Genomic DNA, 57,671 nt, shown 5'->3' on the forward strand with positions numbered 1-57,671 from the left:
TACCGTCCAGGGGCGTGAGAAGTAAGAAGGCGGGAAAAATGCCTGGCGGCTCCACAACAGGCGCGGAAAGGCTTCGCTGATTCGATATTGCGCCTCGAAATTCTTGCCGACGCGCAGCACCGCATGCTCACCGAGATGCATCTCGATGGCCGAAAGGAAGCGGCCGATCTCGCCGATCAGGACTTCGCGTTCCGGGCGGGCGGCGCAGTCAGGCTGAAAATCCAGATCCACGGCGGGAGGAAGCTGATCTTCAGAACGGGGCACGATGCTGACGAAATTGCCGGCCTGATCGGCGGCGAGCTGGCAGAGCGAGAAGATATGGAGCGCGCCGCGCCGGATGCCGGTCTCGAATGTATCGCGCCAATTTTCGGAAAAGCGCAGGTCGCTCGCGATTGCGCCGCTCGTCGCGTGGATATAGGCGAAGCGCGCGCCGGACTTCTTGACCGTCCACCATTCGATCGGTCCCTGCGCTTCGCTTACGTCCACGCCCTGGACCGGGAAATCGGCGGGGCGGGGGCGCCAGTTGATCGTGAACAGCCAGACGCACATGCCCGTGATCGCGAGGGCCAGGGCGACGCCGGCGAAGACGCGGGCGCGCCGCGCGAAGATGCGGAAGTGCATCGCTCAGCCCTTGATGTGCAGCACGCAGATCAGCGTGAAGAGCCGGCGGGCCGTGTCGAAGTCCACGTCGATCTTGCCCTCCAGCCGTTCCCTGAGCAGTTCGGCGGCTTCGTTGTGAATCCCGCGTCGGGCCATGTCCACGGTTTCGATCTGCGCAGGGGTGGCGGCGCGGATCGCCTGATAATAGCTGTCGCAGATCGCGAAATAATCGCGGATTGGGCGGCGGAAGCGGGCGAGGCCCAGGATAAGCGTCTCGAGCGGCGAATCGTCGGCGCGGCGAATCTCCATCGCCAGCCGCCCTTCCTGGACCGTGAGGTGCAGCTTATAGGGGCCGGCATAGCCATCGGCATGCTGGCGCTGCGGCGCGAAGCGATTGTCCTCCAGCAGGTCGAAGATCGCGATCCGGCGCTCCTGCTCGATATCGGCCGAGCGCCACAAGATAGTGCGCTCGTCCAGAGTCACGTCTATGATGCGCGGATCGGCCATTTCCCGTCCCTATCGGGTAATGCCCGTAATCCACAAGCGCCCGCCGTTGATGGCACCCGCCTTTGCGAGCAACAGACGAATCATGGCCCAGCCGATCCCGTTCCCCACGCCCGATGCTCCCGAGGGGCTGCAACTGCCCCAGAATATCGAGGCCGAGGCCGCGTTGCTGGGCGCGATGATGATCGACAACCGGGTTGCGGAGGATGTGCTCCAGAAGCTTCGCCCCGAGCATTTCTTTGAGCCGCTGCACGGCCGCATCTATGAAATGATCTCGATGCTGGTCGGCGATAACCGGCTGGCGACACCGGTGACGCTGCGCCCGCTCTTCGCCAATGATCCCGCGATGAAGGAGCTGGGTGGCCCAGCTTATCTGGCGCAGCTCACCGGCAACCCGGCTAGCCTGATCGGCGCGCGGGCGTTTGCGGACCAGGTATATGATCTCGCCGTGCTCCGCGCACTGGTGACGGTGGGGCGCGATCTGGTCGACGAGGCGCTCGACACCAGCAAGGACATCAATCCGGCCAAGCAGATCGAGCAGGCCGAGCTCAAGCTCTACGAAGTCGCCGAGAAGGGCGGCGAGGACAATGGCGCGCGCAGCTTCACGCGGGCCGCCGCGCTGGCGGTGAAGCAAGCCGAGCGCGCGATGAATTCGGGCGGCAGCGTTTCGGGCATCACTTCAGGCCTGACCGACCTCAACGCGATGACCGGGGGCATGAACCGTTCCGACTTGATCATCCTCGCCGGCCGGCCCGGCATGGGCAAGACATCGCTGGCGACCAACATCGCCTTCAACGCGGCGAAGCGCTGGGTGGACGACAAGGAAGCCGGCATCGCCGAGGACCGCTCGATCGGTGCGCCGGTTGCCTTCTTCAGCCTCGAAATGTCTTCCGATCAGCTCGCGACGCGTATCCTGTCCGAACAGTCCGAGATCGTCTCGGAGAAATTGCGCACCGGCAACATCTCGTCGAGTGAGTTCATGAAGTTCGCGCGCGCGGCGGGCGATCTCGAATCGCTGCCGCTCTTCATCGACGACACGCCGGGCCTGACGATCGCCGCGCTGCGGACGCGGGCACGGCGGCTCAAGCGCCAGCACAAGATCGGCATGGTGGTGGTCGATTATCTCCAGCTGCTCACCGGATCGAGCCGCAGCCAGGGCGACGGGCGCGTGCAGGAAATCTCGGAAATCAGCCGCGGGCTCAAGACGCTGGCCAAGGAGCTCAACGTGCCGGTGCTCGCGCTCTCGCAGCTCAGCCGCCAGGTGGAGAGCCGGGAGGATAAGCGCCCCCAGCTATCCGATCTGCGGGAATCGGGATCGATCGAGCAGGACGCTGATATCGTGATGTTCGTCTATCGCGACGAATATTATCACGATTTCAAGGCGCCCAAGGCTCCGGACGGAAACAGCTCGGCGGACGATATCGCCAAATATCAGGCCTGGCAGGACGAGCAGCTGCGCGTGGCGAACAAGGCCACGGTAATCATCGCCAAGCAGCGCCACGGCGCGACTGGGTCCGTGGACCTGCGTTTCGATCGGCAGTTCACCAAGTTCAGCGATCTCGCGCCGGGTTATTGAGGCCAATCGTTGCCGGCTATTTTTCTAGGGGAGCGGAATGCGAAACCTCTTTCGACGCTCGCGGATCAGTGCCGAGCTGCCGTTCGATCCAGCGATACTGGTCGCCCAGATTTTGGAGTTCCATTTAACAATCGAGCGTGGGATTCGGTTACGCGACAAGACCGCCGTAACCCTCGACGACATTTGGCAAAGCAGGTTCTTACTCGCTTATGTAAGTGGCTACGCTACGACCTTGGATGAGCATGATTCAAATATGGGTGCAGTGGCACGACGTCTGCTAATGCAAGCGACCTGGCAAATCTCGGAAAGCGAATGCGTTAAGAGGTTTGCTGACTTCCAGCGCGCGTTCATCGAAGGACATGAGCTTTCCCGGCAGGCCGCTCAAATCGGGATCGCGGATGGCGAGAGCTTCTTTGCGGACTTGCTCGCTGGCATGCTCCCATCGGATAATAGCACGACAGGGTTGTTGCTAGCTGTGCGAATGATTGACAACTTCGAGAGCTAGTTAGAAAACCGGCAGATTGGGATCGCCGTCGTCCACTGGCGTGTGGATTCCGCATTCGGTCTTTTCCCAGCCGCGCCAGCGGCCCGAGCGGGGATCTTCGCCGGGCTTCACGATGCTCGTGCATGGGGCGCAGCCGATCGAGAGATAGCCCTGCGCGACCAGGGGGTGCTGGGGCAGATCGTGCTCGACGAACCAGGCGGCGATGTCCTCGCGGGTCCAGTCCGCCAGCGGATTGAACTTCATTCGCCCCTCCACGCCGGCCGTGTCTATCTCGAAGCGGGGCAGGGCGTTGCGCGTGCTGGCCTGGAATGCCTTGCGGCCGGTGATGCTCGCGTCGAAGCGCGCCATCGCCTTTTCGAGCGGCAGGACCTTGCGAATCTCGCAGCATCCATCGGGATCGTAGGACCATCGAAGCCCGGTGGCATCGCGCTCCTCGATCGCGGGCGCGTCAGGGTGGATGATTTGGAGGTTGAGGCCGAGTCGATCGACCAGGAGGTCACGATAGGCCAGCGTTTCGGCGAAATGCTTGCCGGTATCGAGGAAGAGCACGGGCACCGTGCGATCGACCGAGGCGACCAGGTGCAGCAACGCGGCGGATTCCGCACCGAAAGAGGAGACCAGAGCGGCATCGCCCAACATGTGCTCGCTCAGCACGGCGCGCAGCAGATCCTGCGTGCCGGTGCCGCGGAACATGTTGTTCAGGCGGATCGCGTCGTGCTGCGTGAAGCGCGGCGCCACGTCGATGCGATCTATCTCTCTGGCGATCTTCCGCGCGACATCAGCCATGGCGGAGTTTCCAGACCGGGACATGGCCATCCGCGGCGGGCTGATAGACATGATCGTAGCGCGCGAGGGAGGCGGCGAGCACGGCTTCGTCTATCGGAGCCTCGGGTGCGAAGCTGTCGAACCCGCAGCGGCGCATCAGCGGGATCTGATCGACCAACACATCGCCCTGCGCGCGGAGTTCGCCGGTGTAGCCGGCTTCGCGCAACACCCTGGCCGAGGAATAGCCGCGGCCATCGCGATATTTAGGGAAGCTGACTTCGACCAAGGCGATTCGATCGAGATAGGGGAGCAAGGCGCGCGCATCGTCGCCCGCTTCGATGCGCACGGCGGTGGCGTTCGACTGGTCGAGAAACGCGTCGAGAGTAACGGCGGCTTCCTCATGGGGAGCGTCGGCGCGGTAGCGGAGAAGATCAGTCATGCGCACAACCCCGCTCGCCCTGAGCTTGTCGAAGGGCATGCTCGCGATCGATAGGCGTGCTTCGACAAGCTCAGCATGAGCGGGTTCCTACCCATAAAGCGCCTCCTTGAACGGCTCCATGCCGATGCGGCGGTAGGTATCGAGGAAGCGTTCGCCTTCAGCGCGATGCGCGAGATAGACGTTGGTCGCTGTCTCCACTGCATCGACGATGCCGTCCTCGTCGAAGCCGGGGCCGGTGATCTTGGCGAGCGACACGTCCTCCGCGCCCGAGCCGCCGAGCGAGAGCTGGTAATTCTCGGTGCCTTTGCGATCGACGCCCAGGATGCCGATATGGCCGGCGTGATGGTGGCCGCAAGCATTGATGCAGCCGCTGATCTTGAGCTTGAGTTCGCCCAGATCGCGCTGGCGGCCAAGATCGGCGAAGCGCGTCGCGATCTTTTGCGCGACCGGGATCGAGCGGGCATTGGCGAGGCTGCAATAATCCAGGCCGGGGCATGCGATGATGTCGCTGATCAGGTCCAGATTGGGCTCGGCGAGACCGCTTTCCGTCAGCCGTTGCCAGATAGCATGGAGATCGGCCTTCTTCACATGCGGAAGGACGATGTTCTGTGCATGGGTGACGCGCAATTCGTCGAAGCTGTAGCGTTCGGCGAGATCGGCCATCAGGTCGATCTGGGCCGAGCTGGCGTCGCCCGGAATGCCGCCCTGCGGCTTCAGACTGATATTGACGATCGCATAGCCGGGCGCCTTGTGGGCGAGCACGTTCTGGTCGAGCCACACGGCGAAGTCCGGGTCGCTGCGGTCGATCTCGTCGGACAGGCCAGCTTCGAACGCGGGCGGCGCGAAGAAAGCTTCGATCCGGTCGAACTCGGCCTGGGGCGGATCGATGCCCAGCTTCTTCACTTCGAGGAATTCCGCTTCCACCTGCCGGCGATATTCGTCGGCGCCGATCTCGTGAACCAGGATCTTGATCCGGGCCTTGTAGATATTGTCCCGCCGTCCGTAGCGATTGTAAACGCGCAGGCATGCCTCGATATAGCTGAGCAGATCGCCCGCAGCCACGAAATCGCGAATTTCCGGGGCGATCATCGGGGTGCGGCCCATGCCGCCGCCCACGAAGATGCGGCCGCCGAGCTGGCCGTCTCGCTCGACCAGCTGGATGCCGATATCGTGGAGGCGCATCGCGGCGCGGTCTTCTTCCGAGGCGATCACCGCGATCTTGAACTTGCGAGGCAAATAGCTGAATTCCGGGTGGAAAGTGCTCCATTGGCGGAGCATCTCGGCCCAGGGGCGCGGGTCCGTCACTTCGTCCGCGGCGGCGCCGGCGAACTGGTCCGAGCTGATGTTGCGGATGCAATTGCCCGAAGTCTGGATCGCATGCATCTCGACGCTGGCGAGATCGGCGAGGATATCGGGCGCGTCCTCCAGCTTGATCCAGTTATACTGCAGGTTCTGGCGCGTAGTGAAATGGCCGTAATCGCGGTCATACTTACGGGCGATGTGCGCAAGCATGCGCATCTGGCGGCTGTCAAGCGTGCCATAAGGCACCGCGACGCGCAGCATATAAGCGTGGAGCTGAAGATAGAGGCCGTTCATGAGCCGCAGCGGCTTGAACTGGTCTTCGGTGATCTGGCCGGCAAGTCGGCGGTTCACCTGATCGCGGAATTCCTCGACCCGGGCATCGACGATCGCCTGATCGTAATTGTCGTATTTGTACATCAGCGGATCGCCTGAAGAATGTTCGCGGGACGACGCGACGACGCTACGAAGAAAGAAGGGCGGTTCACGCGGAGGCGCGGAGGCGCGGAGATTGTGGATTTCGCTGAGATGACGCGCGCCGCGTCAGCGGCAGCCAATCCGGTGAGGTCGGTCAACTGCATACCGCTTGCGCGGCAGATTTTCTTCTCCGCGTCTCCGCGCCTCCGCGTGAACAAATTCATATCACCCAGCTCCCCGCATTCGGGTCCGCGGGCTTGAGCGTGAGATCGGGGCGCACCGTTGGTCCCAGCGCGCGGACGCGATCCTTGATATGGGCGGGGCGGGGGCCTTCCGCGGTGAGCGTCGCGTCGATCACATAGGGCGCGTTGACGCGGCGGGCGCCTTCCTCGGCATGCGCGATCGCTTCGCCCCGCTCGGCGACATCGGCGGCGTCCTCGACATGGCGCGACCAGCCCGTGCCCGTCCACCAGGTGACGTCGCCGGTGGCGAGATCGTTTCCGGTGAGGATCTTCATGCCATCATCTCCGCGGTGCGCGCGAAGGAGAGGAGCTTGTCTTCGGCATCCGCGAGCAGCGTCACTTCGCCGACGACGATGATCGCCGGGCTCTTCACTTTCTCGCGCTCCACCATCGGGCCGAGATCGGCAAGCAGGGTACGCAGCGCGCGGCTGCCCTCCAGCGTGCCGCGCTCAAGCACCGCGACAGGCATTTCGGGCGCGACGCCATCGGCCATGAGCTTGTCTGCGATATCGGGGCAGGTCGCGACGCCCATATAGATGACCAATGTACGGCCCTTGCCCGCGAGGCCGGACCAATCCTGGTCCTTGAGGCCCTTGCACTGGCCCGCCACGAAGCTGACCGCGCTCGACCAGTCGCGGTGGGTGAGCGGCAGCATCGCTTCGGCAGCGGCGCCCAATGCGGCCGAGATGCCGGGGATGACTTCGACGGGGAGCCCGGCCGCGCGGACGGCCTCCACCTCTTCTCCGCCACGGCCGAAGATGAAGGGATCGCCGCCCTTCAGCCGCACGACGATCGCGCCGGTCTTCACATGCGCGACGATAAGAGCGTTGATCGCTTCCTGCGGCAGCGTATGCCGGTCGCGCTGCTTCGCGACCGAGATGCGGTGGGCTTGCGGCGCCATGTCGAGCACGCGGGGATCGACCAGGCCGTCATGGACAAGCACGTCGGCCAGCGCGAGCGCCTCGACCGCGCGGACGGTGAGCAGTCCTGGATCGCCGGGACCTGCACCGACAAGGATTACGCGCCCACGGGCGGATGGATCGAGAAGCGTTGCCATGCAGCGGAGATGCGCTTCGGGTGGCTGCGCTTCAATCGACGGATGCTTGGGGCAAGGGTAGGGAAACTATCGGGGACGCTGGCGCGCATGACTAATGCGCTCTCCGCGATCCGGTGGGGCCGCATCCATAACCCCTTGCAATGTAGGATTTCGCCTGCTTGGCTAAGCCGGCCGGAATTGCCGGCCGCACTTTGAAATCGTCGGTTCGAAACCCCCATGGCCAGTGCGAACATTGGGAACATTCGCATTGCGCACATTGCGCATAGGCCTAACTTTCGCCTAACCTTCCGAGCGCTGCCCGCCGACGAAACCCGCGCGATAGTGTGACCCTCGTGTCAACGTAGCCAAGAAAAGCCCCGGCCGAAGCCGGGGCGAATGCTCAGTCGAACAATTCCTCGAAGAAAGACTTGCGCTTCTTGTGCGGGTGGTGGCCGTAACCGCCCTGATGGCCCCGATTGTCATATTGCGGGCGTTGCTCGCGATGGGGTTCGGGCCGGCTGTCGCGATATGGCTCGGGGGCCGGCGCGGCGGCCTGGGCGTTGCTGCGCTCGATGATCTTGTCGAGTTCGCCGCGATCGAGCCACACTCCGCGGCACGTGGGGCAGTGATCGATCTCGATGCCGGAGCGCTCCACGGGAACCAGCGTCGCGCCGTCCACGGGACAAACAAAGCTGCTCATTCGCGGTTACTCCCTTTCGCCCATCAGCCCCAGCAGGAGCTGGAACATGTTGATGAGGTTCAGATAGAGCGACAGTGCGCCCATGATCGCGAGCTTGTCACCGGCTTCGCTGCGGCCATAGGCGATATACTCGCTCTTCAGCCGCTGGGTGTCCCAAGCCGTAAGCCCGGCGAACACGATCACGCCCACGACCGACAGCACCATCTGGAGCACGCTGGAGCCGATGAAGAGGTTGACGAGGCTCGCGCCGATCACTGCGATCAGGCCCATGAACAGGAAATTGCCCATGCCGGTCAGGTCGCGCCTGGTGGTGTAGCCGACCAGGCTGAGGCCCGCGAACATCGCCGATGCCGTGAAGAACGCCATCGCGATGCTGGTGTTGGTGAAGACCAGAAAGATGCTGGCCATCGACACGCCCATCACCGCCGCGAATATGAAGAACGCGGTCCGCGCGGTAGCGGTGGTCATCCGATCGATGCGGAAAGTGAAGAAGAAGACGAAGGCGAGCGGCGCCAGCATCGCGACCCATTTCAGCGGGGTGCCGAAGATCAGCGCGGTAAGCTGTGGGCTGCTGGCAACGAGCATCGCGACCACGCCGGTGATGGCGAGGCCGATCCCCATGTTGCGGTAGATGCCGAGCATGTAGCTGCGCAGGCCCTCGTCGCGGGCTACCGCCGCGCCTGTGCGGGGGATTTGGGAAACTGGGTTCACGGTCCACTCCAATTCGATTGAGCAATCGATCGAGCGGCCCGGTGGGTTCGGTGGGGAGGAGGGGGCCAACCGTCCAAACCTGCACCGAGCACGCTCGATGCGGTCCGACATCACGAAGGCTTTGATAAGCCGTCGCCAGAGGGGCCCGGTCCCGCAGGGTAATAACTAAGGAAGGGCCCGAACGGTTTCAAGAGGGCTGATGATCACCCCCTGTCCACGCCTCCGGGCTGCCATAGCTGGATGGGATTGCCCTCCGGATCGTGGAGGAGGGCGAAGCGGCCATTGGGATAGGTTTCTGGATCGATCTCGACCTTGATGCCCTTGGCCGTGAGTTGCGCCGCCATCTTGTCGAGATTGGCGACGCGGAAGTTGAGCATCCATTGCTTCGCCATGTCCCCGAAATATTTGGTGTCCTGCCTGAACGGTCCGAAGACCGTCGTCCCCGCCTCCTGCCGCCACGGCGTCTGGTCGTAGGAGGTGGGAGTGAGCGTGATGCCGAGATTGTCGGCATACCATTGGGCAACGACCTTCGGTTCCTCCGCCCGGAAGAAGAAGCCGCCGATGCCCTGAACCTTCTCCGTGGCTTCGTCCGGCGCTGCGTTCGCGCTCGAAGCCACGGTCATTGCTGCGGCGACGCCAAGTGCGCCGCGGCGGGTCAGTTTGCCGTAATCCATAGATGCCCTCCTGTTTTGCCGAGCTTAGGCGAAAACGGGACCGGGGCCATCGCTCCAAAGGGTGATTTTCGCGAAACCGCTCAGGCGTCGCGCAGCCCCAGGCCGATTGCGGCGCGGGCGCTGTCCGATTCGGAGGAGACGACCGGATAGGCGCAATAATCGGCGGCGTAATAGGCGCTGGGGCGGTGGTTTCCGGACCAGCCGATGCCCCCGAACGGAGCGGATGAGGACGCGCCATTCGTCGGGCGGTTCCAGTTGACGATCCCCGCGCGAATGTTCGCCCAGAACTGGTCGTAGAGCTTCGGGTCCTGGCTGACGAGGCTGGCGGACAGGCCGTAGCGCGTGTCATTCGCCTCGGCGATCGCTTCCTCGAAGGTGTCCACGCGGAATACCTGGAGGATCGGCCCGAACAGCTCGACATCGACCTTTTCATTCGCCGCGGTCATGTCGATGACTCCCGGAGTGATGAACGGCCGGCCTTCGATCGGGCGCTCCATGTGGCGCAGCGGGCGGCCGCCCATCGTGGAGAGCGCGACGAAGCTCTCGGTGAGCATATCGGCCGAATCATTATCGATCACGGGACCCATGAAGGGCGCGGGATCGGCATGGGGCTCGCCGATGATCAGGCGGCCGATAAGCTTGTTGATCTCGGCGACGAGCGGGTCGTAAAGCTTCTGATCGACGATCAGCCGCCGCGCGGCGGTGCAGCGCTGGCCGGCGGTGGTGAAGGCGGACTGCACGACTAGGACCGCGGCTGAATAGAGATCGGGCGTGTTCCACACCACGATCGGATTGTTGCCGCCCATTTCCAGCGCGAGGATCTTTTCGGGCCGCGAGGCGAACTGGCGATTGAGCGCGATGCCCGTATTCGCCGATCCGGTAAACAGCAGCCCGTCGATATCGGGGTGGGCGGCGAGCGCCTTGCCTTCGTCCGGGCCGCCGATGAGCAGGCGGATGCAGCCCTCGGGAACGCCCGCCGCGTGGAAGCAATCGACGAGGAACGCGCCCGACGCGGGGGTCTTCTCGGAAGGCTTGAACACCACGGCATTGCCCGCGAGCAGGGCCGGGACGATGTGCCCGTTGGGCAGATGGGCGGGGAAATTATAGGGGCCGAGCACCGCGAGAACGCCGTGCGGCTTGTGCCGCAGCGCCAGCCGCGTGTTCATCGGCGCATCGATGCGGCGCTGACCGGTGCGCTCAGAAAAGGCGGCGATCGAGACATCGACCTTCGCGATCACGGTCTCGACTTCGCTGCGCGCCTCCCAGAGCGGCTTGCCGGTTTCGCGGGCGATCAAATCGGTAAAGGAATCCGCCTTTTGCCGGACGACATTGGCGAAGCGGCGCAGCGCCTCGACGCGATAGGCGAAGGGGCGCGCCGCCCAGTCGGCCCAGGAGCGGCGGGCATGCGCGACTTCGGCGTCGGCATTCCCGGACTTCTGACGCCAGAGGACGGCGCCAGTCGCGGGCTCGGTCGAGATGATTTCGTGTCCGGCCATTCGGTCTTGCTTCAGGCGCCCCGCGAAAGAATTGCGCGCTCTAGCACGAAAATTTCAGGCTAGGCCACACCTTGATCCTCGCGGGATCGGTAGATCAGGACAGCGCCTCGCCCATCGTGCGGATTGCGGCGATCTTTGCGTTGAAAAGGCTCCAATCGTCACGCTCTGCAATGGGCGCCCAGATCGCCTCCACCTCGTCGATCAGCATCGAGCAGGGCTCTGTCGCCCAATAAGGATGATCGCGCGATTTCCGGGGTTCGTAGGCGGTCAGGAGCCGGCGAAGTTGGGCGAAGGGCTCGTCATAGTCCTCTGGGAGCTGGCCACCGAACGCATCGAAGAAAAACTGATCGAGCGGGGCGTGGCTTGCGGACAGGGCGCTCTCGGCGGACTGGATCAAAGCGCGGTCCTGCTCAGGCGAGCGGGGCTTGAGGCCCATGCGCCAGAGCATCGCGGCGGTGACCTCACGCTGATAGGCCGGCGCGAAATAGTCCATTGCTTCGATCAGGGGGGCTTCCTCGGCGATCAGCCGCAGCGAACTGGCGAGCTGCATCACATCCCAGAAGATCGCCTCGGGCTGCCGCCCGAATGCGTACAACCCTGCATGATCGAAATAGGCTGCGGTAAATCCAGGGTCCCAGCTTTGAGCGAAGCGCCAGGGGCCGTAATCGAAGCTCTCGCCGCTTACGTTGATATTATCGCTGTTGAGCACGCCATGGACGAAGCCTGCCGCCATGAACTGGCCCGCCAGGCGGGCGGTGCGCTCGGCCACGAGAGCAAGCAGGCGCTGGGGTGCATCATCGCCGGCTGCTTCGCCATAATAATGGCGCAGGACATAAGCGGTGAGGCGGTCCAAGCCCTCCTCATCCTTGAAATAAGCCAGCCGCTGGAAAGTGCCGATGCGGATATGGCCGTGGTTGAGGCGGACCATGACCGCCGAACGGGTGGGCGATGGCTCGTCGCCGCGCTGCAATTCTTCGCCGGTCTCGATCAGCGAGAAGGTCCGCGAGGTTTCGACTCCCAGCGCTCCGAGCATCTCGGTCGCGAGGACTTCCCGCACGCCGCCCTTCAATGTCAGGCGGCCATCGCCGAAGCGGCTGTACGGAGTCTGGCCCGAGCCCTTGGTGCCCAGGTCCATCAGGCGGCCGGCCTGGTCGCGCATCTGGGCGAACAGGAAGCCGCGCCCGTCGCCGATCTCGGGATTGTACACGCGGAACTGATGCCCGTGATAGCGCAGGGCCAGCGGCTGGGGCTGCGCGCCGGGCAGAGGCTCGAAGCGGCCGAAATGGCTCAGCCATGCCTCGTCGCTCAGTGTGTCGAGGCCCACCTGGGCGGCGGCACGCTGATTGCGGAAGCGCAGGACCGTCTGGGGGAATACGGCGGGCGGGACGGGATCATAGAACGCATCGCCAAGTTCGACGATCGCCTGTTGCGGAGTGAAGAGCATGCCGCGATATGGGGAGCGATGGGCGAAGCGCGCAACTACATGGATGGGTTTTGGTGGTCGCGAGACGGCCTGAGGCTGCATTATCGCGACTATGCGGGGCCCGCCGACAAGCCGCCGCTGCTGTGCTTTCCCGGGCTTACCCGCAATGCGCGCGATTACGAGCAACTGGCCGAGCGGCTGGCGGGCGAATGGCGCGTCATCGCGGTAGAGTTTCGCGGGCGCGGCGAAAGCGCTTATGCCAAGGACCCGATGAGCTATGTGCCGCTGGCGTATCTCCAGGATGTCGAGGCGCTGCTGGCCGAGCTCAAGATCGACCGGTTCGTGGCTATCGGCACTTCGCTGGGCGGCATTGTGACGATGCTGCTCGCGGGCACGGGAGCCGAGCGGCTGGCCGGCGTGGTGCTCAACGATGTCGGGCCGGAGATCGATCCGGCCGGGCTGGCGCGCATCGGCAGCTATGTGGGCAGGGCAGTATGGCATCCCACATGGGTGCATACTGCGCGGGCGGTGGCCGAAGGCAATGCCGATGTCTATCCCGACTTCGGGATCGAGGACTGGCTGCGCATGGCCAAGCGCCTCTACCGGGTGAACAGCTCGGGGCGCATCGTGCTCGATTACGACATGAAGATCGCCGAGCCCTTCCGCATTCCGGGCAACGAGACCGGCCCGGACATGTGGCCGACGATCGACGCGCTGCAAGGCAAGCCGCTGCTGATCGTGCGCGGCGAGCGATCGGACATTTTGAGCCCCGCGGTGGCGGAAAAGATGCGCAAGCGTGTCAAGGGCGCGGAGTTGGTCACGGTGCCGGGGATCGGCCATGCGCCGACGCTGGATGAGCCGGAGGCCGTTGCGGGCATCGGGCGGCTGTTGGCCAAAATCTGATTCGTTGGCTAAGCCGCCTCCAGCATGTCCATCCACATCCTCCATCTCCACTCCACCTTCAACCTGGGCGGCAAGGAAGCGCGGGCGGTTCATTTGATGAACGCATTCGGCGATCGCGCGCGGCACACCATCGTCTCCGCCATGCCCGACCAGCTGGCCGCACGCGACGGCATCGCCAGGGGGATCAAATATGAAGTCGCGCTCGATCCGCCGCCGCTGAGCGGCCGACCCTCGGTCAGGCGCTATGAGGCGATCGCCCGGTATATCCGGCGGTTCGATCTGGTTCTGACCTATAATTGGGGCGCGATCGACGGGGTGATGGCGGCGCGCGTGTTTGGCAAGGACGTGCCGCCGATCGTGCATCATGAGGACGGGTTCAACGCCGACGAGACCGTGCGGCTCAGCCATGTGCGCAACATGTATCGCCGTATCGCGCTGCCCGCGGCCAATGCGCTGGTCGTGCCTTCGGAAAAGCTCGAGAAGATCGCGCTGAGCCAGTGGCGCCAGCCCCCCGAGCGGCTGCGGCGGATATCGAACGGCGTGCGCACGAAGCTGTTCGCGGGGAAGCCCGATCCCAGGTTGGTCCCGGCATTGCAGGAGCGAAAGCCAGGCCAGGTATTCATCGGCGCGGTGGCGGGGCTGCGGCCGGTGAAGGACCTGCCGATGCTGGTGCGCGCCTGTGCCGGGCTCAACAGCCGCTTCAAGCTGGTCATCGTCGGCGAGGGCCCCGAGCGGCAGGCGATCCTGGATGCGGCGGAAGGCATGGCGATCGAGGACAATGTGTTCCTCACCGGCTTCCTGCCCGATCCGTACAAATATATGGGCCTGTTCGATATTTTCGCGCTCTCTTCGGAAAGTGAACAGGCGCCGGTATCGGTGATCGAGGCGATGGCGGCGGGGCTGCCGGTGGTGGCTCCCGACGTGGGCGATATCAAAGCGATAGTGGGGGAGACCAACCGCCAATATATCGCCCCCGAGCGCACCGAAGTGCTGATCCGCGACCGGATCGACATCTTCGCCAAGCATCCCGAGCTTCGCGACTATTGCGGCAAGGAGAACCGCGAGCGCGCCCGCGCGTTATATGACGAAGCCGAAATGGTCGCGGCCTATGCCCGGCTTTACGGCGAAGTGATGGGGCGTCCTGGGGTTTTGGAGTAACAAATGTTACTCGCATGTTCGCCGCGATGGGTTTAGGTCGGCGCGAATTTTGTTGGAGGCGATGTGTTCAAGGGTCTTAGTCCCATTCTCTACAACGGCCGCGAAGTCTGGCCGCTGGTCGAGGGCGGGAAGGGCGTTGCGGCCACCAATCATGCCAGTGCGGGCGCCTGGGCGGCGGCCGGCGGGATCGGCACGGTGAGCGCGGTCAATGCGGACAGCTATGATGCCGAGGGCAAGATCGTCCCGCAGGTCTACACGGCGCTCACGCGCCGCGAACGTCATGAAGAGCTGATCGAATTCGCGATCGAAGGCGCCGTGACGCAGGTCAAGAAGGCCTGGGACATCGCGGGCGGCAAGGGCGCGATCAACATCAACGTGCTGTGGGAAATGGGCGGCGCGCAGCGCATCCTGCACGGCGTGCTCGAGCGGACCAAGGGCCTGGTCTCGGGCGTCACCTGCGGCGCAGGCATGCCCTATAAATTGAGCGAGATCAGCGCGTCCTATGGCGTGACCTATCTGCCGATCGTGAGCTCCGGCCGCGCCTTTCGCGCGCTGTGGAAGCGGGCTTATTCCAAGGCGGCGGAATGGCTTTCGGCCGTGGTGTATGAGGATCCCTGGCTGGCGGGCGGGCATAACGGCCTGTCCAACGCCGAGGACCCGCTGAAGCCGCAGGATCCCTATCCGCGTGTCAAGGAACTCCGCGATGTGATGCGCGAGGGCGGCATTGCCGACAGCGTTCCGATCGTGATGGCTGGCGGCGTCTGGTATCTGCGCGACTGGAGCGACTGGATCGACAATCCCGAGCTCGGCCAGATCGTCTTCCAGTTCGGCACGCGGCCGCTGCTCACGCAGGAAAGCCCAATTCCCGAGGGCTGGAAATCCAAGCTGATGGAGATCGAGCCGGGCGACGTGCTGCTCCACCGCTTTTCGCCGACCGGCTTCTATTCATCGGCGGTGCGCAATCCGTTTCTGCGCAGCCTGGAGGCGCGTTCGGAGCGCCAGATCGCGTATTCGACGGAGCATGCCGGGGATCACACCTATCAGCTCGACGTTGGCGTGAAGGGCAGGAATTTCTGGGTGACGCTGGGCGATCTCCAGCGCGCTCGCGAATGGTATGGCCTGGGCCACACCTCGGCGCTCAAGACGCCGGACGACACGCTCATTTTCGTGAGCGAAAGCGAGAAGGCGATGATCCGCAAGGACCAGGCCGATTGCATGGGCTGCCTCAGCCAATGCGCATTCTCGAGCTGGGCCGATAGCGAGACCAATTCCACCGGCCGCCTAGCCGATCCGCGCAGCTTCTGCATCCAGAAGACGCTGCAGGACATCGCGCATGGCGGGAATACCGACGAGAATCTGATGTTCGCCGGGCATGGCGCGTATAATTTCCGGAAGGACCCGTTTTATTCCAACGGGTTCGTCCCCACGGTGAAGCAGCTGGTCGACCGGATTCTGACGGGGGACTGAGTGCCTCTCGGCTGAGGCTATTCCCGACCCGCCACCACCGGATCGCTGCCATGCGCATGCGGCTTGGCGTGGCCATGGCCGCGGAGGTAGCGTTCGTCGAGCTGGCGGATGATGTCATCGCCCCGCTCGCCCGCCTGCAGCCGGATGAGGGCGTCAAGCTTGGCTTCCGCGCGGTCGCCGCTTTCCTTGGACGCCGGCGAGCCGACATAGAGGAAATAGGCGAGGCCGACGACTTGCCAGAGCAATTGCAGGAATTCGGACTGCCAGTTTTCGAAGGTATCGCGCATCATCAGGTTCAGATAAGTCGCGGATTCGGCGACCTGCCCATGCTCGCGCGCTTCATCGACATAGGTTTTCCAGCCATAGACCCAGTGCAGGACCAGCGAGACCAGGAAAAAGCCGATGGTTATCCAGGCATAAGCATATTTTTTCATGGCTACCTCCGTTGCGGCTCAAACCCGCGGTTCGGAGGGTGGTTCCGGGGACGGAACGGTCAGACCCTAAATCCAGCCGTCGAGCACCTGATCGAGCGGGCGGTGTCCATCGGACCATGCGCGGATATTGGCGATGACTTTGAGCCCCATCGCTTCGCGCCCTTCGAAGGTGGCGGAGCCCAGATGCGGGAGGAGCACGACGTTATCGAGCGTCATCAGCCGCGGATCGACCGCCGGCTCGCCGACATAGACGTCCAGCCCCGCGCCCGCGATGCGGCCCGATCGCAGCGCGCCGACCAGCGCCTCCGGATCGACGATCTCGCCGCGCGCGGTGTTGATCAGCCACCCATCCGTGCCGAGCAGATCGAGCCTCCGGGCGTCGATCAGCCCGCCGGTCGAGCCGGTATGCGGAGTGTGGATGGTGAGGATATCGACCGCGCGGAGCATGTCGTCGAGGTCGGCATGGAAAGTCGCGCCCAGCTGGGCTTCAAGCACGGAAGGGACGCGGTGGCGGCCGTGATAATGGATCTGCAGCCCGAAGGCGCGGGCTCGCATCGCCACCGCCTGACCGATACGCCCGAGCCCGAGAATGCCGAGTTTCTTGCCCCCGATCCGGTGGCCGCGCATGCCGGTGGGCGACCAGCCGGTCCATTCGCCGGCGCGGACGAGCTTGTCCCCCTCCACCAGGCGGCGGGGCACGGCCAGGATCAGCGCCATCGCCATGTCGGCCGTGTCTTCGGTCAGCACCCCCGGAGTGTTGGTGACGACGATGCCGCGTTCGCGCGCTGCCTTGAGGTCGATATGGCCGACGCCGGCGCCGTAATTCGCAATGAGCCTCAGCCGCTCAGGGGCGGCCGCGATTAGGCCGCCGTCGATTCGATCGGTCACGGTGGGCACGAACACGTCGCAATCCGCCATCGCGGCGGCAATCGCCTCGCGGTTCAGCGCAGCGTCATCGTCACGCAGCTTTGTATCGAACAGCTCCGCCATGCGCGCCTCCACGCTCATGGGAAGCGAGCGAGTGACGAATACCCGCGGACGGGCCGGGCGCGGTGCTTGTGCCATAAAAGGCGGATTGGCCGTCCCGACAAGCGCAGTCAACGGGTTGAAGGCGCTCGGCGGGTGAGGATATGAGTCAAGACATGGCAAATCGGCGAATGCGGATCATGGGTTGGGTGCTGCTGGCGCTTATTGCGCTCGGCATGGCGATCCCTGCGCTCGCGCAGCGCAAGACGCCGTATTTCGCGTCGATCGCGGCTGAAAAGGCGCGGATGCGCACCGGTCCGGGGCGCAATTATCCCGCGAGCTGGCTGTATCAGCGCGAAGATCTGCCGATCAAGGTGATCGACATTTATGGCGAGTGGCGCAAGGTGGAGGACCCCGGCGGCACGCAGGGCTGGATGCAGGTTAATCTGCTGAGCGACACGCGGACGGCGATGGTGACGGGCACGGTGACCGAGATGCGCTCCGCCCCGAACTTCAACGCGCGGATCAATTGGCGCGCCGCCCCCGGCGTGGTGGGCAGGATCAGCAAGTGCGGCGGCGGTTGGTGCTGGTTCGATGTGCGCGGGCGCGGCGGCTATGTGGAGCAATCGCATATCTGGGGAACCGAGCCGGGGGAGACGGTGGGGTAGCACCGCGGGACTAACTTCAATCAATATAGTCGATACGGCGCCTGTCCTACGCGATGAGGCGAGCGGAACGACTGGAGTGCCGCTTGGTTCTCAGGGAGCAATTCCCGGAGACAAGCTGATGGGCGACACAATGGACCGACCGCAGGACGACGGGCCGTCGGCGACCTTGAAGCATGGCGCGGCGGCGCCCGAAACGGCCGGCTCGCTGCCCGGCGCGCAGGGCGATTCGGTAACGTCACGCGCAGTGACGATCAATCGCCCCGCGAACGAACTCTATGCCTATTGGCGCGACTTCGGAAATCTCGTGAGCTTCATGGACAATGTCGAGCGGATCGAGGTTCTCGACGGCACGCGATCGCATTGGGTGGTCAAGGCTCCGGCGGGCAAGACCGTGGAGTGGGACGCGCGGATCACCGAGGAAACCGAAGGGAGGCTGATCGCGTGGACCTCAGAAGAAGGCGCGGACGTGCCCAATAGCGGGCGCATCGAGTTTCGGGATGCGGGCGCGCGCGGCACGGTGGTGACCGCGACGATCCTCTACGATCCGCCCGCAGGCGTGATCGGAAAGGTTATCGCCAAGATGTTTCAGCGCGAGCCCGCGATCCAGGCGCGACGCGACCTGCGGCGCTTCAAGCAGCTCATGGAAACCGGCGAGATCGCCACCGGCGCCCGCAACCGCGCGATATTCGATGAAGGGAAGAACTGATGCGCGCCCTGGCCTGGCACGGGAAACATGACGTGCGCGTGGATACGGTGGACGATCCCGAAATCCTCAACCCCCGCGACGCCATCATCAAGGTGACCTCCACGGCGATTTGCGGATCGGATCTACACCTTTACGATCATTATATCCCGACGATGCAGGCGGGGGACGTCCTCGGCCATGAATTCATGGGCGAAGTGGTCGAGGTCGGGCCGAAATCGACGCTGAAGAAAGGCCAACGCGTCGTGGTGCCCTTCACCATCTCGTGCGGCGGCTGCTACCATTGCGGGAAGCACCAATATTCCGCGTGCGAAAACAGCCTGCCCGCCGACAATCAGGACATCGCCATGGAGGCCTATGGCCATCCGATGGGCGGCCTGTTTGGCTACAGCCACATGACCGGCGGCTATTCGGGCGGCCAGGCGGAATATGTCCGGGTGCCGTTCAGCGATGTTGGACCGATCGTTGTCCCCGATGGCGTCGAGGACGACAAGGTGCTCTTCCTCTCGGACATCCTGCCCACCGGGTGGATGGCGGCGGAAAATGCCGATATCGAACCGGGCGATACGGTGGCCGTCTGGGGCTGCGGCCCGGTCGGCCTGTTCGCCGTGCAATCGGCGTTCCTGATGGGCGCCGAGCGGGTGATCGCGATCGATCATTTCCCACACCGGCTCGAACTCGCCAAGCGCTTCGGCGCGGAAACGATCAACTACGAAGAAACCGCCACCTATGAGGCGCTGATGCTGATGACCGGCGGGATCGGCCCCGACGCCGTGATCGACTCGGTGGGCCTTGAGGCACATGGCTTTTTCGCGGACAATGTGATCGATCAGATCAAGGCGTCGACTTTCCTGGGGACCGACCGGATCCACGCGATCCGCCAGGCGATCATCGCCTGCCGCAAGGGCGGGCGCGTATCGATGCCCGCGGTCTATGGCGGCTTCGTCGATAAATTCCCGCTCGGCGCGTTCATGCAGAAGGGGCTGACGCTCAAGACCGGGCAGACGCACGTGCAGCATTATATGCCCGGGCTGCTCAATGCGATCATGGAAGGGAAGATCGATACGACCTTCCTGATCAGTCACATCCTGCCCCTCGAAGAGGCGCCCAGGGGCTACAAGATGTTCCACGACAACCAGAATGAAGTGACCAAGGTCGTGCTCAAGCCCGGCCTGGCGCTGGCAGCGGAGTAAGCAGAATGGCGGACAAACTCGCGATCATCACCGGCGCCTCCACGGGCATCGGCTTCGAACTGGCCACATTGGCGGCAAAGGATGGGTACGACCTGATCGTCGTAGCGGACGAGCCGCTGATCGATGCCGCCGCCGAGGACTTCAAGCAATTTGGGACGCAAGTCGAATCGGTGCAGGCCGATCTGGCGGCGATTGAGGGCGTCGATGCGCTGCTGGCCGCCGCGCGCGGGCGCCGTGTCGATTTGCTAGCGGCCAATGCCGGGATCGGCACCGGCGGAGCGTTCCTCGATCTGGAGGTCGGTAGCTGGCGGCACTCGATCGACACCAATGTGACCGGCACGGTGTATCTGCTCCAGAAGGTGCTCAGGGAAATGGTCGCGGTTCGGCAAGGCAAGGTGCTCGTGACCGGCTCCATCGCCGGCTATATCCCCGGCAGCTACAACGCGATCTACAATGCCACCAAGGCGTTCATCGACAATTTCACCGAAGCGCTGCGCAACGAGTTGAAGGATGTGGACGGCGTGACGCTGACCACGCTGATGCCGGGCGCGACCGAGACCGAATTCTTCGCGCGGGCCGACATGCTCGATACGGAGGTTGGGCAAGCGAAAAAAGCCGATCCCGCGAAGGTGGCGCGGGATGGTTGGGATGCGCTGATGGCGGGCAAGGGGCATATCGTCTCGGGCCTGAGCAACAAGCTCCAGGTCGCCGCGTCAGGTATTGTCCCGCAATCGATCCTGGCCGAGCGGCACCGCAAGATGGCGGAGCCAGGTGGCGGCGGGGAGTGAGCCTTAGTCCAGCAATTCCACCGCCACCGCGGTAGCCTCGCCGCCGCCGATGCAGAGCGAGGCGAGGCCGCGCTTCTGGCCGCGGGTTTCCAGCGCGGAGAGCAAGGTCGCGATCACGCGCGCGCCACTGGCGCCGATGGGATGGCCGAGCGCAGTGGCGCCGCCATGAACATTGATCTTGTCATGCGGGATGCCGAGATCGTGCATCGCGATCATCGCGACGCAGGCGAAGGCTTCGTTGACTTCGAACAGGTCGACATCGCCGATCCGCCAGCCGGCCTTGTCCAGCGCCTTGCGCATCGCGAATACCGGCGCGGTGGTGAAGCGGGACGGGGCGTGGGCGTGGCCGGCATGGGAGACGAGGCGCGCGACGGGGGTGAGGCCAAGCTTTTCGGCCGCCGACAGGCGCGTCATGACCATCGCCGCCGCACCGTCCGAGATCGAGGAGGCGTTTGCGGCGGTGATCGTGCCCTCCTTCGAGAAAGCGGGCTTTAGCGTGGGGATTTTCGATGCATCGCCCTTGGCGGGCTGCTCGTCGAGACTGACGGTGGTGACGCCCTTGCGGCCGGTCACCTCGACCGGCACGATCTCGCGATCGAACGCGCCCGATTTCTGCGCCCTTTGCGCGCGCTCCAGGCTGGCGATGGCGTAATCGTCCTGCGCCTGGCGGGTGAATTGATATTCCCGCGCGGTCTCCTCGGCGAAGCTGCCCATCAGCCGGCCAGGCTCGTAAGCGTCCTCCAAGCCGTCGAGATACATGTGATCCTTGAGCACATCGTGGCCGATCCGAGCGCCCGAGCGGTGCCGCATCGAGAGGTAGGGCGAATTGGTCATGCTCTCCATGCCGCCAGCGACGATCATGTCGACCGAGCCCGCGGCGAGCGCCTCGGCCGCCATGATCGCGGCTTGCATGCCGCTCCCACACATCTTGTTGAGCGTGGTAGCTTCGATATGCGTGGGCAGGCCCGCCTTGATCGCGGCCTGGCGCGCGGGGGCCTGGCCCAGGCCCGCGGGGAGGACGCAGCCCATATAGATGCGTTCGATCGCGTCGCCCTTCAGGCCCGCGCGCTCGACCGCCGCGCCGACGGCCGCCGCGCCCAGATCGGTGGCGGTCGCGTCGGTCAGGCAGCCCTGGAAGCTGCCCATCGGCGTGCGGGCATAGGATGCGATGACGATGTCGTCGGGGGACATAAAGGTTCCTCTCGGGTGTTGGGCGCGATCTAGTGATTCACGCGGTGGTTTGCAAAAGCGCCGCCCAACCCGCAGGAACTCCGCAATGGCATTCGTCGATATCTGTAAATGGTTCGCCTCGATCAGCGGGATCATCGCCTGCTTCATGGTGTCGCTCGACAATGGGCGGCGCGTGACGGGCTGGGGATTCGCGCTTTTCGTGGCTTCGAGCATCGCCTGGATCACCGGCGCGCTGCTTTCCAGCGATGAGCCCCTGTGGACCCAGAACATGGTGCTGTTCTGCATCAATTGCTTCGGCGTCTATCGCTACCTCATCCGCAAGCGCGCGCCGGGCGCGCATGGCTGAAGCCTGGGTCTGGCCGGCGGGACTTGGGCTGCTGGGGCTGTTGCTCGGCAGCTTCATCGCGACGGTGGCGATCCGGTGGCCGGAGGGGCGTAGCGTCGCTCGCGGGCGCTCGGAATGCGATGCTTGCGGGAGAGTGTTGGGGCCGGGGGAATTGGTGCCGGTGCTGAGCTATGTCGCGCAGCGCGGGAAGTGCAGGGGCTGCGCAGCGCCGATCGCGGCGTCGCATCCTGTCATCGAGGTGTTGGGTCTGGCGATGGGGCTGGCGGCAGGATTCGCGGCTCCCGGCTGGACGGGCGCGGCGGGCGCGGTGTTCGGCTGGCTGCTGCTGACGCTGGCGGCGCTCGACTTGCGCGCCTTCTGGCTGCCCAATTCGCTGACGGGTGCGCTGGCCGTTGCCGGGCTGGCTATCGGCTTCGGGCCGTTCGCAGAGCGGTTGATCGGGGGCCTGGCGGGTTTCGCTGCCTTATGGCTGGTCGCGGCGGGATATCGCCGGATGCGCGGGCGTGAGGGGTTGGGCGGGGGCGATCCGAAGTTCTTCGGCGCCATCGGCTGCTGGCTTGGATGGCAGGCGCTGCCGCTGGTCTTGCTGATCGCGTGCGGGATCGGGCTGGCGGCTGTGCTGGCGTTGCGGGTAGCGGGGAACAGGATGAGCGGGGCGGACCGGTTAGCGTTCGGGGCATTGCTAGCGCCCGCCGCGTTCGTCATCTGGCTGGCAATGGTTTAGGAGAGGGCATGCAGGATATTCTCGTACGCCAGCGCGCGGCCTTCATGGCGGAACTTCCCGTATCGCTCGAAGCGCGTCGTGACCGGCTCAAGCGCGCCATCGCAATGGTATCGGACAATGCCGGGCGGCTGTGCGACGCGCTCTCCGAGGATTTCGGGCATCGCAGCCGCGAGCAATCGATGCTCACCGATATCGCCGCCTCGGTAGCGCCGCTGAAGCATGCGATCAAGCATGTGAAGCGCTGGATGAAGCCGGAGCGCAAGCCGGTCCTGTTTCCGCTCGGGCTGCTCGGCGGGCGGGGCTGGATCGAGAACCAGCCCAAGGGCGTGGTGGGGATCATCGCGCCGTGGAATTTCCCGGTGCAATTGGTGATGAGCCCGCTTGCCGGCGTGTTCGCCGCGGGCAACCGGGCGATGGTCAAGACCAGCGAATATACGCCCATGGTAGCGGCGTTGTTCGCGGAACTGGCTGGCAAGTATTTCGCGCCCGAGGAACTGGCCTTCGTCGGCGGCGGGCCGGAGGTGGGCAAGGCCTTTGCCGAGCTGCCTTTCGACCATCTGCTGTTCACCGGTGCGACCGGCATCGGCCGCCATATCCTGCATGCGGCGGCGGACAATCTCACCCCCGTCACGCTGGAGCTGGGCGGCAAGTCACCCGTGTTGCTCGGGCGCTCGGCCGATATTGCCCAGGCCACCGAGCGCGTCGTCATCGGCAAGATGATGAACGCCGGGCAGATCTGCCTCGCTCCCGATTACATGCTGGTGCCGCATGACAAGGAAGAAGAAGTGATCGCGGGCCTGACCAGGGCGGCCTCCGCAATGTACCCGACCTTGCTTTCCAATCCGGATTACACCGCGATCATCAACGACCGGCATTATCAGCGGCTGACCACCTGGATCGACGATGCCCGCGCGCGCGGGGCAGAGGTGATCACGGTGAACCCCGCGAACGAGAATTTCGCGACTTCGAACTCGCGCAAGATGCCGCTTCATATCGTGCGTAATCCTACCGACGACATGACCGTGATGCAGGAGGAGATATTTGGTCCGATCCTGCCGGTGCGCACCTATCGCGATGTGGACGCGGCGATCGGCGAGGTGAACCGCCGGGATCGGCCGCTGGGGCTCTATTATTTCGGCAGCGACGAAGCCGAGCGCCGCCGCGTGCTTGATCGCACGATCTCGGGCGGCGTGACGCTCAACGATGTGATCTTCCATATCAGCCAGGAGGAACTTCCCTTTGGCGGCGTCGGGCCTTCGGGCATGGGCGCCTATCACGGGGAAGTGGGGTATCGAACCTTCAGCCATGCGAAGAGCGTGTACAAGCAGCCACGGATCGACGTGGCGGGGCTGGCGGGGCTCAAGCCGCCTTATGGGAAGAAAACGCGCGCCGCGGTGGCTCGGCAGATGAAATGATTGCTCCCCTCCCTCAGTTTAACTCCCCTCCCTCAAGGGAGGGGCTGGGGGTGGGTGGCGTCTGGGGGATACTGGAGCCTAACTGCTACCGGTGCCGTATCGCGAGCACTCGACCCACCCCTAACCCCTCCCTTGCAGGGAGGGGAATTGAAGGCCCCATCGCTGCAAAGCCACGCCCTCGGTCGGCGCTCTTGGCGCCGCAGGCCGTGCGAGGCTTGAGGCTGGCGATAGCTTCGCTATCCCTTTGCCCGCCGCGCAAAAAAAAGGCCGCCCCGAAGGACGGCCGTGAAGTTTTAGGAGAGGATGCCTGAAAGGCACGGTCTTTGTGCACTGCAACGTGCTTTGCTGCAAGTGCGAAATGATCTCGGTGTCATTGCAGTATTTGCAATCGCGTCCGTTCGGCGCTTGCAAGCGGGTCCAAGCGCAAGCACGGTGAGCCCATGTCGGACCTGAGCCTCGACGATTTCCTGCCGTATCGGCTGTCGATCGCCTCCAATGCGGTCTCGGATGCCGTGGCTAGCGCGTATCGCACGCTTTTTGGTCTGCGCATCCCGGAATGGCGACTGATCGCGGTGCTGGCCGAGGGCGGCAACATGAGCCAGCAGGCTTTGTGTGGACGCACGCGGATGGACAAGGTGACGGTCAGCCGCGCGGCGATCGCGCTGGCGGAGCGCGGATTGATCACGCGCGCCAGCAATCCGGAGGACCAGCGCTCGCACCTGCTGACGCTCACGCCCGAGGGCTCGGCGCTGTACGAGCAGGTTTCGCCCAAGGCGCTCGAGCTTGAGCGCAAGATATTCGCCAAGTTCAGCCAGGCCGAGCGTGCCCAGCTCAAGGCGATGCTGTATCGGATCGAAGCCGAAGTCGAAGCGATCGACGCGCGGGGTTGATCCCGGGCCCTCGCTTGGCCTAATCGCGGCGCGCCCTCCCCAGGCGATCGTGACTCGTGCCTGTGAGGAGAATTCCATGACCATCGAACGATCGGGGCTGACCATCGCCGAGCCGCTTGCGCGTTTCGTCGAGGATCGCGTGCTGCCCGGGCTCGGGATAGAGGCCGGGGGGTTCTGGGCGGGCGTGGCGGATATTTTCGCGCGGTTCGCGGCCGAGAACCGGGCGCTGCTGGCGCGGCGCGACGCATTGCAGGCGCTGATCGATGCGCGCTACCAGGCGGGCGAGCCGGTCGATGAGGCGTGGCTGCGCGAGATCGGCTATCTGGCGCCCGAGCCCGCATCGTTCGCCATCGGCACGCAGAACGTCGATGACGAGATCGCGCGGATGGCGGGGCCGCAGCTCGTCGTGCCCGCGCTCAATGCGCGCTTCGTGCTCAACGCCGCCAATGCGCGCTGGGGGAGCCTCTACGATGCGCTGTACGGCACGGACGCATTGCCGGGCGCGCCGAAGCGGGGAGGATATGATCAGGAGCGCGGAGCGCAAGTGATCGCGTTCGCCAGGGCGTTTCTCGATTCGGCGGTGCCGCTCGCCGAGGGAAGCTGGGCCGATCTTGGCGGCGAGCCGGTGCTGCGCGATCCCGCACAGCAAATCGCGCCGATGCTGTACCGGCATAACGGGCTGCATATCGAAGTGGTGGTCGATCGTACGCACCCGATCGGGCGGAGCGATCCGGCGGGAATTGCGGACGTGATGCTCGAAGCTGCGCTCACTGCCATCATCGACCTGGAGGATTCGATCGCGGCGGTCGACGCCGAGGACAAGGTCGCGGCTTACGCCAATTGGCTCGGGCTGATGCGGGGCGACCTTGAGGAAAGCTTCGCCAAGGGCGGCAAGACGCTCACGCGCCGGCTGAATCCAGATCGGCATGGGCTCGCCGGCCGATCGCTGCTGTTCATCCGCAATGTAGGGCATCTGATGACGACGCCGGCGGTATTGCTGGCGGACGGGAGCGAAGCGCCGGAGGGCATTCTGGACGCAATCATTACCAGCACGATTGCGCTTTATGACCTGCGGGGGCTTGGAAAGTACCGAAACAGCCGCACGGGATCGGTCTATATCGTGAAGCCCAAGATGCACGGGCCCGACGAATGCGCGTTCACCAATCGCCTGTTCGACGCGGTCGAGGACCTGCTTGGGATGGAGCGTCACACGATCAAGGTGGGGGTGATGGACGAGGAGCGGCGGACTTCGGCCAATCTGGCGGCGTGCATCCATGCCGTGAAGGACCGGATCGCCTTCATCAACACCGGCTTCCTCGATCGAACCGGCGACGAAATCCACACCGCTATGCATGCGGGGCCGTTCATTCCGAAGGGCGAGATCAAAAGCGCGGAGTGGATCAAGGCTTATGAGGACCGCAACGTGCGGATCGGGCTGGCGCACGGCCTGTCGGGCAAGGCGCAGATCGGCAAGGGCATGTGGGCCGCGCCCGATCGGATGGCGGACATGCTCGAACAGAAGATCGCGCATCCGATGAGCGGAGCGAACACGGCCTGGGTGCCATCGCCCACCGCCGCGACGCTGCATGCGATGCATTATCACCAGATCGAGGTGTTCGCGCGGCAGGCGGAGATTGCGGGCGAGGCTATCCCCGGCCTTGCGCCGCTGCTCACGGTGCCTATCGCGACCGGCCGCAACTGGAGCGCGGAGGAAATCGCGCAGGAGCTCGACAATAATGTCCAGGGCATCCTGGGCTATGTCGTGCGCTGGATTGATCAGGGCGTGGGCTGCTCGAAGGTGCCTGATGTGCACGATGTGGGGCTGATGGAAGACCGCGCGACGCTGCGCATCTCCTCCCAGCATCTGGCCAATTGGCTGCTGCACGGCGTTGCGAGCGAGGCCGATGTGGATGCCGCGCTCCAGCGCATGGCGGCGAAGGTCGATGCGCAGAACGCCGGCGACCCGCTGTACCGCCCGATGGCGGGCAATCCGGACGGGCTGGCATACCGCGCCGCGCGCGCGCTGATCTTCGAGGGAGCCGCCCAGCCCAACGGCTATACCGAGCCGCTGCTCCACGCCTTCCGCGCGGATGCCAAGACGCGCGCGGTAGACGCGGCCGGCGGTGCTGCGTAAGCTTGGAGCATCGCCAACGCTCGACAACAGCTTTCCCGGAGCCTGCAAGTAAGACACGGACCTAAAGCCGCGCTGGATGGTTACGCTTGCGTGAGGGCGGAAATCCGCCCCCGGAGGAATCGCGTGCGTAAAGGGGTTAAGGCGGTTTGGCTCGCCGCAATAACGGGCACGGCGTTCGCGCCGGGCGTCGCGTGGGCGCAGATCGCGAACCCGACGCCGGGTCAGGGCGCACCCGTGTCCGCACCCAAGCCCGCTGTCGATCCCCAGGATACCAGCGCGATCGTGCCCGACAAGGAGTTCGAGGCTGCGATCCCGAAACTGAGCGACGACATCAATGCGCCTTTGGAGCCGATAGAGGGTTTCCGGCCAGCGCCGAGCCAGGGTCAGCAAGCAGCCGAAGTGCGCGCCCAGGTCGAAGAGACCTTCACCGACGCGGGGGCCGAGGACCCCGAATTCGCCCGGCCTCTTTCTGCGCTCGCCGAATTCAAGGTGGAGCCGGCCACCGATATCAAGGTGGACGACGCCAAGACGGTCACGATCCGCTACAACACCGTGATCGAAGGCCTTGAAGCCATTGGACTGGCTGATCGGTTCAAGGCGCTGTCGTCGCTTGAAAACGGCGACGGCAAGGCGGCGAATGCCGCGATGGTCGCGGCCCGCGCGCGTGAGGACGAGCGCCTCGCGATCCGGCTGATGCAGTCGCTGGGCTATTATGACGGGACCGCTTTTTCGGCGGTCGAGCAGGTTCCCAGGAATTCGGGCAACGTCCAGGCCTCCGTCACCGCGAGTCCCGGGGCGTTGTATCGGCTGGGGACCGTGCAGGTCGTCTCGGACCCAACCGTGCCCGCGGGACTGCTCGAAAAGGAACTCAGTCTCAATCCAGGCGACCCGATCGAGGCCGATCGGGTCCAGGGCGCGGAGGCGAATGTCAGCCTGAAGCTGCCGCAACAGGGATACCCATTCATCAAGCTGGGCCAGCGCGACATCCTGCTCGATGAGGAAAACCATACCGGGGATTATACGCTCCCCGTTTCGCTGGGGCCGCGCGCCGTGTTCGGCGAAATAGTCACGCAGGGGCGGCGGCAGGCTTTCGGCGCAGACCATATGCGCCTGCTGCGCCGCTATAAGCCGGGCACATTATACGATGTGCGTGCGACCGACGATCTGCGCGACGCGCTGATCGCGACCAGCCTGTTTTCGGTGATCTCGGTCGAGCCGGTGCGGACCGGCGAGCCCGGACCGGACGGCACCGAAGTGGTCAACCTGCTCGTGCGGCAGACCGCCGGGCCGCCGCGGACGCTGGCGGGCGAGGCGGGCTATTCGACGGGGCAGGGGCTGCGCATCGAAGGCAGTTGGACGCACCGCAACCTGTTCCCGCCCGAAGGCGCACTGATCGCGGCGGGCGTTATCGGCACGCTTGAACAGGGGCTTTCGGTGACCTTCCGCCGCTCGAACGCCGGGCAGCGCGATCGAACCGTCCAACTGATCGCATCGGCGAACCACTCGGATTACGCGGCCTTCGAATCATTCACGGGCACGCTATCCGGACGCATCTCGCGCGATTCCACGCCGCTGTGGCAAAAGCGCTGGACGTATTTCTATGGCGTGGAGTTCGTGGCGTCGAACGAGGATCGCTTCAATTTCGCCACCGGCATGCGCGATCGCGGCACCTATCTGATCGGCGCGCTGCCGGGCTTCGTGGGGTATGACCGGTCGGACAATCTGCTCAATCCCACGCACGGCTATCGGATCAAGGCAAATGTCAGCCCGGAAACATCTGTCCGCGGTTCGGTGCGCCCTTATGCACGGCTGATGCTGGAGGGCACTTATTACCGACCGGTTTCGAACAACATCGTCGTCGCCGGGCGCGCACGGGTGGGCTCGATTCCGGGCATCGGGCGCGACGATCTGCCACCCTCGCGCCGCTATTATGGCGGCGGCGGCGGATCGGTGCGCGGGTTCGGCTATCAGGAGCTCGGGCCGCGCTCGCCGGATGGCCGCCCGGTGGGCGGGCGCAGCTTCAACGAATTCGCGATCGAGGCGCGCTATCGTTTCGGCAATTACGGGATCGTGCCGTTCATCGATGCGGGCCAGGTTTATGAGGGCGTCTATCCGACGGGCAAAGGGATGCGTTTCGGCGCGGGCATCGGCGCGCGGCTCTACACCAATTTCGGGCCGCTGCGAGTCGATGTGGCGACTCCGATCGGCCGCAAGGAAGGGGAATCGAAGATCGCCTTGTATATCTCCATCGGCCAGGCCTTCTGATGGCCGACGAGCCGATGACCGAAGGGGCGCCTGAGACCGAAGGGGCGTCTGATATCGTCATTGTGCGCCGGCCATTATGGCGCCGCGCGCTGATATGGGCGGCGGCGGGGTTGGCCGCGCTGGCGCTCCTGCTCGTGGCTGCGGTTGTGGGCCTCAACACGCAGCCCGGGCGCGATTTCGTCGTCAAGCAGCTCAATAGCTTCACGCTCGCCTCGGGGCTGAATTTCCGCATCCAGCGCATCGAAGGCTCGCTTTACGGCGCGATGGTGCTTCGCGGAGTCGAGATGCGTGATCCGCAGGGCGTGTTCGCCACGGCGCGGGAGATGCGAATCGACTGGCGGCCGTTCGCTTATGTCCGCAATCATGTGGACATCCGCAGCCTGACCAGCCCCGAGATCAAGCTGGCGCGGTTGCCGGCGCTCAAGCCCTCGACCGATCCGAATGCGCCACTGCTGCCCAATATTAACATCGATATCGCCCGGCTCGATATTGCGCGGATCGACATCGCGCCGGCGGTTACCGGCCAGCGCCATATCGCGCGGCTATCGGGCAACGCGCATATCGCCGGCGGACGTGCGCAAATTTTGGCCAACGGTACGACGGTCGCGGGTCCCGGCGTGGCTGGCGGAGATACGCTCGTGCTGAGGCTCGACGCAGTGCCGGACAGGAACCGGCTCGATATCGGGCTTAAGATCGATGGCCCGGCAGGGGGCCTGATCGCGGGCCTTGCCGGGCTCGAGGCCCCGCTGGCGCTTACCGTGGATGGCAAGGGTGACTGGGCCAGCTGGCAAGGTCGCGCACTTAGTACGCTGGGCGGGCAAAATCTGGCCGACCTGGCGGTGACTGCGCGCGACGGGCGCTTTCAGGTGCGTGGGCCGACCAATCCCGGGCTGTACATGAAGGGTCCGGTAGAGCGGCTCGCGGCCCCCCGGCTCGATCTCGACCTCGACGCCAAATGGGCCAACCGAGCGGCCGACGGCATCCTCAAGCTGCGCTCGAAGGCGATGTCTCTAGAGGCGACAGGCGTGGTCGATCTCGCGGCCAACCGCTTCGGCAATGTGCGCGTCGATGCGATGCTGCTTACTCCCGGCGCGATCGCGCCCAATTTGCGCGGGCGATCGGTGCGGGTCGGGCTGGCGCTGGATGGTCCGTTCAATTCCCCCGTGGTGGATTACAAGATCCAGGCGGCGGCGCTCGCGTTCGGTGAGACCGGGGTGGAGCAATTCCAGGCCGAGGGCAGGGCGCGCGTGAATGCCGATCGCATCCTGATTCCGGTGCGCGCAAGGGTCGCGCGCGTTACGGGACTCAACGCCACTGCCGGCGGGCTGGTTACCAATCTCACGGTGAACGGCGACCTGGCGATTTCTGGAAGCCAGATTCTCTCGGACAATCTCAAGCTCCGCTCCGACCGGATCGACGCTACCGCCATCATCGCAGCCGACATGAGCACGGGGCGCTACACCGGGGCGCTCAAGGGCCGGATCAACAATTACCAGATCGACGGCGTGGGGGTGGTCAATCTCCGGACCGACGCCCAGCTGTTCGCCGCGCCGGGCGGGGGCTGGGGCATCCGCGGCCAGATCGCCGGCGAAACGCGGCGCATATTCAGCGATGGCGCGCGTGAGTTCCTTGGCGGCAACGCCGTCGCCTCTGCCCGGCTATCGCTTGATCCGCGCGGGATCGTCTCGATCAGCGACGTGCGCATGCGAGCGCCGCAGTTCCGGATCACGCGCGGATCGGGCCGCTACGATCCTGCGGGGCCGATCCTGATCGATGCGGATGCGGTCTCCACATTATATGGCCCGCTGACCGCGCGGGTCACCGGCACGCTCAATGCACCCGAGATATTGCTGCGCGCGGCGCGCCCGGGACTTGGCATAGGCCTGGTCGATCTCACGGCGCGGATACGCGGCCGCGGAGACGCCTATGCGGTCCAAGCGACGGGGGGCACCGATTACGGACCGTTCAGTGCGAATGTGCTGGTGCGAAACGGCGCGCAACTGGCGATCGACATCGAGACCGCGCGGTTCGCCGGAATGGACGTGACCGGGCAGCTTCGCCAGGTGCCCGCGGGTCCGTTTGCAGGGCGGCTCGACTTCAGCGGATCGGGGGTCACCGGCAGCGCGGTGCTTGCGGCGCAAGGCAGTTTCCAGCGGGCCGATATCGAAGCCAGGGCGCTGAACGCCACGATTCCGGGAGACGCCGGACTGACGATCGGCCGCGCATTGGTTTCGGCCAGCATCGTGCTTGCCGACACGCCCGAGATCGTGGCCGATGCTCAGGTGGCGAACCTTCGCTATGGCGCGACCACGACCGTCAAGCTCGGGCGCGTGAAGATCGATTATCGCGGCGGCGGCGGCACTGCGCAGGCATTCGCCACCGGATCGTCGGGAGTTCCGTTCCGGATCGCCGCGAATGCGCGCATGTCGCGCGAGCAATGGCTGGTCGCGCTGCAAGGCCAGGCGAGCGGTGTCAATTTCAAGACCGTCGAACCCGCGAAGATCACGGTCCGCCGCGGCACCTACACGCTGCTGCCTACCAGGATCGATTTCGACAAGGGCCATGCCAGGCTGGCTGGCAGCTATGGCAATGGCATTGTGCTGCGCGCGCGGCTCGATAGCCTCGACCTGACGTTGCTCAACGCACTGGCGCCGGGGATCGGCATCGATGGCACCGCGAGCGGCAGCCTCGATTTCGCCCAGCCCACGCCCAGCGCATTCCCCAGCGCCGATGCCCGGCTCGAATTCAAGAACTTCACCCGCTCGGGTCTCGCCATGGTCTCCACGCCGGTCGATATCAGCTTTGTCGGCAAGCTGCTGCCCGATGGCGGCGATGCGCGCGCCTTGATCAAGCGTGGTGGCGCGACGATCGGCCGCGTGATCGCTACCCTGCGTCCGCTTGGGCCCGAGGCGGGGCCATGGACGACACGGATGCTTGCCGCGCCGCTGGCGGGCGGCATTCGCTATAACGGTCCCGCCGCAGTGCCCTTCTCCCTGGCTGGACTTGCGGATCAACAGCTCGACGGGCCGATCGGCATCGCCGCCGATTTCTCGGGTCGCGTGCGTGAGCCGCGCCTGAACGGCGTCGTCCGCGCGAACAGCCTGGTCTATGAAAACGAGACCTACGGCACACGGCTGACCAACCTGAAGATCGACGGCCAATTCTCGAACGATGAGCTGATCCTGCACTCCATGACCGCGACGGCAGGTGACGGCACCGTCAGCGCGACGGGAAGGATCGGCCTGTCGCAAGCCGCCGATTACCCGATCATGCTTGTCGCCGATCTCAACAATGCGCGGCTAGCGCGCAGCGAGTCGCTCGGCGCCACTGCCACGGGCAAGATCACGCTGACCAAGGGCCCCGGCGTCGCCAAGATCGAGGGCCGGCTGGATATCCCAGAAGCGCGCTACGAGATCATTCGCCAAGGCGCGGCCGAAGTCGCCGAACTGACGGGCATTCGCCGCAAGAGCCAGATGAATGCGGATGGTTCCATGCCGCCGCCAAAGACCGGTTTCGCCGGAATATTCGATCTCTCGCTGCGCATCCGCGCCCAGAACGAACTGTTCGTCACCGGCATGGGTCTGGAATCCGAATGGCGGGCCAATATTCTGGTCGGCGGTACCTCCGCCGCCCCCGATGTGCGTGGATCGATGGAGATCGTGCGCGGGACATACAGCTTTGCGAGCCGGCGCTTCGATATCAGCCGCGGCACGATCCGCTTCCAGGGCGGGCGCCTGTCCAATCCGACGATCGATATCTCCGCGAGTACGACTGCGGAGGGGGTGACCGCGATTCTCAACGTATCGGGCACGGCCCAGATGCCCCGCATTGCCTTCACTTCCTCGCCCAGCCTGCCGCAGGAGGAAGTGCTGTCTCGGCTCTTCTTCGGAACCAACGTGACCAATCTTTCGGCGACCGAGGCGATCCAGCTTGCCGCCGCGCTCAATTCGCTGCGTGGATCGGGCGGCGGCCTCAATCCGCTTGGCAAGCTCAAATCGGCCACTGGAATCGATCGGCTTCGCATCCTGGGCGCCGACGACGCGAGCGGCCGCGGGACCGCCTTGGCGGCGGGCAAATACATCACCAACGACATCTATATCGAGATCATCACCGACGCGCGGGGCTTCACCGCCACCCAGCTCGAAATCTCGCTCACCCGGGCGCTGAGCGTCCTTTCGCAAACGGGTTCCTTCGGCGGATCGAGCGTCGCGGTCCGCTATTCGAAGGATTATTGAGGGGCTGGAACCGCTACTTACCCTTGTGTAAGCAAGGCTGGAGAGCGGAGGGGACATGACCGAGCATTTCGATGTGATCGTGGTGGGCGCCGGGATTTCGGGCGTGGGCGCGGCATATCATCTCCAGGCTTATTCGCCCGACCGCAGCTATCTGGTGCTCGAAGGTCGCGAGCGGATGGGCGGGACCTGGGATCTGTTCCGTTATCCCGGCATCCGATCGGACAGCGACATGTACACGCTGGGCTTCTCGTTCAAGCCGTGGACCGAGGCGAAGGCGATCGCGGACGGCCCGTCGATCCTGAACTATCTGGAGGAGACCGCGCGCGAATTCGGGATCGACAAGCATATCCGCTACTCGCACCGATTGAGCCGCGCCGAATGGTCCAGCGAGGATGCGCGCTGGACGGTGACCGTAGACTGGGACGGAGAGGAAGTGCGCCTTACGTGCGGCTTCCTGTTCATGTGCACCGGCTACTACAATTACGCTGAAGGCTTTACGCCCGAGTTCGCCGGCAGTGCGAACTTCGGCGGCCGGATCGTCCACCCGCAGTTCTGGACACCAGACATCGACTATGCCGGCAAGCGCGTAGTAGTGATCGGCAGCGGCGCGACGGCGGTTACGTTAGTGCCCGAACTTGCGAAGCAGGCCGCGCACGTGACGATGCTGCAGCGCTCGCCGACCTATATCGTCTCGCTGCCTTCGGAGGACGGGATCGCCAATTGGCTGCGCCGCGTGCTGCCGGCCAAGACGGCCTATGCGATCACGCGCTGGAAGAATGTGCTGCGCCAGCAATTCCTGTTCAACATCATCCGCAAGCGGCCCGAAAAGACCAAGGAGCGACTGATCGGGATGGTCCGCGACGAGCTGGGCCCCGACTATGACGTGGGCACGCACTTCACACCGAAATACAACCCCTGGGACCAGCGGCTGTGCCTGGTGCCCGATGCCGATCTGTTCGGGGCGATCCGCAGCGGCAAGGCGGATGTGGCGACCGATACGATCGACCATTTCACAGCGGACGGAATCGTGCTGACTTCGGGCAAGCACTTGCCCGCCGATCTGGTGGTGACCGCGACGGGGCTCAAGATCCAGCTGATGAGCGATGTGCCCTTCCTGGTGGACGGCAAGCCCGTCAGTTGGTCCGCTCGGACGATGTACAAGGGCATGATGTTTTCCGACGTGCCCAACATGGCGATGTCCTTCGGCTACACCAATGCGAGCTGGACGCTGAAATCGGATCTGACCGGGCGCTATGTGACGCGGCTGCTCAATGCGATGCGACAGCGCGGGATGCGGCAGGTGACGCCCCGGATCCAGGGGGCCGTCGAGCCGATGCCGTTCCTCGATTTCACTTCGGGCTATGTCCAGCGCGCGATCGGCGATCTGCCGCGCCAGGGGACGCGCAAGCCGTGGCGCCTCAACCAGAATTATACGCGGGACATCATGGCGCTCAGGTTCGGTGGGATCGATCAGGAGATGGAGTTTTCCAATCCCGAGCCGCGCCCCGCAAAGGCCGCCTAGGCCGTTTTGCTGCGCAGCAAAGCCGAGCGCAGGCACTCGCAGACGAGCTCGCCGCGCTGGTTGTGCATCTGGTGCCGCCAGGTGACGATGCCCTGTCCGGGGCGCGACTTGCTGGGGCGCAGCTCGATGACTTCGGAGGAGGCGCGCAGTGTGTCGCCGATGAAGACGGGCTTGGGCATCACCAGCTTGTCGTAGCCGAGATTGGCCACCAGCGTGCCCGCGGTCGTGTCGCCTACTGTGATGCCGACCATCAGGCTGAACGTGAAGGTGCCGTTGACGAGGATCTGGCCGAACTCGCTGGCGCGCGCGGCCTCCGCGTCGATGTGGAGCGGCTGGGTGTTGTGGGTGAGGGTGGAGAAGAGGAGGTTGTCGGTCTCGGTGACGGTGCGGCGGAGATCGTGCTCGAGCCGGTCGCCGATCTGCCATTCGTCGTAATATTTTCCGGGCATTTGCTCAGTCCCTTACGTTCATCAAATCCGCTCAGGCTGAGCCTGTCGAAGCGGGGCCACGCCCTTCGACAAGCTCAGGGTGAGCGGGTGTGAGAGGCGCATACCAACCCCGCTCATGCTGAGCCTGTCGAAGCATTGCACGCGGCCGGACACCCAAGGCCCTTCGACAAGTCAGGGCGAGCGGGATGGGCGCTCACTCGGCCTTCTCGATCCGCACTAGCAACGCGCCCTCGGTCACCTGCGCGCCCGCCTCTGCATTGAGCTCGGCGACGGTGCCGTCGAACGGGGCGGTAAGGCTGTGTTCCATCTTCATCGCTTCGAGCGTGACGAGGCGCTGTCCCGTGGTGACGGTGTCACCCGCCGCTACATCGACTGCAGTGACGCGGCCGGGCATGGGTGAGAGGATCGCGCCGTCCGTGGCGGTTCCGGAGGCCGCGCCATCGGTGCGAGCGATACGGAACATGCGCGTGTCGCCGTCGAGCGTTGCCAGCACCCCATTGGGCGAATCGATTATCCAGGTCCGATTTTCGTCGGGGACCGATTCATAGCTTCTTGAGCCGTCGGTCAATTGCAGAGACAACGGGCGTGGCGCGCGATTTAACCGAAATCCATTCGGTTGGTCCCACAAGGGGCGCCGCGCCAGTGCCTCTTCATCGTAGAGGTATGGGTCGCGGCGACCACGCATCAGTATCGCATGCGCAGCACCGGCCACCAACTCGGGCGCTGCCTCGACCGGTGGGATCACCGTAGCGGCACGCATTGCGATCAGTCCGGTATCCAGTTGCGCCGATTGTACCGCTTCATTACGCAGGAGGCGAGTGAGGAACGCAGAATTGGTACGCACCGGCCAACAAATGACCAAGGCGCAAATTCGGGCGAGCGCGTCGAGTGCTTCGGAACGGCTGGAGCGGTGCACAATGAGCTTGGCAATCATGGGGTCGTAATCGGCGGAGATCGACTGGCCCTCAGTCACACCGGTTTCTACTCGATTGGGGTTGCGCTGAGATGAACTGGGCAAGTTGAAGTGCGTGAGCGGGCCAACGCTCGGCAGAAAACCGTTTGATGGATCCTCCGCATAGAGCCGCGCCTCAATCGCCCAACCGTTTATCGCGAGCTCATCCTGCCGCAACGGGATCGGCTCGCCGCTCGCCACGCGCAGCTGCCACTCGACCAGATCGACTCCGGTGATCTCCTCGGTCACCGGGTGCTCGACTTGCAGCCGGGTGTTCATTTCCATGAACCAGATGCGGTCGGCGCGGAGGCCCTCGCTGGCGTCGGCGATGAATTCGATCGTGCCCGCGCCGACATAATCGACTGCCTTTGCTGCACGCAAGGCCGCAGCACAGATCGTCTCGCGGGTGGTTTCGTCCATGCCGGGGGCGGGGGCTTCCTCGATCACTTTCTGGTGGCGGCGCTGGAGCGAGCAGTCGCGCTCGAACAGGTGGACGACGTTGCCATGGGTGTCGCCGAACACCTGCACTTCGATGTGGCGCGGCGAGAGGATGTACTTCTCGATCAGCACGCGGTCGTCGCCAAATGAGGACGCTGCCTCGCGCTTGCAGGACTGCAGCATTTCATCGAATTGCTGCGCAGCATCGACGCGGCGCATTCCCTTGCCCCCGCCGCCCGCGACTGCCTTGATCAGCACCGGATAGCCGATGGCATCGGCTTCTTTCTGAAGGCGTTCGGGCAACTGATCCTCTCCGAGATAGCCTGGAGTGACCGGCACGCCAGCGGCGATCATCCGCTCCTTTGCTGCATCCTTCAGCCCCATCGCCCGGATGCTGCCGGGACTGGGGCCGACCCAGATGAGGCCGGCGTCGATCACCGCTTGTGCGAAGTCCGCATTCTCCGAAAGGAAGCCATAGCCCGGGTGAATTGCTGCGGCTCCGGATGATTTTGCTGCAGCGATTACTCGCTCGCCGACAAGGTAGGATTCGCGCGCGGGTGAGGGCCCGATATGCACGGCTTGGTCGGCCTGGCGTACGTGCAGCGCGTTGGCGTCGGCGTCAGAATAGACTGCAACAGTACGGACGCCCATCGCCCGCGCGGTGCGGATGATGCGGCAGGCGATCTCGCCGCGGTTTGCGATGAGGAGCGACTCAATCATGGATGGCGTTCCGGAAACCCGTGACGGGTGTGAAGCACGGCGAGCAGCGCCTCGATCTCGTTGACGAAGCCACCCTCGGCCAGGACGAGGCACGGCAAATTCTGGTTTCCTTCGCCGATTGCCTCGATAACCGGGGTGCGCGGTCGGGGGAAAGCGACGCGGACCACATCGAGTGTGGCGGCTCGCTCCGGAAACGCTGCGAGCAGGCCCTCCACCGTCGCGCAATCCTTGCAGTAGAATACCTTGCCCGGAAGCGCGGGATCTGCGAATTCGGGGTCGAGCAGATAGAGGCGGTCGCGTTGGCTCACTGACCTGGGCACCCGGTGGTGCGGGACGAGAAGGTGATGTTCATGACCTTCCACGCGCCGTTTTCGCGGACGAGATCGAAATGGTCGATCCCGCAATTCGCGACCTTGCCGCCGACGCGGACGACGAACGGCGCCCAGACCATTGCGATATTGTCGTCAACGTCGATAGCTGGATCCCAGATGCGCTCCTGAAACGCGCTCTCGGGCCGCACACGTTCGGCGAATTGGGTGAAGCTGTGCTGGCGGACCGTGCTGCCGTCGGAAGCTGTCACGCGCCCATCGGGGTAGACCACGCGCAGCATTGCCGCAGCATCGCCCGCTTCGAGCGCGGCGAAGAGTGCATTGATGGGCGCAAGCACGGCAACGGTATCGAGGTCCTGGTACGGGAGAGGGTTTGCGGGGGGGAGGCGGTCCCCGGACTTGACCTGCGCGGCGGCGGCGCTGGGCGCGAGGAGAGCGGCGGCGAGGAGGAGGAGGCGCATGGACTGCCTTTCTAAAACCTCCCCGAGCTCGTCTCGGGGAGGATTGAAGAGCCGACGATTCCGGGGCGATTGACGACGGCGGAAACGGGCATCATTTTTCTCGAATTACCGTGAATGACGTTAGCCAAACTGGCTTTTTGTACTTGTACGGATCTCGGACCACCTTTTGTTCAGCATCCCAAACCAACCAGTGGCCATACGTGTTCTGGGTCGGATCGATCATTCCTCTGGTGGGAAGAATTTTTCCGTAGAGGAGCGCGTTATCCCGCAAGTTGACCACCGCGCCCGCCTTTAGCCTTCCGGAAGCTCCCACTTCCAGGCCATACCCGCGAAGCGCGGAAATCAATGGTGCTCTCGTCACACCGGAGGAGGACGGCCTGCCACGCCCGAACAGCCGTTTCCTCGCTTCTGAATATGAGATATCTGCCAACATTGCCAAACAGGCAGCGCCGCAACCATATTCATCAGTCTGAAAAACCGTTTGCATTATCACATCCGGAACACCCCGAATGCCGGACGTTCGGGGATTGGCGCGTTGAGCGTCGCCGCCAGCGCGAGCCCCAGCACGTCGCGGGTCTGCACCGGATCGATGATGCCGTCGTCCCATAGCCGTGCGGTGGCGTGCCAGGGGTTGCCTTCGTCTTCGTAGCGCTGGCGGATCGGCTGCTTGAAAGCCTCCGCCTCCTGGTCGCTCCATTTGTCGGCATCGCGGTGGACGGTAGCGAGCACCGACGCCGCTTGCTCGCCGCCCATCACCGAGATGCGGCTGTTGGGCCAGCTGAACAGGAAGCGCGGCGAGTAAGCGCGGCCGCACATGCCGTAATTGCCCGCGCCGAAGCTGCCGCCGATCAGGATCGTGATCTTGGGCACGGTCGCGGTGGCGACGGCGGTGACCAGCTTGGCGCCGTGCTTGGCGATGCCCTCCGCCTCGTATTTGCCGCCGACCATGAAGCCCGAGATGTTCTGGAGAAACAGCAGGGGAATGCGCCGCTGGCAGGCGAGCTCGATGAAATGCGCGCCTTTTTGGGCGCTCTCCGAGAACAGGATGCCGTTGTTTGCGATGATGCCGACGGGCATGCCCCAGATATGCGCGAAGCCGCATACCAGGCTGGCGCCATAGAGCGCCTTGAACTCGTGGAACTCGCTGCCGTCCACCAGCCGGGCGATGACTTCATGCACGTCATAGGGCGCGCGGACATCCTGGGGCACGATGCCGTAGAGGTCGCTGGCATCGTACTTCGGCGGGCGTGGATCGAGCAGGGCGATGTCGGGCGTGCGATCGGCGGGCAAGTGGCTGACGATGTCGCGGACGATCGTGAGCGCATGCTCGTCATTCTCCGCCACGTGATCGACCACGCCCGATTTGCGGGCGTGCAAGTCGCCGCCGCCGAGATCCTCGGCGCTGATCACTTCGCCAGTGGCGGCCTTCACCAGCGGGGGGCCGGCGAGGAAGATCGTGCCTTGATTCCGTACGATCACGCTCTCGTCGCTCATCGCCGGGACATAGGCGCCCCCCGCGGTGCAGCTTCCCATCACACAGGCGATCTGCGGAATGCCGAGCGCGGACATGTTGGCCTGGTTGAAGAAGATGCGCCCGAAATGATCGCGGTCGGGGAATACCTCGGCCTGGTGGGGGAGGTTTGCTCCCCCCGAATCGACCAGATATATGCAGGGCAGGCGATTGGCCTGAGCGATCTCCTGCGCGCGGAGATGCTTCTTCACCGTCATCGGGTAATAGGTACCGCCCTTCACCGTGGCGTCGTTGCACACGATCATCACCGTGCGGCCCGATACGCGGCCGATCCCCGCGATCATCCCCGCGCCGGGGACTTCGCCGTCGTAGAGGTCATTGGCGGCGAGCTGGCCGATCTCGAGGAAGGGGCTGCCGGGATCGAGCAGACGCTCGACACGATCGCGAGGCAGGAGCTTGCCGCGCCCGGCGTGGCGCTCGCGCGAAGCTTCCGAACCGCCCAGCGCGGCCTTCGTGACATCGGCGCGCAGCCGCTCGGCAAGCGCACGATTATGCGCAGCATTTGCCTGGAAGCCCTCGCTCTCCACGGAAATTTTGGTGTCGAGCACCGGCGCGCTCATCTGGCATTCATCCTGACTGGTTTCTGTTGTGACTAGACGCGCCTGTCACTGTTGGGAACCCCGCTGGCTTGCGTATCGGTGCCGGTGTAGTGCCCCCGCAAGACTTCGGGAGACCATAGCTTTGAAACTCCATACACTTATGTTCGCGGCGCTGCTCGCGACCACTGCCTGCACGCCCTCGGGCAACGGCGGAAACGCAATCACCGCGAACGCCGGCACAGCCGTGGGCGTCGATCTCGACGGGCTGAACAAATCAGTGAAGCCCGGCGACGATTTCGACGAATATGCCAGCGGCGGCTGGCGCGCCAAGACCGAGATTCCGGCGGACCGCTCGAGCATCGGCACCGGGCTGCTCGTGTTCAACAAGGCCGAGGCAAACAACATTGCGATCATCCAGGGCGCGATCAAGGCGAACGCCGCCGCCGGGAGCGATACGCGGCGCATCGCCGACTGGTATACGGCCTTCACCGACACGGCCGGCATCGAAGCGCGCGGGCTCGCGCCGCTGGGCGAGGAGATGAACGCGATCGGCGCGATCAACGACGCCAAGACCCTGTCGGCGGCCCTTGGGGGGAACGTGCGCGTCGATGTCGATCCGCTCAACGCTACCAATTTCGCTACCGAGAATTTGTTCGGCCTGTTCATCAGCCAGGGCTTCGACAAGCCCGATATCAATGTGCCCTATGTGTTGCAGGGCGGGCTGGGCCTGCCGGAGCGTGACTATTATCTCTCGCCCGATCCGCGGATGGCCGGGCTGCGCACCAAATATCAGGCCTATGTCGCCAAGCTCTTCGGCCTCGCGAACATGACCGATCCGGAGGCGCGGGCGAAGCGGGTATTCGATCTCGAGACCAGGATCGCGCAGGCGCATACCGATAATGTGACGAGCCAGGACGCGCACAAGGCCAACAACCCGTGGACCAAGGCCGATTTCGCCAGGAAGGCGCCTGGGATCGATTGGGATGCCTTCTGGAACGCGGCTGGGATAGGCAGCCAGAGTGATTTCATTGTCTGGCATCCAGCGACCACCACCAGGCTGGCGCAGCTCGTTGCGAGTGAACCATTGGATGCCTGGAAGGACTGGCTGGCGTTCCACAGCATCAATCAGGTCACCTCGGTGTTGCCGGCGGCTTTCGATCAGGCGCGGTTCGATTTCTTCTCCAAGGAGCTAAGCGGCCAGCAAAAGCCGCGCCCCCGCGACAAGCGCGCGATCGCCAACGTCAACGTCTGGCTCGGTGACGCAGTGGGCCAGCTTTATGTGAAGGATTATTTTCCGGCCTCTTCGAAGACAGACATCCAGAACATGGCGACCAACATCAAGGCCGCGTTCGACAAGCGAGTCGCGGGCCTGACCTGGATGAGCGAGGGCACAAAGGCGGAGGCGCGCAAGAAGATCGCGGCGATGCAGGTGGGCGTAGGCTATCCCGACAAGTGGCGCAATTACGCATCGCTTGAAGTGAAGGCCGACGATCCCGTGGGCAATCTGCGCCGCGCGAAACAAGCCGAGACCCGGCATCAGCTGGCAAAGCTTGGCAAGGCGCCCGACCGCGGCGAATGGTGGATGACGCCGCAGACTGTCAACGCAGTCAATCTGCCGCTGCAGAACGCGCTCAACTTCCCAGCCGCGATCCTTCAGGCGCCGTTCTACGATCCGGGCGCGGACGCAGCGGCGAATTACGGCTCGATCGGCGCGGTGATCGGCCATGAAATCAGCCATGGTTTCGACGACCTCGGGGCCACGTTCGACAGCTCGGGCCGCTTGCGCAACTGGTGGACCCCCGAGGATCTGGCGCACTTCAAGTCGCAGGGCGCCGCGCTCGTCGCGCAATATGACGCTTATGAAGCGCTGCCGGGGCTTCATCTCAACGGCAAGCTCGAACTTAGCGAGAATATCGCCGATGTGGCGGGGCTGATCGCTTCGTACGAAGCCTATCGGGCATCGCTCGGTGGCAAGGAGGCTCCAGTGATCGGCGGGCTTACCGGCGACCAGCGCTTCTTCCTGGCTTACGCCCAGGCATGGCGCGACAAGAGCCGCGAGCAGCAGTTGCGCGCGCGTATTGCGACCGATGGCCATGCCCCCGCGCGCTGGCGGGCCATGACCGTGCGCAACCTCGACGCCTGGTATCCGGCGTTCAACGTGCAGCCGGGCGAGAAACTGTTCCTCGCCCCGGACAAGCGCGTGAAGGTCTGGTGATTTAGGCTCCCTCCCCCGGTGCGCGGGGGGAGGGGCCGATCGCGGAGATTGTATAGATCGGGCCGGCAAGTGTCTGCTCCCCGACCGCGACTGCAAGCGTGTCGTTGAGCCACGCATAGCGCGGATCGCCGCATTCGAAGCGCGCGATCGCGTGGAGGGCGTATTCGTCGTGGGAAAGCTGCTCGCCCGCGCGGAACCGCGCCATTGTAGCCGGACTCGCAAGGAAATAGCCGGCATAGCTCAAGTAGATGTGCGCACCATCTTGCGTGCGCAGCGTGAGGCGAACATCGATCGCGAGGCTGCCATCGGGCCGCGTCACGAACCAGTCGCTGCCGCCGGGCAGCACGTCTCCGTTCAGGCGGGGCCCAGCGAAGCTTCCGCCAGTGATCGGAACGATTCCCCGATGCCCGGCCGCGGTTTCACCGATCCGCACGACACTGCGAAAATCGACCGCGAGCGAAAGCGTGGTGAGAAGGTGATGGGGCAAGCCGTCCATCGACATGGGGTAGCATGCGCGCAACGCGCCGCAAATCTCTGGCGTGGGGGAGAGGCTAGGGCTCCTATTGCGATGCCCCGATCAACTCCCGCCCGATCAGCATCCGCCGGATCTCGTTGGTGCCGGCGCCGATATCAAGCAGCTTGGCGTCGCGGGCGAAGCGTTCGACGGGCCAGTCCTTGGTATAGCCCGCGCCGCCCAGCGCCTGGATCGCCTCCAGCGACACGCGCACGGCGTTCTCGGACGCGAGCAGGATTGCGCCCGCAGCGTCGAAACGCGTCGTGTTGCCGGCGTCGCAATTCTTGGCGACGGTGTAGACATACGCACGCGCGGAATTGAGCGCGACATACATGTCCGCGACCTTGGCCTGCATCAGCTGGAACGCGCCGATCGGCTTGCCGAACTGCTTGCGCTCGCGAAGATAGGGAATGACCACGTCGAGGCAGGCTTGCATGATGCCGAGCTGGATACCGGCGAGGACGGTGCGCTCGTAGTCGAGTCCGCTCATCAGCACACCGACGCCGCCGTTGAGCGGGCCCATCACATTCTCTTCGGGCACTTCGCAATCGTCGAACACCAGTTCGGCGGTGGGGGAGCCGCGCATCCCCATCTTGTCAATCTTCTGGCCGATCGAAAAGCCGGGCATGTCCTTCTCGATCAGGAAGGTCGTGATCCCGCGCGAGCCCCCCCCATTTTCTCCGGCGCCGGTCTTGGCATAGACCACCAGGGTGTCGGCATAGGCCGCGTTGGTGATCCAGAATTTGGTGCCATTGAGGATGAAGCGATCCCCCTTCTGCTCGGCGCGCAACTTCATGCTGACCACGTCGCTACCCGCGCCGGCTTCGGACATCGCCAGGCTGCCGACATGCTCGCCGGAGACAAGCTTGGGGAGGTATTTAGCCTTCTGCTCGGGCGAGGCCCAGCGGCGGATCTGGTTGATGCACAGATTGGAGTGCGCGCCGTAGGACAGGCCGATCGAGGCGGAAGCGCGGCTGACTTCCTCGCATGCGATGACATGTTCGAGATAGCCGAGTTCGAGGCCGCCAAATTCCTCCTCGACAGTGATGCCATGCAAGCCGAGTTCGCCCATTTTCGGCCATAGCTCGGTAGGGAACCAGTCTTCGGCGTCGATCTTCGCGGCCAGCGGCTCGATCTCCGCCTTAGCGAAGCGTTGCGTCGTCTCGCGGATCATGTCGGCGGTCTCGCCGAGACCGAAATCGAGGGTCTGTTCCATGTGCATTCCTCTCAAGCGGTTACGATCATGCCGTCCCGCACCGCGACTGGCCAAGCCTGTAGCCGCGCACCTGTGCAAGGGCCACCCACGCAAATGCCGTCCTCGATGCGGTACAGCGCGCCGTGCCAGCTGCACTGGATGAGCGCGCCATCAGGCGTGAGATACTGGTCGAGCTGCTGGGCGAGGGGGATCGCCATATGCGCGCAGCGGTCAACATAGCCGTGGACTTCCTCCCCCTTCCGGACGACGAAGCCGTGGAAGCGACCGGCACGCATTTCCAGGACGAAATTGCGCGCGGTGTTGTCGGGGATCAGGTCGAGAGGGCCGAGCTTTACGTTTGCGGGCGTGGTGGAGAGGCGTTCCATCACCCGCTCACCCTGAGCTTGTCGAAGGGTGCTTCGACAAGCTCAGCATGAGCGGATTTGAGGAGTCGCTCACTTTGGCAGCTTCGCCTTGGGAAACCCCGCCCAAGCCGCGTCGTAGTCGGGCTGCGAGGTATCCAGCGCGAATTGCGTGGGTTTGTACGGCCAGCACGTCTCGACCATGAACGCCATCGTGCCTTCAAGTCTGTGCGGCTTGAGGTCCGCGTTGGAGGCCCCCTCCCAGCTTGCAACGTCAGGCCCATGGCCGGCCATCAGATTGTGCAGCGACAGGCCTCCCGGCGCGAAGCCTTCGGCCTTTGCGTCGTATGCGCCATGAATCAGGCCCATCGCCTCAGACATGATGTTGCGGTGGAACCAGGGCGGGCGGAACGTGTCTTCGCCGACCATCCAGCGCGGGGGGAAGATCACGAAATCGGCATTGGCGCGGCCGGGCACGTCGCTGGGCGAAGTCAGCACCGTGAAGATCGAGGGATCGGGATGGTCGAAGCTGACGGTGTTGATCGTGTTGAAACGCGCGAGATCGTAGCGCCATGGCGCGAAATTTCCGTGCCACGCGACCACGTCGAGCGGGCTGTGATCGAGCTTCGTGGTCCACAGAGACCCCATATATTTCTGGACAAGCTCGAAGGGCTCGTCGCGGTCCTCGAACCAGGCGGCAGGGGTCTCGAAGTCGCGCGCATTGGCGAGGCCGTTGGCGCCGATCGGGCCGAGATCGGGGAGGCGGAAGAGGGCGCCGTGGTTTTCGGCGACATAGCCGCGCGCTTCGCCATCGGGGAGGAGCGCACGGAACTTCACGCCGCGCGGGATGAGCGCGACTTGCCCGGGAGCGATTTCGATGCGGCCGAGTTCGGTGAGCAGCAGGAGCCGGCCCGTCTGAGGAATGAACAACAATTCGCCGTCCGCATCGACGAAGGCGCGGGTCTCCATGTCCTCGTTTGCGGCATAGAGATGCACCGTGACGCCTTCGAGATCGGCGGGGTCGCGATTGGCCAGCATCGTCGTCATGCCGTCGATCAGGTCGGTGCCAGGGGCGGGCACTCCGATCGGGTCCCAGCGGAGGCGATTGGGGGGCAGGGGGCCGTCAACGGTGCCGGGCGCGAAGTGCATTGCGCCTTGATAGCGTTCGAACGGCGGATGCTCGGCGCTGGGGCGGAGGCGATAGAGCCAGGAGCGGCGGTTCTCGTGGCGGGGCGCCGTGAAAGCAGTACCGCTGAGTTGCTCGGCGTAGAGGCCGAAGGGGGGCTTTTGCGGGGAATTACGCCCGATCGGGAGGGCGCTGGGGATTGCCTCGGTGGAGACATGGTTGCCGAAGCCGGGGAAGTAATCGGTCATGCGGCTCATCCTACTCCCCTCCCTTCCAGGGAGGGGCTGGGGGTGGGTAGCGTCCGGGTGGTACGGACAAGCTTGGTATTTCGGCGCAGTCTCACGAGCACTCTACCCACCCCTAACCCCTCCCTAAAAGGGAGGGGGAAAGTTACGCATCGACCTGAATCACCCCGCGCCTGATCTGATCCAGCTCGATGCTCTCGAACAGCGCCTGGAAATTGCCGTTGCCGAAGCCTTCATTGCCCTTGCGCTGGATGATCTCGAAGAAGATCGGGCCGAACATGTTCTCGGTGAAGATCTGGAGCAGCAGCCCTTCGTCTCCGACATCGCCATCGATCAGGATGCGGTTCTTGCGGAGGCGCTCAAGATCCTCGCCATGGCCGGGGACGCGCTTGTCGACGAACTCGTAATAGGTCTCGATCGTGTCCTGCAGCTTCACTCCGCGGGCGCGCAGCCGCTCGACCGTATCGAAGATATCAGGCGTCGTCAGCGCGAGATGCTGGATGCCCTCGCCATGATATTCGCGGATGAATTCCTCGATCTGACTCTTGTCGTCCTGGCTCTCGTTCAAGGGGATGCGGATCGCCTTGTCGGGGGCGATCATCGCCTGGCTGAACAGGCCTGTCGCCTGGCCCTTGATGTCGAAATACTTCTGCTCCTCGAAGCCGAAGAGCGTCTTGTAGAAGTCGGACCAGACCCGCATCTGGCCGCGGCGGACATTGTGGGTGAGATGGTCGAGCAGGTCGAGCCCGACATTGTTGGCGGCCTCGGCTTCGCGCCAGCCGGGGATTTCGGCCCAATCGGCGTAAAGGTCGATGCCGTCCTGGATGAAATAGAGGTATGAGCCGCCGATGCCCTCGATGACGGTATCGTCTTCCATCGTGGGCTGGGCGCCGTGATCGAGAGCCCAGCGCATCGCGAGTGTCGGATCGGCGACGCGAAACGCCATCGCGCTCGCGGACGCGCCATGCTCGTTGCGGAACTGCGCGACGCGGCCATCGGCGTCTCGATTGAGCATCAGATTTATGCGGCCCTGCTTATAGCGGGTAATGTTTTTGCTGAGGTGCCGATGCGAGGGCACGAAGCCCAATTGCTCGAACTGCCGCGCCATCGCCTCGGGATCGGGCGAAGTGAATTCGACGAACTCGAAGCCGTTCAGGCCGAGGGGATTTGCCGGGTTTTCCATTGCTGCCCGCTACTCCTCGCGCGATTTAGTGTCAAATGATACTAAAGTCCTTCGCCGCCGACCCAATGGGCATTGGAGAGACGACGTGCGACGTTCCAGGTCTGGTTGCGGATATCGGGCACCGCGACGATTTCCCAGAACGCGCCCCGTGTCATCGGTCCAAGCGCGTAGAGGTTCCCGTTTGACGAGCCGTCGGCCGCGATGGTCTGGCCCTGATTGTCCACATCAATGCCGAGATGGGCCGCGTCGGGGCGGATATGGCCGCGTGCCGCGAGCTTTTGGAGCAGCGGCTCCTCGGTGCGGGCGAGATCGCCGAGGGGGCCGGTGCAGTTGACGATGCGCTGGGCGAGGAGCGTTTCACTATCGTCCGCGCCGCGGCGGCGGAACGCTACCCGGATGCCTTCGGGCTGCTCGTCGAAACCGAGCGTCTTGCCTGCGATCACCTCAAGCTGCCCACGCTCGATTACCGACATCAGCCTCGCATAGACCTCCGGGGCAAGCCGGTGACGATGCACGTCCCACCAGGGTCGCAGATGGCGCAGGAAACGCGCGCGCTCTGCCTCGCTGGCGTTTCCCCACATGCCCTGAGTGAAGGGGCGCAGTTCATCGACGGCGTTTCGCCAGCCGATGCCTTCGCCGCGCCGGCGGACGCTCTGCAGGAGTTGCGAAGCGATCGTCGCGGGCCGTTCGGCGATCTTGCCGCAGTCCGAAGAGGCCGCATGGCTGCGCGGCAGCAGCCCGCGGCGCGAAAGCGCGACGGTCCGCCCGCGAAACCCGCGCGCGTCGAGCAGAAGCACGACATCGACCATCGTGAGCCCGGTGCCGATGATCAGCACGGTATCGGTATCCGCCAAGTTCTCGGGAACGCTCGGGTGCCACGGATCTCCCTTATAGCGTTCGGGGGAGAGCATTTCCGGATTGAGGCCGGGGGGATCGTGGGGAGGAAGATTGCCCACCGCGAGCACTGCGGCATCGGCCATCAGGGTGCGATCGGCGAGGCGCACTTTCACTTCATCGCCGAATTCCAAATCCTCGACCTCGCCGCGTACCAGCGTGAGCCGTCCGGATGGATCGCGCAGCGCGGCTTCGAGCAATTCGCGAAGATATTCGCCGTAGGTTACGCGCGGAATGAAGGCGGCGGGCGCATTCGCCACGCCGCGCGCCTCAAGCCAGCGGACGAAATGCGAGGGATCGTCGGGGAATGCGCTCATGTTCGCGGCGCGCACGTTGAGCACATGGCTGGGATGCGCGGCGCCGTAAGCGAGCCCGGTGCCCGCGACCGGCGCGCGCTCGATCAGCGTGGCGCGCGGGCCTTCGTAGCGGAGCAGGTTTATCGCCTGCAGCGTCCCCGAAAAACCCGCGCCGATAATGGCGACGTGCTCGATCAGATCTCGTACTCGATCTGCCATTCGGGCTGCTGGAACGCCGGGCGCTCCTGCGAGAAGGCGGGCTGGCGCGCCTTCATCTGGCCGTAGAGCCGCTTGACCGTGTCGCTCGCGGTGCGAACGAACAACGAGGGCAGCACGGCGTGGATCACGCAGGCCGCGCCCCCCAGCATCATCGTGAAGCCGAATCGCGCGGCGGTGGCGGCATGCTCGCCATAGCTTTCGCCGACGCTGCGCGGATGAGAGAGGAAGTGGCGGTCGATCATGCGCGTCCGTTTAGGCCCGCGCGACGGCAATGCAAAGTGCGGGGCTTTGCAGGGACGGCCGCATGTGCTTCTCTGCCAATTATCTTATAAAGGGGATCAGGATGGCCGACGAAGCGGAATTGCCGCAGCACCATCGTGCGACGCGCAACGAGAAAATGGTGATCGCGGCTTCATCACTCGGCACCGTTTTCGAATGGTATGATTTCTACCTTTACGGCCTGCTCGCCACGACGATCTCGGCGCAATTTTTCGCGGGCGTGAACGAGACGACGGGCTTCATCTTCGCGCTTGGCGCCTTTGCCGCGGGGTTCGCGGTTCGACCGTTCGGGGCGCTGGTCTTCGGTCGGATCGGCGATCTTGTTGGACGCAAGAACACCTTCCTCGTCACCATGGGGATCATGGGCGCCTCGACCTTCGCGGTCGGCCTGTTGCCGAATTATGCCGCAATCGGCGTGGCCGCGCCCGCGTTGCTGGTGCTGCTCCGCGTGCTGCAGGGACTTGCGCTGGGCGGGCAATATGGCGGCGCGGCGACCTTCGTCGCCGAGCATGCGCCGAACAACAAGCGCGGGCTTTACACGAGCTGGATCCAGACGACCGCCACGCTCGGCCTGTTCGCATCGCTGCTCGTCGTGATCGGCACGCGCTATGCGATGGGCGAGGAGGCGTTCGCGGCCTGGGGCTGGCGCATTCCCTTCCTCGCCTCGGCAATCCTGCTCGGCGTGTCGCTGTGGATCCGCCTCCAGCTCAACGAGAGCCCGGTCTATCAGAAGATGAAGGACAGCGGCGGCACGTCAAAGGCGCCGCTCACCGAAGCGTTCCTGCGCTGGGGCAACCTCAAGATGGTGCTGATCGTGCTGTTCGGCGCAGTCGTGGGCCAGGCGGTGGTCTGGTATACCGGGCAATTCTACGCGCTCTTCTTCCTCGAAAAGACGCTCAAGGTGGATGGCGCGACCACCAACATCCTGATCGCGATCGCGCTTGCGCTCGGCACGCCCTTCTTCGTGTTCTTCGGCTGGCTGAGCGACAAGATCGGTCGCAAGCCGATCATCCTGACCGGCTGCGCGCTGGCGGCGGTGAGCTATTTCAGTTTGTTCGGGATGCTCACCGAAGCTGCCAACCCCAAGCTGGCGCACGCGTTGCGTGATGCGCCCGTGCAAGTGATGGCTGACCCCGCGGAATGCTCGTTCCAGTTCGATCCGGTGGGCAAGAACAAGTTCGATTCGTCCAGCTGTGACATCGCCAAGACGTTCCTGGCCAAGCAGGGCATCGGCTATAAGAGCGTGGATGCCGCTGTGGGCAACACCGCGACGATCCAGATCGGCAATACCAGCTTCCCCGCGCCGAACCCCCGCCAGGGGACGAGCGACGCCAAGGCGGTGGCCGACTATCAGGCGGCGGTGAAGGCCGCGCTCGCTTCAGCCGGCTATCCGGCGAAGGCCGACCCCGCGCAGATCGACAAGCCCAAGGTGGTCGGCATCCTGTTCGTGCTCGTGCTGCTGGTGACCATGGTCTATGGCCCAATCGCCGCGCTGCTGGTCGAGTATTTCCCCAGCAAGATCCGCTACACTTCGATGTCGCTGCCCTATCATATCGGCAATGGCTGGTTCGGCGGCTTCCTGCCGGCGACCGCCTTCGCCATGGTCGCGGCGACGGGGGATATCTATTACGGGCTCTGGTATCCCGTGGTGGCGGCCGCGGTCACCTTCGTGATCGGGCTGTTGCTGCTTCCGGAGACCCGGACGCGCCGCATCGAGGATTAGGTCTAGCTTACCAGGTGAACACGAGCGAGCCGATGTAGCGTCCGGTGGCGCGCGCCGGCTTGCCGCTCGGCCCCGATTGCTCGGGGGTGACGAACTTTGATCCCATGGCCGGAATGGCGCGCAGGAACGAGACGTCGCCCGCCGGGAATTCGGGCGAGGTGTTCGGATGATCCACCAGGCGGGTACCGACGCGGAGATAAGTATCTGGCGTGGTGGCCGATACGGTCCAGGCGCTTCCCGCGCTGTTGAAGCGCGCCCATTGCAGACCGGCATAATAACCGGGAAGCGGCGCTTGATCGCGGACGGCGAGGTTGGCGCCTTGCAGCCGGTTCTGCCACACCGGATGCGGGCCTTCGGCAAGCGCGCGGAACGGGCTGTTCACGGCGGCCGGCGCATCGAAAGTCACGCCGTGATACAGGACTTCGCCTTCCAGCGAATAGGCATAGTCGAGCGTCAGGGAACCATCGCCCTGCATCGTCCAGCGGGTGCGATCAAGGCCGCCCGCACCCTCGGCTTCGAGCCAGGCGGTTGCGGGAGCGCCGCCGGTTGCTGCCGTGGTGCCGGATCGGACGATGACAGCCGGAACGGGCGCTGGGAAGCGCGCCGCTTCGAAGGCGACGCGCACGTCCTTGATCGCGATCGGCGCGCCGTCATTCTTCCGCACCCCGGAGAGGCGAACCGCCGCCACCACCTGCGGCGCGATGGCGTAGCGGTTTCCGTCGCGTTGGCGGCGCGAGCCATCCGAGATCGTGATCCAGCGATTGCCGTTGGGCGATACTTCCAGCTTGAGCGCAGCCCAGGCGTCGGTCCGGGCAAAATCAAGATCGACCTCAATCAAACTGGCGAGCTGGGGCGTCGCCAGCCGGCGCACCGTGCCGTCCGCGCCTGTGGCGGTCAGGGGAAGCCAGGCGGGGGGTCCCGCTGGGCGGGGGCGGGTATATGCCAGGCGCGGGCCCTGGGCGAGATCGAGCGAGCGCTGCCCGGCAGACAGGCGGCGAAGCAAGCCAGTGCGGCGATCGAAGACGGCGGTCTTGCCGTCCGCGGCCAGGCGGATTTCATCGGTCGTTTCTGCGATGGCGGGTGTGCCCCGCGCCCCACCAGCGGGGAGCGGGCGCTGGATCGACGGTATCCGCCATGTCCAGGTCCAGACTTCAGCCCCGCTGCGATCCGTGGCCGTGAGCAAGAGCGCGTCCGCTTTTCGCCAGTCTCCCGGCAGTGCGAGTTGCATCGTGCCGGAGCTGTGCGCGGGAACCGCCGGCGATGCGGCGATGCCCCGCTTGAGCGGTTGGGCCGCCGCCGCTCGGTCCGCCGGCCTGGGGAACCGCAGCAGCCGCCATTCGAAGCGCACATCGGCAAGCGAAGTGAAATCATATTTGTTGGTGACGGCCAGTGTGCCGTCAAACGTATCGTCGAGAAGGGGCGCCGCAACCTGCACAGGGGACCACACGTCGCGGATCGCATCGAAACTGCCGTCGCGTTCATGGCGGGGGCCGACGATGCCATCCGGCGCGAGCGTGCTGAACACGTCGATGCGGCCGCCCTGATCGGTGCGGGCGATCCCCTCGTCCGCGAATACCCAGATGAACGCGCCGGCCCCGCGTGGCGATTGCTCGATCGCCGACCAATAATCATGCAAGCCCGCGCCCGAACCGCCGTCGAACAGGCCGTGCAGCACCTCGGTCGGCATGAACAGGTGCGCGCCGGACAAGCGACGGACGACATCGTCATAGGGCGGATAGTGCTTGGTATCGAGATCGTCGTGCAATTCCCAAGGGTGCAGAACGCGCCGCTTCTGCGGATCGTAAAGCGCGAAATCGCCGTCCAGCGCGCGGTTCCAGCCCCCTTCATTGCCGTTATCCCAAAAGAGGATGCTGGGGTGATTCACGTCGCGTTCAATCATCTCGCGCACCAGCCGGCGGCCCACTTGGGTATCATGCGCGTTCTGCCAACCGCTAAGCTCGTCGAGCACGTACAGGCCGAGTTCGTCCGCCGCCTCGATGAAGGATTCGTCGGGCGGATAATGCGACATGCGCACCGCGTTCATGTTCATCGCCCGGATCAGGCGGACATCGGCGTAATTGTCTTCCGGATCGAGTGAGCGTGCCGTGTCCGGGCGGAAGCTGTGGCGGTTCACCCCTTTGAGCAGGATGCGCTGGCCGTTGAGATACAGGCCGTCGCCGGGGCGCACTTCGAATGTGCGGAAGCCAAAGCGCTGGCGCATTTCGTGTACGGCCTCGTTGCCGCGATAAAGCGTGAATTTGGCGGTGTAGAGATGGGGGGTCTCGCCGGTCCAGAGCAGCGGGGAGGGGATGCGTGTGGCCACTCGCATGATGCCGCCGCCGCCTGCCGGAATCGCGGTCGAGAACGGCGCGCCCACCCGGCGACCGTCCGAGGCGAATATCTGACTCTCGATGCGGGTAACCTGGCGAGGATCGAGAAGTGATACGTTGGCGGCGAAACTGCCGTCGGCGCGAGCATCGATCGCGACGTTCTCGATGGCCTCGGTCGGGAGTATCTCCAGCCATACGGGGCGAAAAATGCCCCCGAATATCCAATAGTCGGCCGCGCGCTCGGCTGCATTGGTCTTGGCATTGGCGGAAGTTTCACTGACGGTCACTTCGACTTCGTTATTCGCCTCCGAACCGTATTTCAGCACATCGGTCACGTCGAAGCGGAAACGATAGAATGCGCCCTGATGCGTCGGGCCGACCGATACGCCGTTCACCTTGACGGCGGCGTCGGTCATCACGCCATCGAACACCAGCCGGACCCGCTTGCCTTTCCACGCCTCCGGGGCGGCGAAACGGCGAGTGTAGACGCCGGTCTCGTCGGCCTTGCTGCCCTTGTCCTCGCCATAGCGATAGGTGCCGAAGCCGTGCTGCTCCCAGTTTGACGGGACGGGGATCTTAGCCTTCTCGCCCGCGCGCCGGCCGGCGCTCACGACGAAGTCCCAGGGGACCGCGTCCCTGGGCCCCTTGCCCGAAAGGTACACGCGCTCGGTCTCCGGCGCCGCTGCGGCTGCGAGCGGGAATATTGCGGCCCCGGCCACCGCCAACAGCACGCAGGCGCGTCGTATCGAAATCATCAGCGAGTTTCCTTCAGGCAGCCGGCGCCGGCTCGCGCATTTGAAAGGCGCGCGACGGCTCATGTCAATCTCGCCATCGCAGGATGAGAGCGTGCCGGCGCTTACCGCCGCTGGCGACGGCGCCGCCACCGCCAAAAAATGGTGTCTCCTACGGGAAACCCAATCAGCCCCGTTTGGCCACCTGTTTTTCAGTCACTTAGGACCAACTGGCAACAGCTTTGTATCACAGTGGGGTTGCCAAGAAAAGCCCTTGGCGGATTAGAAGTGCTTGCGGCGGCGATATGGAAGCTGCAAACTGGGTTCATATGGCATTGACGAAATTGCTCGCCCGTGTTCAGATCAGTGTAAGTCCCGTGCGCTCTTGAAGGGGAAGATCATGAAGCAGGCGAGAGTGACTGTCGGTTCCGCACTCGGAATTGTTTCAATTTTGTGGAGCACGGCAGCGACGCCCGCTTCTTGCAGGTTGATCCAGTCGGCTACGAAGACAGCGTCAATCTGTACGCTTACGTCGGCAATGACCCTATCAATAACCGCGATCCTCGCGGCAAAGATTGTGTCAGCAACAACGGCGTAACGACCTGCACAACGTCCAATTATACAGTATCTTTCCCACAGCAGAAGGGTTGGCAAGACTTCAAGGCTGGCGACGCGAACTATCATTCCTATTCCACGCCCGCCATGACAGACTGGGACCCGAAATCCACGCAAAGTTGGGTTGCGGATCATCCTACGCCCGGAATGCCTTCACCCGCGACCCCGCAGGGAACTGTGAACGACGCCACGCCGGTTCTCGGTGGCCTATCACCGGTGAACATCAGCCCGGTTAGGTCGTTTACCACGACTAATAAAGTCAGTGGAAAATCGGTGGTCGTGAATGTGACTCTGCCGGGTCATCCACTTCAAAGCGGCATCGTTGTCCGACAGGTGGATGCAGGACCAAACGGAGGGTCAACAATTCAAAACTGGGGCGAAGGAAATGGTAATTTGCAGCGCCCGGGATCAAATACGGCAGGACCGATCAACGGAGTATGGCGGGAACAAACCCCACAGCCGTCCATCGCGCACATGAAGTTCTGCCAAACCCATCCGGGTGCTGGCTGCTGAGAATGTTGTACTCGTGAAGAACATTCTTAGCATCCGAGAAGCGGTAGTTTTACTGATGGCCGCGTTTATACCCGGTGTCGTTTTGGGCCTCATCGGCGTTGTCGCCGGAAATCCCCGCGAGGCAATTTGGGCATTTCCTCTAGCGTTGGCGTTTGCCCTCGCGATTGCGTTTGCCGTTGGCCTTCCATCCGTAATTCTACTTAACGCGATCAAAGCATACTCGCTGCCGTGGTATCTCTTGGTAGGCTTCTTAGCGAGTGCGGTTTTGGCTTGTTACTTCATTCTGCCGAATATGATGAAAACTGACTGGACACTCGGATGGCCTAGCTATGCAGCGCAATTTGTTGTGCTGTTGGCGCTTTCAACGGCTGCGAGTACTTTCTATTGGCTTGTCGCTCGCCCTGACAAGATTCATGCTCTTTGAATGTGGGTTATTGATTACCGATTTCCTGTGACCCGGCGGAAGGTTACTTTCTGCCTTTTGGCCTCGGCGATGGTCCCTATCCGAGCGCCCGCTGCGCCATACCAAGCCGCAGTGTCGCCTATTGTGGGCCTCCTAGCCGAAGCAGATGAGCGGCTGGATTATTCAAGGGCCGCGTTTGCGGTCAACAAGATCGTCGATCCCACCGCGAACCTACAAACAACCGAACTCACGATCGCGCGGCTTGTTGACGCGGCCCGCCAGATGGCCGGGCCAAACCCGACAGATGCCTACAAGCTGGCAGCGGTCCGCAAGACTATCTACGATTCTGGCCCGTGGAACTACAATAGCGCGTTCGCCTATGACAGGGCGGACCCGCTCGGGCAGATTTTGAAGAACCGGCTTCTCTCCACATACGTTCAGACCCGCAAGGGCAACTGCGTGTCGATGCCTTTCCTGTTCTTGATCGTTGCCGACAGGATGGGCCTCAACGTGCATCTCGGCACCGCACCGCTCCATTTCTTTGTGCGATATACCGACCCGCAAGGTGTGGATCACAACCTTGAGGCGACCAGCGGCGGTCACGAAGCGCGAACGGACTGGTATCGGAAGAATCTGCCGATGACCGACAGGGCCCTTGAGAGCGGCATCTACATGCGGACGCTCAGCAAGCGCGAGAGCATCGCCGAAATGGCGAATGTCGTGTTGGACTTCCTGCTGGAGCAGCGCCGCTATCAAGAGGCTGTCGAAGTGGCGGACGCGATCCTCGCGGTGAACCCGCGCGAACCCTATACGATGGTCAAGAAAGCCAGCGCGATCGGCGGCATTCTTCAAGGGGATTTCATCGAGAAATACCCAATACCCGCCCTGATCCCGCCCGCGCTTCGTGTCCGTTACCAAGCGCTCGCGCAGGAGAATGAAAGGCTGTTCAAGGCCGCCGAAGCTTTGGGCTGGGAGCCCACCGAATAGCGGCTCTGTATCCCTAGCTGTTGCGGCGGGTCTAGCGGGCAATCTTCCGCCCCAAGTTTGCCATTAGCAGCGCCACGTCTCCCCGCGCTGCTGTAGGCGCCGCTTGCCTCCCATTTCGACCCTGCCTTCCGTATCACAAAATTGTGACCAGTTGGCTGTGAAAGGCTGAAAACCGCGCTTTCCGGCCTATTACAAGACGTTAGCGTGGCATTGGTGACCCCTACGGGAATCGAACCCGTGCTTCAGCCGTGAAAGGGCCGCGTCCTAACCGCTAGACGAAGGGGCCGTCCGGGTGGAAGGGCCGGTTAGGCAAAGCAGGGCGGCGGGTCAAGCGCCCGCGCGCGATCCTTGTATTTCATAAGCGACAGTAGGTGACTCGGAGAAGGGAGGATGGCTGACGGCGGCGAACCAATCAGAGCGAAAGCGGGGCAGTTGCTCCAGATGCGCTATCAATTCGGCCCAGTGAGGCATCTCCTCGTGAAAGAAATAGATTTGCCCGCGGCAATGTCGCAGCAGATCAGATCGGTCGTGATCTCGTCGCGCTTATAGAATTCAACGCGAGTGATGGCTGCATGTTTGGGAAAATGCATCAATTCACCCACGCCGCGTCTTCGATATGCAATTCGGCCGCGGGCTTCGCGCCCCAATCGTCGATCCTGCAACGTCCGGCGAGCCAGAGCTTTCGATGGCGCGGGGCGGAGAGGAGCGCCTGGCCCAATTCGGTCTCGGCCTGGCGGAAGGCCACGGCCTTGAGGCTGCGGCCATCCTCGCCGGCGACGATCACGCGAACATGCCCGCCCGTGCCCACCACATCGGCCTTGATCACGCTTACCGGGCCCGCGACGACGCGGGGGGCCGGCCATCCCATGCCATAGGGGCCGCCCTCGTCCATCGCGGTCACCAGTTCGGGGCAGACGCCGCCGGGGGCGAGCACCGCATCGAGGAGCAACGCGCGTTCGCCCATCGATTGCGTCACCCGCTCGGACAGGCGCTCTTCGAGGAAATCGGCGAAGGCCTCCAGATTGCCCTCCGC

52 protein-coding genes and 1 tRNA gene (1 of these 53 running past the window's edge) are annotated in these 57,671 nt (G+C 64.2%); 22 read left to right on the forward strand and 31 right to left on the reverse strand.

All coding sequences use genetic code 11. The features are described 5' to 3' along the window. Window positions 1-621: GH25 family lysozyme (locus VF617_RS02005; RefSeq protein WP_331013187.1), on the reverse strand; the 621-nt coding region annotated here is incomplete at its 3' end. A gap of 3 nt (window positions 622-624) precedes the next feature. Next, the gene (locus tag VF617_RS02010; RefSeq protein ID WP_331013188.1) at window positions 625-1,107 is read right to left on the reverse strand and encodes a UPF0262 family protein; all 483 of its coding nucleotides are present in this window, start codon (window positions 1,105-1,107) and stop codon (window positions 625-627) included. 82 nt (window positions 1,108-1,189) lie between these two features. Here VF617_RS02010 and VF617_RS02015 point away from each other — a divergent pair, with 82 nt between their 5' ends. Both VF617_RS02015 and VF617_RS02020 read left to right on the forward strand, forming a co-directional pair. After that, window positions 1,190-2,680, forward strand: a complete 1,491-nt coding sequence (locus tag VF617_RS02015) for a replicative DNA helicase (protein WP_331013189.1) — start codon at window positions 1,190-1,192, stop codon at window positions 2,678-2,680. A gap of 37 nt (window positions 2,681-2,717) precedes the next feature. After that, a complete protein-coding gene (locus VF617_RS02020; RefSeq protein ID WP_331013190.1) occupies window positions 2,718-3,185 on the forward strand; it encodes a hypothetical protein in 468 nt (155 codons plus the stop codon). Here VF617_RS02020 and VF617_RS02025 read toward each other — a convergent pair whose 3' ends face one another. The 10 genes from VF617_RS02025 to VF617_RS02070 form a co-directional block, all read right to left on the reverse strand. Beyond that, on the reverse strand, window positions 3,186-3,971 hold the full coding sequence (locus tag VF617_RS02025) for a phosphoadenylyl-sulfate reductase (RefSeq protein ID WP_331013191.1): 786 nt from the start codon (window positions 3,969-3,971) through the stop codon (window positions 3,186-3,188). Continuing rightward, the gene (locus tag VF617_RS02030; protein ID WP_331013192.1) at window positions 3,964-4,389 is read right to left on the reverse strand and encodes a DUF934 domain-containing protein; all 426 of its coding nucleotides are present in this window, start codon (window positions 4,387-4,389) and stop codon (window positions 3,964-3,966) included. Before VF617_RS02030 ends, VF617_RS02025 begins: the two co-directional genes overlap by 8 nt. An 87-nt stretch (window positions 4,390-4,476) precedes the next feature. Then, window positions 4,477-6,108, reverse strand: a complete 1,632-nt coding sequence (locus tag VF617_RS02035) for a nitrite/sulfite reductase (RefSeq protein ID WP_331013193.1) — start codon at window positions 6,106-6,108, stop codon at window positions 4,477-4,479. A gap of 217 nt (window positions 6,109-6,325) precedes the next feature. Next, window positions 6,326-6,622, reverse strand: a complete 297-nt coding sequence (locus tag VF617_RS02040) for a DUF2849 domain-containing protein (protein ID WP_331013194.1) — start codon at window positions 6,620-6,622, stop codon at window positions 6,326-6,328. Next, entirely contained in the window at window positions 6,619-7,404 is a 786-nt protein-coding gene (gene cobA, locus VF617_RS02045; RefSeq protein WP_331013195.1) for a uroporphyrinogen-III C-methyltransferase, read from the reverse strand. Before cobA ends, VF617_RS02040 begins: the two co-directional genes overlap by 4 nt. 379 nt (window positions 7,405-7,783) lie before the next feature. Further along, window positions 7,784-8,083 carry a zf-TFIIB domain-containing protein gene (locus VF617_RS02050; protein ID WP_331013196.1) on the reverse strand — a complete coding sequence of 100 codons (300 nt, stop codon included), beginning with the start codon at window positions 8,081-8,083 and terminating at the stop codon, window positions 7,784-7,786. 6 nt (window positions 8,084-8,089) lie between these two features. Next, entirely contained in the window at window positions 8,090-8,794 is a 705-nt protein-coding gene (locus VF617_RS02055) for a Bax inhibitor-1/YccA family protein (RefSeq protein ID WP_414713937.1), read from the reverse strand. Window positions 8,795-8,997: 203 nt separating this feature from the next. Then, a complete protein-coding gene (locus VF617_RS02060) occupies window positions 8,998-9,468 on the reverse strand; it encodes a VOC family protein (RefSeq protein ID WP_331013197.1) in 471 nt (156 codons plus the stop codon). A gap of 80 nt (window positions 9,469-9,548) precedes the next feature. Next, window positions 9,549-10,964: a succinylglutamate-semialdehyde dehydrogenase gene (gene astD, locus VF617_RS02065; protein WP_331013198.1), complete on the reverse strand. Its 1,416-nt coding sequence runs from the start codon at window positions 10,962-10,964 to the stop codon at window positions 9,549-9,551. Window positions 10,965-11,058: 94 nt separating this feature from the next. Beyond that, entirely contained in the window at window positions 11,059-12,408 is a 1,350-nt protein-coding gene (locus VF617_RS02070; RefSeq protein WP_331013199.1) for a protein adenylyltransferase SelO, read from the reverse strand. 18 nt (window positions 12,409-12,426) lie between these two features. On the opposite strand from VF617_RS02070, the gene VF617_RS02075 reads away from it, so the two are divergent. The 3 genes from VF617_RS02075 (at window position 12,427) to VF617_RS02085 (ending at window position 15,915) form a co-directional block, all read left to right on the forward strand. Continuing rightward, the gene (locus VF617_RS02075; RefSeq protein ID WP_331013200.1) at window positions 12,427-13,290 is read left to right on the forward strand and encodes an alpha/beta hydrolase; all 864 of its coding nucleotides are present in this window, start codon (window positions 12,427-12,429) and stop codon (window positions 13,288-13,290) included. Window positions 13,291-13,314: 24 nt separating this feature from the next. Beyond that, complete coding sequence (locus VF617_RS02080) at window positions 13,315-14,448, forward strand: glycosyltransferase (RefSeq protein ID WP_331013201.1); 1,134 nt, start codon at window positions 13,315-13,317, stop codon at window positions 14,446-14,448. 63 nt (window positions 14,449-14,511) lie between these two features. Then, on the forward strand, window positions 14,512-15,915 hold the full coding sequence (locus VF617_RS02085; RefSeq protein WP_331013202.1) for an NAD(P)H-dependent flavin oxidoreductase: 1,404 nt from the start codon (window positions 14,512-14,514) through the stop codon (window positions 15,913-15,915). Between the two features lie 17 nt (window positions 15,916-15,932). Here VF617_RS02085 and VF617_RS02090 read toward each other — a convergent pair whose 3' ends face one another. Both VF617_RS02090 and VF617_RS02095 read right to left on the reverse strand, forming a co-directional pair. After that, window positions 15,933-16,349, reverse strand: coding sequence for a DUF6766 family protein (locus VF617_RS02090; RefSeq protein ID WP_331013203.1), 417 nt, complete (start codon window positions 16,347-16,349; stop codon window positions 15,933-15,935). A 66-nt stretch (window positions 16,350-16,415) separates the two neighbouring features. Continuing rightward, window positions 16,416-17,414, reverse strand: a complete 999-nt coding sequence (locus VF617_RS02095; protein WP_331013204.1) for a D-glycerate dehydrogenase — start codon at window positions 17,412-17,414, stop codon at window positions 16,416-16,418. Window positions 17,415-17,491: 77 nt separating this feature from the next. Between VF617_RS02095 and VF617_RS02100 the strand changes: the two genes are divergently transcribed. From VF617_RS02100 to VF617_RS02115, 4 genes are all read left to right on the forward strand, one after another. Beyond that, complete coding sequence (locus tag VF617_RS02100; RefSeq protein ID WP_331013205.1) at window positions 17,492-17,983, forward strand: SH3 domain-containing protein; 492 nt, start codon at window positions 17,492-17,494, stop codon at window positions 17,981-17,983. Window positions 17,984-18,101: 118 nt separating this feature from the next. Continuing rightward, complete coding sequence (locus VF617_RS02105) at window positions 18,102-18,689, forward strand: SRPBCC family protein (RefSeq protein ID WP_414713938.1); 588 nt, start codon at window positions 18,102-18,104, stop codon at window positions 18,687-18,689. Continuing rightward, window positions 18,689-19,879, forward strand: a complete 1,191-nt coding sequence (locus tag VF617_RS02110) for a zinc-dependent alcohol dehydrogenase (RefSeq protein WP_331013206.1) — start codon at window positions 18,689-18,691, stop codon at window positions 19,877-19,879. The genes VF617_RS02105 and VF617_RS02110 overlap by 1 nt, the downstream gene beginning before the upstream one ends. 5 nt (window positions 19,880-19,884) lie before the next feature. Next, complete coding sequence (locus tag VF617_RS02115; RefSeq protein WP_331013207.1) at window positions 19,885-20,667, forward strand: SDR family NAD(P)-dependent oxidoreductase; 783 nt, start codon at window positions 19,885-19,887, stop codon at window positions 20,665-20,667. A gap of 3 nt (window positions 20,668-20,670) precedes the next feature. On the opposite strand, the gene VF617_RS02120 is transcribed toward VF617_RS02115, so the two are convergent. Continuing rightward, window positions 20,671-21,858 carry an acetyl-CoA C-acyltransferase gene (locus VF617_RS02120; RefSeq protein ID WP_331013208.1) on the reverse strand — a complete coding sequence of 396 codons (1,188 nt, stop codon included), beginning with the start codon at window positions 21,856-21,858 and terminating at the stop codon, window positions 20,671-20,673. A gap of 85 nt (window positions 21,859-21,943) precedes the next feature. Between VF617_RS02120 and VF617_RS02125 the strand changes: the two genes are divergently transcribed. The 8 genes from VF617_RS02125 to VF617_RS02160 all read left to right on the forward strand — a co-directional run bounded on the left by VF617_RS02125 (window position 21,944) and on the right by VF617_RS02160 (window position 35,389). Then, window positions 21,944-22,204 carry a hypothetical protein gene (locus VF617_RS02125; RefSeq protein WP_331013209.1) on the forward strand — a complete coding sequence of 87 codons (261 nt, stop codon included), beginning with the start codon at window positions 21,944-21,946 and terminating at the stop codon, window positions 22,202-22,204. Next, window positions 22,197-22,928, forward strand: a complete 732-nt coding sequence (locus VF617_RS02130; RefSeq protein ID WP_331013210.1) for an A24 family peptidase — start codon at window positions 22,197-22,199, stop codon at window positions 22,926-22,928. Before VF617_RS02125 ends, VF617_RS02130 begins: the two co-directional genes overlap by 8 nt. An 8-nt stretch (window positions 22,929-22,936) precedes the next feature. Beyond that, window positions 22,937-24,343, forward strand: a complete 1,407-nt coding sequence (locus tag VF617_RS02135; RefSeq protein ID WP_331013211.1) for a coniferyl aldehyde dehydrogenase — start codon at window positions 22,937-22,939, stop codon at window positions 24,341-24,343. Between the two features lie 440 nt (window positions 24,344-24,783). Further along, a complete protein-coding gene (locus tag VF617_RS02140; RefSeq protein WP_331013212.1) occupies window positions 24,784-25,233 on the forward strand; it encodes a MarR family winged helix-turn-helix transcriptional regulator in 450 nt (149 codons plus the stop codon). A 76-nt stretch (window positions 25,234-25,309) separates the two neighbouring features. After that, a complete protein-coding gene (locus VF617_RS02145) occupies window positions 25,310-27,367 on the forward strand; it encodes a malate synthase G (protein WP_331013213.1) in 2,058 nt (685 codons plus the stop codon). Between the two features lie 123 nt (window positions 27,368-27,490). Then, on the forward strand, window positions 27,491-29,632 hold the full coding sequence (locus VF617_RS02150; RefSeq protein WP_331013214.1) for an autotransporter assembly complex protein TamA: 2,142 nt from the start codon (window positions 27,491-27,493) through the stop codon (window positions 29,630-29,632). Beyond that, entirely contained in the window at window positions 29,632-33,867 is a 4,236-nt protein-coding gene (locus tag VF617_RS02155; protein ID WP_331013215.1) for a translocation/assembly module TamB domain-containing protein, read from the forward strand. The genes VF617_RS02150 and VF617_RS02155 overlap by 1 nt, the downstream gene beginning before the upstream one ends. A gap of 55 nt (window positions 33,868-33,922) precedes the next feature. Then, window positions 33,923-35,389, forward strand: a complete 1,467-nt coding sequence (locus VF617_RS02160) for an NAD(P)/FAD-dependent oxidoreductase (protein WP_331013216.1) — start codon at window positions 33,923-33,925, stop codon at window positions 35,387-35,389. Here VF617_RS02160 and VF617_RS02165 read toward each other — a convergent pair. The 6 genes from VF617_RS02165 to VF617_RS02190 form a co-directional block, all read right to left on the reverse strand. Continuing rightward, entirely contained in the window at window positions 35,386-35,838 is a 453-nt protein-coding gene (locus VF617_RS02165; protein WP_331013217.1) for a MaoC family dehydratase, read from the reverse strand. The two genes, VF617_RS02160 and VF617_RS02165, sit on opposite strands and share 4 nt — an antisense overlap. A gap of 193 nt (window positions 35,839-36,031) precedes the next feature. After that, complete coding sequence (locus tag VF617_RS02170; protein WP_331013218.1) at window positions 36,032-37,948, reverse strand: acetyl/propionyl/methylcrotonyl-CoA carboxylase subunit alpha; 1,917 nt, start codon at window positions 37,946-37,948, stop codon at window positions 36,032-36,034. Next, the gene (locus tag VF617_RS02175) at window positions 37,945-38,256 is read right to left on the reverse strand and encodes a DUF3088 family protein (protein ID WP_331013219.1); all 312 of its coding nucleotides are present in this window, start codon (window positions 38,254-38,256) and stop codon (window positions 37,945-37,947) included. Before VF617_RS02175 ends, VF617_RS02170 begins: the two co-directional genes overlap by 4 nt. Further along, window positions 38,253-38,738, reverse strand: a complete 486-nt coding sequence (locus tag VF617_RS02180; protein WP_331013220.1) for a nuclear transport factor 2 family protein — start codon at window positions 38,736-38,738, stop codon at window positions 38,253-38,255. The genes VF617_RS02175 and VF617_RS02180 overlap by 4 nt, the downstream gene beginning before the upstream one ends. 91 nt (window positions 38,739-38,829) lie before the next feature. Continuing rightward, window positions 38,830-39,225, reverse strand: coding sequence for a hypothetical protein (locus VF617_RS02185; protein ID WP_331013221.1), 396 nt, complete (start codon window positions 39,223-39,225; stop codon window positions 38,830-38,832). A gap of 2 nt (window positions 39,226-39,227) precedes the next feature. Continuing rightward, the gene (locus VF617_RS02190) at window positions 39,228-40,829 is read right to left on the reverse strand and encodes a carboxyl transferase domain-containing protein (protein ID WP_331013222.1); all 1,602 of its coding nucleotides are present in this window, start codon (window positions 40,827-40,829) and stop codon (window positions 39,228-39,230) included. 121 nt (window positions 40,830-40,950) lie between these two features. On the opposite strand from VF617_RS02190, the gene VF617_RS02195 reads away from it, so the two are divergent. After that, on the forward strand, window positions 40,951-43,023 hold the full coding sequence (locus VF617_RS02195) for a M13 family metallopeptidase (RefSeq protein WP_331013223.1): 2,073 nt from the start codon (window positions 40,951-40,953) through the stop codon (window positions 43,021-43,023). A 1-nt stretch (window position 43,024) separates the two neighbouring features. On the opposite strand, the gene VF617_RS02200 is transcribed toward VF617_RS02195, so the two are convergent. The 7 genes from VF617_RS02200 to VF617_RS02230 form a co-directional block, all read right to left on the reverse strand. Further along, complete coding sequence (locus VF617_RS02200; protein ID WP_331013224.1) at window positions 43,025-43,525, reverse strand: DUF3237 domain-containing protein; 501 nt, start codon at window positions 43,523-43,525, stop codon at window positions 43,025-43,027. A gap of 58 nt (window positions 43,526-43,583) precedes the next feature. After that, window positions 43,584-44,753 carry an isovaleryl-CoA dehydrogenase gene (locus VF617_RS02205; protein WP_331013225.1) on the reverse strand — a complete coding sequence of 390 codons (1,170 nt, stop codon included), beginning with the start codon at window positions 44,751-44,753 and terminating at the stop codon, window positions 43,584-43,586. Between the two features lie 11 nt (window positions 44,754-44,764). After that, window positions 44,765-45,118 carry a Rieske (2Fe-2S) protein gene (locus tag VF617_RS02210; protein ID WP_331013226.1) on the reverse strand — a complete coding sequence of 118 codons (354 nt, stop codon included), beginning with the start codon at window positions 45,116-45,118 and terminating at the stop codon, window positions 44,765-44,767. 69 nt (window positions 45,119-45,187) lie between these two features. Then, complete coding sequence (gene hmgA / locus VF617_RS02215) at window positions 45,188-46,468, reverse strand: homogentisate 1,2-dioxygenase (protein WP_331013227.1); 1,281 nt, start codon at window positions 46,466-46,468, stop codon at window positions 45,188-45,190. Between the two features lie 142 nt (window positions 46,469-46,610). After that, window positions 46,611-47,648 (reverse strand): 4-hydroxyphenylpyruvate dioxygenase, encoded by a 1,038-nt coding sequence (gene hppD, locus VF617_RS02220; RefSeq protein ID WP_331013228.1) that lies wholly within the window; start codon window positions 47,646-47,648, stop codon window positions 46,611-46,613. Window positions 47,649-47,689: 41 nt separating this feature from the next. Continuing rightward, window positions 47,690-49,057 carry an FAD/NAD(P)-binding protein gene (locus VF617_RS02225; protein WP_331013229.1) on the reverse strand — a complete coding sequence of 456 codons (1,368 nt, stop codon included), beginning with the start codon at window positions 49,055-49,057 and terminating at the stop codon, window positions 47,690-47,692. Next, on the reverse strand, window positions 49,033-49,299 hold the full coding sequence (locus VF617_RS02230) for a DUF6356 family protein (RefSeq protein WP_331013230.1): 267 nt from the start codon (window positions 49,297-49,299) through the stop codon (window positions 49,033-49,035). The genes VF617_RS02225 and VF617_RS02230 overlap by 25 nt, the downstream gene beginning before the upstream one ends. A 101-nt stretch (window positions 49,300-49,400) precedes the next feature. On the opposite strand from VF617_RS02230, the gene VF617_RS02235 reads away from it, so the two are divergent. After that, window positions 49,401-51,059: an MFS transporter gene (locus VF617_RS02235; protein ID WP_331013231.1), complete on the forward strand. Its 1,659-nt coding sequence runs from the start codon at window positions 49,401-49,403 to the stop codon at window positions 51,057-51,059. A gap of 7 nt (window positions 51,060-51,066) precedes the next feature. Here VF617_RS02235 and VF617_RS02240 read toward each other — a convergent pair whose 3' ends face one another. Further along, the gene (locus tag VF617_RS02240) at window positions 51,067-54,144 is read right to left on the reverse strand and encodes a glycoside hydrolase family 2 protein (protein ID WP_331013232.1); all 3,078 of its coding nucleotides are present in this window, start codon (window positions 54,142-54,144) and stop codon (window positions 51,067-51,069) included. Between the two features lie 429 nt (window positions 54,145-54,573). Here VF617_RS02240 and VF617_RS02245 point away from each other — a divergent pair, with 429 nt between their 5' ends. Genes VF617_RS02245 through VF617_RS02255 form a run of 3 tightly spaced genes read left to right on the forward strand, consistent with a single transcriptional unit; the run spans window position 54,574 to window position 56,638 of the window. After that, on the forward strand, window positions 54,574-55,248 hold the full coding sequence (locus tag VF617_RS02245) for an RHS repeat-associated core domain-containing protein (protein WP_331013233.1): 675 nt from the start codon (window positions 54,574-54,576) through the stop codon (window positions 55,246-55,248). Between the two features lie 13 nt (window positions 55,249-55,261). Then, window positions 55,262-55,672 (forward strand): hypothetical protein, encoded by a 411-nt coding sequence (locus VF617_RS02250; protein ID WP_331013234.1) that lies wholly within the window; start codon window positions 55,262-55,264, stop codon window positions 55,670-55,672. Continuing rightward, window positions 55,673-56,638: a transglutaminase family protein gene (locus VF617_RS02255; RefSeq protein WP_331013235.1), complete on the forward strand. Its 966-nt coding sequence runs from the start codon at window positions 55,673-55,675 to the stop codon at window positions 56,636-56,638. It begins immediately after the preceding gene. Window positions 56,639-56,849: 211 nt separating this feature from the next. Here the strand turns inward: VF617_RS02255 and VF617_RS02260 are convergent. Continuing rightward, window positions 56,850-56,924, reverse strand: a tRNA-Glu gene (locus VF617_RS02260). 303 nt (window positions 56,925-57,227) lie between these two features. After that, window positions 57,228-57,671, reverse strand: the final stretch of a protein-coding gene (gene recJ, locus VF617_RS02265; protein ID WP_331013236.1) for a single-stranded-DNA-specific exonuclease RecJ. The gene runs 1,320 nt beyond the window's last position; the window shows 444 of its 1,764 coding nt (coding positions 1,321-1,764); the start codon falls outside the window, past its right edge; it ends in the stop codon at window positions 57,228-57,230.

The organism is Sphingomonas sp., assembly GCF_036388215.1.
Taxonomy (GTDB): Bacteria; Pseudomonadota; Alphaproteobacteria; order Sphingomonadales; family Sphingomonadaceae; genus Sphingomonas.

Coding starts and splice junctions, on each gene's coding strand:
- VF617_RS02025 (WP_331013191.1), bottom strand. CDS start 3,971: ATGGCTGATGTCGCGCGGAAGATCGCCAGAGAGATAGATCGCATCGAC.
- VF617_RS02115 (WP_331013207.1), top strand. CDS start 19,885: ATGGCGGACAAACTCGCGATCATCACCGGCGCCTCCACGGGCATCGGC.
- VF617_RS02030 (WP_331013192.1), bottom strand. CDS start 4,389: ATGACTGATCTTCTCCGCTACCGCGCCGACGCTCCCCATGAGGAAGCC.
- VF617_RS02230 (WP_331013230.1), bottom strand. CDS start 49,299: ATGATCGACCGCCACTTCCTCTCTCATCCGCGCAGCGTCGGCGAAAGC.
- VF617_RS02060 (WP_331013197.1), bottom strand. CDS start 9,468: ATGGATTACGGCAAACTGACCCGCCGCGGCGCACTTGGCGTCGCCGCA.
- VF617_RS02075 (WP_331013200.1), top strand. CDS start 12,427: ATGGGCGAAGCGCGCAACTACATGGATGGGTTTTGGTGGTCGCGAGAC.
- VF617_RS02200 (WP_331013224.1), bottom strand. CDS start 43,525: ATGTCGATGGACGGCTTGCCCCATCACCTTCTCACCACGCTTTCGCTC.
- VF617_RS02090 (WP_331013203.1), bottom strand. CDS start 16,349: ATGAAAAAATATGCTTATGCCTGGATAACCATCGGCTTTTTCCTGGTC.
- astD (WP_331013198.1), bottom strand. CDS start 10,964: ATGGCCGGACACGAAATCATCTCGACCGAGCCCGCGACTGGCGCCGTC.
- VF617_RS02155 (WP_331013215.1), top strand. CDS start 29,632: ATGGCCGACGAGCCGATGACCGAAGGGGCGCCTGAGACCGAAGGGGCG.
- VF617_RS02240 (WP_331013232.1), bottom strand. CDS start 54,144: ATGATTTCGATACGACGCGCCTGCGTGCTGTTGGCGGTGGCCGGGGCC.
- hppD (WP_331013228.1), bottom strand. CDS start 47,648: ATGGAAAACCCGGCAAATCCCCTCGGCCTGAACGGCTTCGAGTTCGTC.
- VF617_RS02125 (WP_331013209.1), top strand. CDS start 21,944: ATGGCATTCGTCGATATCTGTAAATGGTTCGCCTCGATCAGCGGGATC.
- VF617_RS02080 (WP_331013201.1), top strand. CDS start 13,315: ATGTCCATCCACATCCTCCATCTCCACTCCACCTTCAACCTGGGCGGC.
- VF617_RS02020 (WP_331013190.1), top strand. CDS start 2,718: ATGCGAAACCTCTTTCGACGCTCGCGGATCAGTGCCGAGCTGCCGTTC.
- VF617_RS02035 (WP_331013193.1), bottom strand. CDS start 6,108: ATGTACAAATACGACAATTACGATCAGGCGATCGTCGATGCCCGGGTC.
- VF617_RS02235 (WP_331013231.1), top strand. CDS start 49,401: ATGGCCGACGAAGCGGAATTGCCGCAGCACCATCGTGCGACGCGCAAC.
- VF617_RS02100 (WP_331013205.1), top strand. CDS start 17,492: ATGGCAAATCGGCGAATGCGGATCATGGGTTGGGTGCTGCTGGCGCTT.
- VF617_RS02105 (WP_414713938.1), top strand. CDS start 18,102: ATGGGCGACACAATGGACCGACCGCAGGACGACGGGCCGTCGGCGACC.
- VF617_RS02180 (WP_331013220.1), bottom strand. CDS start 38,738: ATGCGCCTCCTCCTCCTCGCCGCCGCTCTCCTCGCGCCCAGCGCCGCC.
- VF617_RS02070 (WP_331013199.1), bottom strand. CDS start 12,408: ATGCTCTTCACTCCGCAACAGGCGATCGTCGAACTTGGCGATGCGTTC.
- cobA (WP_331013195.1), bottom strand. CDS start 7,404: ATGGCAACGCTTCTCGATCCATCCGCCCGTGGGCGCGTAATCCTTGTC.
- VF617_RS02135 (WP_331013211.1), top strand. CDS start 22,937: ATGCAGGATATTCTCGTACGCCAGCGCGCGGCCTTCATGGCGGAACTT.
- VF617_RS02160 (WP_331013216.1), top strand. CDS start 33,923: ATGACCGAGCATTTCGATGTGATCGTGGTGGGCGCCGGGATTTCGGGC.
- VF617_RS02140 (WP_331013212.1), top strand. CDS start 24,784: ATGTCGGACCTGAGCCTCGACGATTTCCTGCCGTATCGGCTGTCGATC.
- VF617_RS02050 (WP_331013196.1), bottom strand. CDS start 8,083: ATGAGCAGCTTTGTTTGTCCCGTGGACGGCGCGACGCTGGTTCCCGTG.
- VF617_RS02120 (WP_331013208.1), bottom strand. CDS start 21,858: ATGTCCCCCGACGACATCGTCATCGCATCCTATGCCCGCACGCCGATG.
- VF617_RS02170 (WP_331013218.1), bottom strand. CDS start 37,948: ATGATTGAGTCGCTCCTCATCGCAAACCGCGGCGAGATCGCCTGCCGC.
- VF617_RS02110 (WP_331013206.1), top strand. CDS start 18,689: ATGCGCGCCCTGGCCTGGCACGGGAAACATGACGTGCGCGTGGATACG.
- VF617_RS02255 (WP_331013235.1), top strand. CDS start 55,673: ATGTGGGTTATTGATTACCGATTTCCTGTGACCCGGCGGAAGGTTACT.
- VF617_RS02015 (WP_331013189.1), top strand. CDS start 1,190: ATGGCCCAGCCGATCCCGTTCCCCACGCCCGATGCTCCCGAGGGGCTG.
- VF617_RS02095 (WP_331013204.1), bottom strand. CDS start 17,414: ATGGCACAAGCACCGCGCCCGGCCCGTCCGCGGGTATTCGTCACTCGC.
- VF617_RS02185 (WP_331013221.1), bottom strand. CDS start 39,225: ATGCAAACGGTTTTTCAGACTGATGAATATGGTTGCGGCGCTGCCTGT.
- VF617_RS02225 (WP_331013229.1), bottom strand. CDS start 49,057: ATGGCAGATCGAGTACGAGATCTGATCGAGCACGTCGCCATTATCGGC.
- hmgA (WP_331013227.1), bottom strand. CDS start 46,468: ATGACCGATTACTTCCCCGGCTTCGGCAACCATGTCTCCACCGAGGCA.
- VF617_RS02145 (WP_331013213.1), top strand. CDS start 25,310: ATGACCATCGAACGATCGGGGCTGACCATCGCCGAGCCGCTTGCGCGT.
- VF617_RS02210 (WP_331013226.1), bottom strand. CDS start 45,118: ATGGAACGCCTCTCCACCACGCCCGCAAACGTAAAGCTCGGCCCTCTC.
- VF617_RS02190 (WP_331013222.1), bottom strand. CDS start 40,829: ATGAGCGCGCCGGTGCTCGACACCAAAATTTCCGTGGAGAGCGAGGGC.
- VF617_RS02010 (WP_331013188.1), bottom strand. CDS start 1,107: ATGGCCGATCCGCGCATCATAGACGTGACTCTGGACGAGCGCACTATC.
- VF617_RS02165 (WP_331013217.1), bottom strand. CDS start 35,838: ATGCCCGGAAAATATTACGACGAATGGCAGATCGGCGACCGGCTCGAG.
- VF617_RS02205 (WP_331013225.1), bottom strand. CDS start 44,753: ATGGAACAGACCCTCGATTTCGGTCTCGGCGAGACCGCCGACATGATC.
- VF617_RS02130 (WP_331013210.1), top strand. CDS start 22,197: ATGGCTGAAGCCTGGGTCTGGCCGGCGGGACTTGGGCTGCTGGGGCTG.
- VF617_RS02040 (WP_331013194.1), bottom strand. CDS start 6,622: ATGAAGATCCTCACCGGAAACGATCTCGCCACCGGCGACGTCACCTGG.